The sequence below is a fragment of the Butyrivibrio sp. MC2013 genome (assembly GCF_000424585.1).
Classification (GTDB): Bacteria; Bacillota; Clostridia; order Lachnospirales; family Lachnospiraceae; genus Butyrivibrio.
The window spans coordinates 173015-230685 of record NZ_AUKE01000005.1 but is presented as its reverse complement, the minus strand read 5'-3'; the positions used below and the strand labels follow the sequence as shown (position 1 = coordinate 230685).

The 57671-nt window shown below is 45.4% G+C and carries 43 protein-coding genes and 1 riboswitch (2 of these 44 running past the window's edge); of the genes, 38 read left to right on the top strand and 5 right to left on the bottom strand.

From position 1 onward, the window contains the following. A protein-coding gene (locus tag G636_RS0103655; RefSeq protein WP_026506920.1) for a DUF402 domain-containing protein crosses the window boundary here: on the bottom strand, nt 1-179 show its 5' portion. Its footprint begins 328 nt before the window's first position; only the first 179 of its 507 coding nucleotides appear in the window; the start codon lies at nt 177-179; its stop codon lies off the left edge, out of view. Nucleotides 180-295: 116 nt separating this feature from the next. On the opposite strand from G636_RS0103655, the gene G636_RS0103650 reads away from it, so the two are divergent. Then, nucleotides 296-2836 carry a hypothetical protein gene (locus G636_RS0103650; RefSeq protein WP_026506919.1) on the top strand — a complete coding sequence of 847 codons (2541 nt, stop codon included), beginning with the start codon at nt 296-298 and terminating at the stop codon, nt 2834-2836. Nucleotides 2837-2926: 90 nt separating this feature from the next. Here the strand turns inward: G636_RS0103650 and G636_RS0103645 are convergent, their stop codons facing one another. The 4 genes from G636_RS0103645 to murC form a co-directional block, all read right to left on the bottom strand. After that, nucleotides 2927-4135 carry a ribose-phosphate pyrophosphokinase gene (locus G636_RS0103645; RefSeq protein ID WP_026506918.1) on the bottom strand — a complete coding sequence of 403 codons (1209 nt, stop codon included), beginning with the start codon at nt 4133-4135 and terminating at the stop codon, nt 2927-2929. Between the two features lie 29 nt (nt 4136-4164). Then, nucleotides 4165-5124 (bottom strand): ATP-binding protein, encoded by a 960-nt coding sequence (locus tag G636_RS0103640; RefSeq protein WP_026506917.1) that lies wholly within the window; start codon nt 5122-5124, stop codon nt 4165-4167. Between the two features lie 18 nt (nt 5125-5142). Beyond that, entirely contained in the window at nt 5143-6156 is a 1014-nt protein-coding gene (locus tag G636_RS0103635; RefSeq protein WP_051226469.1) for a DnaD domain protein, read from the bottom strand. Between the two features lie 260 nt (nt 6157-6416). Continuing rightward, nucleotides 6417-7802 carry a UDP-N-acetylmuramate--L-alanine ligase gene (gene murC / locus G636_RS0103630; RefSeq protein WP_026506915.1) on the bottom strand — a complete coding sequence of 462 codons (1386 nt, stop codon included), beginning with the start codon at nt 7800-7802 and terminating at the stop codon, nt 6417-6419. A gap of 186 nt (nt 7803-7988) precedes the next feature. On the opposite strand from murC, the gene G636_RS0103625 reads away from it, so the two are divergent. The 37 genes from G636_RS0103625 to G636_RS0103445 all read left to right on the top strand — a co-directional run. Then, nucleotides 7989-9263 (top strand): glucose-1-phosphate adenylyltransferase, encoded by a 1275-nt coding sequence (locus tag G636_RS0103625; protein WP_026506914.1) that lies wholly within the window; start codon nt 7989-7991, stop codon nt 9261-9263. Further along, nucleotides 9260-10378: a glucose-1-phosphate adenylyltransferase subunit GlgD gene (gene glgD, locus G636_RS0103620; RefSeq protein WP_026506913.1), complete on the top strand. Its 1119-nt coding sequence runs from the start codon at nt 9260-9262 to the stop codon at nt 10376-10378. Before G636_RS0103625 ends, glgD begins: the two co-directional genes overlap by 4 nt. Nucleotides 10379-10410: 32 nt before the next feature. Continuing rightward, nucleotides 10411-10758: a septation regulator SpoVG gene (gene spoVG, locus G636_RS17185; protein ID WP_081668247.1), complete on the top strand. Its 348-nt coding sequence runs from the start codon at nt 10411-10413 to the stop codon at nt 10756-10758. 88 nt (nt 10759-10846) lie between these two features. Beyond that, nucleotides 10847-12943, top strand: coding sequence for a TaqI-like C-terminal specificity domain-containing protein (locus G636_RS0103610; protein WP_026506912.1), 2097 nt, complete (start codon nt 10847-10849; stop codon nt 12941-12943). After that, nucleotides 12940-13407: a GAF domain-containing protein gene (locus tag G636_RS0103605; RefSeq protein ID WP_026506911.1), complete on the top strand. Its 468-nt coding sequence runs from the start codon at nt 12940-12942 to the stop codon at nt 13405-13407. Before G636_RS0103610 ends, G636_RS0103605 begins: the two co-directional genes overlap by 4 nt. Nucleotides 13408-13471: 64 nt before the next feature. Further along, entirely contained in the window at nt 13472-14053 is a 582-nt protein-coding gene (pth, locus tag G636_RS0103600; protein ID WP_026506910.1) for an aminoacyl-tRNA hydrolase, read from the top strand. Nucleotides 14054-14060: 7 nt separating this feature from the next. Beyond that, nucleotides 14061-17654 carry a transcription-repair coupling factor gene (mfd, locus tag G636_RS0103595; RefSeq protein WP_026506909.1) on the top strand — a complete coding sequence of 1198 codons (3594 nt, stop codon included), beginning with the start codon at nt 14061-14063 and terminating at the stop codon, nt 17652-17654. A gap of 562 nt (nt 17655-18216) precedes the next feature. Next, on the top strand, nt 18217-26712 hold the full coding sequence (locus G636_RS0103590) for an InlB B-repeat-containing protein (protein WP_026506908.1): 8496 nt from the start codon (nt 18217-18219) through the stop codon (nt 26710-26712). Between the two features lie 231 nt (nt 26713-26943). Continuing rightward, the gene (locus G636_RS0103585; RefSeq protein ID WP_026506907.1) at nt 26944-28095 is read left to right on the top strand and encodes an ABC transporter substrate-binding protein; all 1152 of its coding nucleotides are present in this window, start codon (nt 26944-26946) and stop codon (nt 28093-28095) included. 287 nt (nt 28096-28382) lie between these two features. Beyond that, nucleotides 28383-29270: a branched-chain amino acid ABC transporter permease gene (locus G636_RS0103580; RefSeq protein WP_026506906.1), complete on the top strand. Its 888-nt coding sequence runs from the start codon at nt 28383-28385 to the stop codon at nt 29268-29270. A gap of 11 nt (nt 29271-29281) precedes the next feature. Further along, nucleotides 29282-30325, top strand: a complete 1044-nt coding sequence (locus G636_RS0103575; protein WP_026506905.1) for a branched-chain amino acid ABC transporter permease — start codon at nt 29282-29284, stop codon at nt 30323-30325. Further along, nucleotides 30325-31089 carry an ABC transporter ATP-binding protein gene (locus tag G636_RS0103570; protein WP_026506904.1) on the top strand — a complete coding sequence of 255 codons (765 nt, stop codon included), beginning with the start codon at nt 30325-30327 and terminating at the stop codon, nt 31087-31089. Before G636_RS0103575 ends, G636_RS0103570 begins: the two co-directional genes overlap by 1 nt. 15 nt (nt 31090-31104) lie before the next feature. Beyond that, on the top strand, nt 31105-31815 hold the full coding sequence (locus tag G636_RS0103565; RefSeq protein WP_026506903.1) for an ABC transporter ATP-binding protein: 711 nt from the start codon (nt 31105-31107) through the stop codon (nt 31813-31815). Between the two features lie 4 nt (nt 31816-31819). Next, the gene (locus G636_RS0103560) at nt 31820-32461 is read left to right on the top strand and encodes a cytidylate kinase-like family protein (protein ID WP_026506902.1); all 642 of its coding nucleotides are present in this window, start codon (nt 31820-31822) and stop codon (nt 32459-32461) included. An 88-nt stretch (nt 32462-32549) separates the two neighbouring features. Next, entirely contained in the window at nt 32550-33170 is a 621-nt protein-coding gene (locus tag G636_RS17180) for an ABC transporter ATP-binding protein (protein ID WP_051226466.1), read from the top strand. A 74-nt stretch (nt 33171-33244) separates the two neighbouring features. Next, a complete protein-coding gene (locus tag G636_RS0103550) occupies nt 33245-34459 on the top strand; it encodes an ABC transporter permease (RefSeq protein ID WP_026506901.1) in 1215 nt (404 codons plus the stop codon). Continuing rightward, complete coding sequence (locus G636_RS0103545; protein WP_026506900.1) at nt 34456-35559, top strand: ABC transporter permease; 1104 nt, start codon at nt 34456-34458, stop codon at nt 35557-35559. Before G636_RS0103550 ends, G636_RS0103545 begins: the two co-directional genes overlap by 4 nt. 30 nt (nt 35560-35589) lie before the next feature. Further along, nucleotides 35590-37992: a Tex family protein gene (locus G636_RS0103540; protein WP_026506899.1), complete on the top strand. Its 2403-nt coding sequence runs from the start codon at nt 35590-35592 to the stop codon at nt 37990-37992. Nucleotides 37993-38109: 117 nt separating this feature from the next. Next, nucleotides 38110-38221: riboswitch (SAM riboswitch) on the top strand. A 79-nt stretch (nt 38222-38300) separates the two neighbouring features. Beyond that, nucleotides 38301-39494 (top strand): methionine adenosyltransferase, encoded by a 1194-nt coding sequence (gene metK, locus G636_RS0103535; protein ID WP_026506898.1) that lies wholly within the window; start codon nt 38301-38303, stop codon nt 39492-39494. A gap of 365 nt (nt 39495-39859) precedes the next feature. Continuing rightward, nucleotides 39860-40852, top strand: coding sequence for a rod shape-determining protein (locus G636_RS0103530; protein WP_026506897.1), 993 nt, complete (start codon nt 39860-39862; stop codon nt 40850-40852). Between the two features lie 140 nt (nt 40853-40992). Further along, the gene (locus tag G636_RS0103525) at nt 40993-41802 is read left to right on the top strand and encodes a flagellar hook-basal body protein (protein WP_026506896.1); all 810 of its coding nucleotides are present in this window, start codon (nt 40993-40995) and stop codon (nt 41800-41802) included. 107 nt (nt 41803-41909) lie between these two features. Further along, entirely contained in the window at nt 41910-42734 is an 825-nt protein-coding gene (locus G636_RS0103520) for a flagellar hook-basal body protein (RefSeq protein ID WP_026506895.1), read from the top strand. A 17-nt stretch (nt 42735-42751) separates the two neighbouring features. Beyond that, entirely contained in the window at nt 42752-43159 is a 408-nt protein-coding gene (locus G636_RS0103515) for a hypothetical protein (RefSeq protein ID WP_035778644.1), read from the top strand. Nucleotides 43160-43261: 102 nt separating this feature from the next. Next, complete coding sequence (gene recD2, locus G636_RS0103510; protein WP_026506893.1) at nt 43262-45517, top strand: SF1B family DNA helicase RecD2; 2256 nt, start codon at nt 43262-43264, stop codon at nt 45515-45517. A 55-nt stretch (nt 45518-45572) separates the two neighbouring features. Next, nucleotides 45573-46295 carry a ComF family protein gene (locus G636_RS0103505; RefSeq protein ID WP_026506892.1) on the top strand — a complete coding sequence of 241 codons (723 nt, stop codon included), beginning with the start codon at nt 45573-45575 and terminating at the stop codon, nt 46293-46295. Between the two features lie 93 nt (nt 46296-46388). After that, entirely contained in the window at nt 46389-46787 is a 399-nt protein-coding gene (locus tag G636_RS0103500) for a flagellar protein (protein ID WP_026506891.1), read from the top strand. A 40-nt stretch (nt 46788-46827) separates the two neighbouring features. Then, nucleotides 46828-47217 carry a hypothetical protein gene (locus G636_RS0103495; protein ID WP_026506890.1) on the top strand — a complete coding sequence of 130 codons (390 nt, stop codon included), beginning with the start codon at nt 46828-46830 and terminating at the stop codon, nt 47215-47217. Between the two features lie 8 nt (nt 47218-47225). Beyond that, nucleotides 47226-48575, top strand: a complete 1350-nt coding sequence (locus tag G636_RS17175) for a hypothetical protein (protein ID WP_196803021.1) — start codon at nt 47226-47228, stop codon at nt 48573-48575. 63 nt (nt 48576-48638) lie between these two features. Continuing rightward, on the top strand, nt 48639-49508 hold the full coding sequence (gene cdaA / locus G636_RS0103485; protein WP_026506889.1) for a diadenylate cyclase CdaA: 870 nt from the start codon (nt 48639-48641) through the stop codon (nt 49506-49508). Continuing rightward, complete coding sequence (locus G636_RS0103480; protein WP_026506888.1) at nt 49505-50827, top strand: CdaR family protein; 1323 nt, start codon at nt 49505-49507, stop codon at nt 50825-50827. Before cdaA ends, G636_RS0103480 begins: the two co-directional genes overlap by 4 nt. A gap of 41 nt (nt 50828-50868) precedes the next feature. Next, entirely contained in the window at nt 50869-51135 is a 267-nt protein-coding gene (locus G636_RS0103475; protein ID WP_026506887.1) for an HPr family phosphocarrier protein, read from the top strand. A 29-nt stretch (nt 51136-51164) separates the two neighbouring features. After that, a complete protein-coding gene (gene rfbD / locus G636_RS0103470) occupies nt 51165-52037 on the top strand; it encodes a dTDP-4-dehydrorhamnose reductase (RefSeq protein WP_026506886.1) in 873 nt (290 codons plus the stop codon). Nucleotides 52038-52061: 24 nt separating this feature from the next. Beyond that, entirely contained in the window at nt 52062-53942 is a 1881-nt protein-coding gene (locus G636_RS0103465) for an LIC_10190 family membrane protein (protein ID WP_026506885.1), read from the top strand. 139 nt (nt 53943-54081) lie between these two features. After that, nucleotides 54082-55173, top strand: coding sequence for a GDP-mannose 4,6-dehydratase (gene gmd, locus G636_RS17170; RefSeq protein WP_051226464.1), 1092 nt, complete (start codon nt 54082-54084; stop codon nt 55171-55173). A 47-nt stretch (nt 55174-55220) separates the two neighbouring features. Next, nucleotides 55221-56162: a GDP-L-fucose synthase family protein gene (locus G636_RS0103455; protein ID WP_334291194.1), complete on the top strand. Its 942-nt coding sequence runs from the start codon at nt 55221-55223 to the stop codon at nt 56160-56162. 22 nt (nt 56163-56184) lie between these two features. After that, complete coding sequence (locus G636_RS0103450; protein ID WP_035778641.1) at nt 56185-56949, top strand: glycosyltransferase family 2 protein; 765 nt, start codon at nt 56185-56187, stop codon at nt 56947-56949. Nucleotides 56950-57000: 51 nt separating this feature from the next. After that, a protein-coding gene (locus G636_RS0103445) for a glycosyltransferase family 2 protein (protein ID WP_026506882.1) crosses the window boundary here: on the top strand, nt 57001-57671 show its 5' portion. It continues 262 nt past the right edge of the window; 671 of the gene's 933 nt are visible here — the first part of the coding sequence; the start codon lies at nt 57001-57003; its stop codon lies beyond the right edge, outside the window.

Here is a 57671-nt window from a genome sequence, read left to right as displayed (position 1 = left end):
AGCTTTATGCCTTCATGGAGATAATAGCAGGAATAGCCCTTGGACAGATAGCTTTTGCTGGAGAATGCTTTCCAGGAAGTGATGATATGATCATCATTGCAGCACAAGATACGATCGTCTTTAAGAGCTATGCATTCGCTTGGAATAAGTCTTTTACGATAAAGAGCCGGAGCGTTCATGGCACCCCCTCTACTCTGAATGAATGATAGATGATTAAATTATAAAAAGTTTAATCCAAATCAGTGAAAAATGCAAGATATGAGCGTCGGCTAACCCCTAAGGATGGGCCAAAGATATGAAAAAAACTATCATAAAGATCATATATGTAATAGTAGTATTTATCAGCAGTCTGATAATAATCAATAAATTATCCAATCAGCCCAAAACAGACAGAACAGGTCAGATGAGTGAAGCCAGTCTGCCCACAGTATCCATGCTGGATGAGAATCAGAGGATAGGAACTCTCTATGGCTATACAAGGGAGATGAATCCACAGACGCTGAGAGGGAATGTATTTCCCGCTGGTGCCGGAAGAGAAATGAAATTCGTAATGGATCTCTACGGACAGACAGCAGACAATCTTAGGTTTGAGGTCAGAAGCCCAAAGGGTAACTCATTGGTTGAGAGTACTCAAATAGAGGATTATCAGAAGATTGGTGATTCAATAAGCTGTTCTATTCAGGTCAAGGATCTGATCGAAGCGGGCAGGGAATATATGCTGGTCATTATTGCCGATGTTGGGGACAGACCTGTTAGATGGTATAGCAGGTTTGTATGGACCCAGGACGATGATAGGTACTATTTCAGAGAGAAGCTTGATTTTGTCAGGAAATTTTCAGAGATGACCTTTGACAAGAACCATTCATCTGACCTTGCAGTATATATGGAGCCCAATTCCGAAGGTGATAATACGACTCTTGCCAAGGTGGATATCCATTCATCCATATCCCAGCTGACCTGGGGGAATCTTAATGTCACAGCACATACTGAGCCTGAGATCTATACACTGGACCTCCACGACCAGACAGCTAATATTCTTTTAAAGTATCAGGTGACAGTGAACCAGGATGAGCATTTCAATATAGAAGAGTATTTCAGGATAAGGTATACCAGTGACAGAATCTATCTCCTTGGTTATGAGAGAAGTATGGATCATGCTCTTTTTGCTGAAGATTCTGATTATTCCCAGGGACAGCTCTTTCTGAGCATAACTGATCCAAATAAGATACGTCTCAAAGAATCAAACGGCGGATCTGCGGTAGCCTTTGTGGTACAGGACAGGCTTTTTGCGCTGAATATGGCTGACAGTAGGCTGGCATATCTCTTTGGCTTCTATGACAAGGATCACACAGACAAGAGATATACTTTGCAAAATAATGAAATAGAGATCCTGAATGTGGATGAAGGCGGTAATGTGCTCTTTAGCGTAGCGGGGTATATGAACAGAGGTATCCATGAGGGAATGGTGGGAGTAGATGTGTACAGGTACGATTCTGCTACCAATACTGTTGAAGAGCTGGTATTTGTTCCTTCGGATATGGGCGAAGAGCTGGTAATGGCTTCTGCCAGATGCCTGACGGCAGCAGGCAGCGGCAACAGCTTCTATACTCTCATTGGTACGGACCTCTATTCCATAGATCTGCTGGACAGGACTTATGAATCAGTGGTAAGCGGGATGCTCTCCAGCAATTATGAAATATCCTCATCAGGCGAAACAATCGCCTGGCAGGATTTTGCTGAAGATAGCGGCAGGAAACGCATACAGATCATGAATCTGGGAAGCCAGAAGATCAGCTATGTGGATGCAGATGAAGGGGAGATGGTGATCCTGCTTGGCTATATGCAGGATGATCTGGTATATGGCGTTGTCAGACAAAGTGATGTGATAAATGATCATATGGGCAATCCTGTATATGCCATGTATTCGATCAGGATAAGAGATGAAGAGGGACACATACTGGAAGATTATAAGCCTGATCCTTTGTATGTGACTTCTGCGGAAATGGGCGATAATCAGGTGATGCTGGAGAGATGCTCCAAAAACGAAGAAAGCGGATACTATGAACCTGCTCTTCCGGATCAGATAATGAGCACCCTGGAAGAGGAAAGCGGAAGTAACTTTGTAAAGACTGTGGCCATGGATGATTATGAGACTGCTGCAGTGATATTCTTTAAAAGCGAGGTTAAGGGGATAAAGTATCAGAATCCTTCACAGATCATCTATGAGGGAAGCCGCGAGGTGGATGTAAAGGATGATATCTCTTCCGCATATAATTATCTGGTTTACGATAAGGGTAAAGTGGAACTTATTACACCGGACTTTGCCAAGGCTCTTGACCTGGCTTATGACAGGAGAGGAGTGATCGTGGATACAGAAGGCTCCTATATCTGGTATCTGGGTGATCAACAGCTTCGTAATCAGAATATGTCTATTACCAGAGATGTGGAAAAAGAAGACTTTTCATCAGAGGATTCAACCCAGGTTTGCCTGCGTGTGATGCTGGAATATGAAGGTATCAATGCTAATGTTAAGCAGCTCATGGAAAACGGAATGACAGCGGAAGAGATACTGGAGAGAAATCTTCCGGGAGCAAGAGTTCTACCTGCAGATGGATGCGAACTGGAAGCTATGATCTATTTTGCAGATAAGGATATTCCGGTACTGGCCCGAAAAAGTGATGGCTCATCAGTCCTGATAATAGGATATAATCAGCAGAATATAGTACTGTTTGATCCTTCCAAGCCTTCGGATAATGTATTCAAAGCAGGGCGAAAGGATACGGCATCTATGTTATCTTCGGCCGGTAATCATTTTACAACTTATATCAGAAATTAATTAGAACGGGCAGCAGCCTTGCGTTATGCATAAGCCGCTGCCCGGTTTTACTTTTGTGCGAAAGATATAAAGTGACCTTTGGATGCTCTATCAGTTCTTAAGTGTAGCATACTCCTCAAGCTCTCCGGCATTGTAGCGGGAGATGATGGAGTGAATCCTCTCTACAGGATTAAGAAGATCACTGATGGATGCATCGTGGTTAAGGGTATCTATGATATAAGCAATATACTTACTCATATCACAGCTGATGTACCATTCTCTGGACAGAAGTTCAGGAGTCTGGTAGATCAGGTTAGTGGTAAATATACGGTCGATTACTCCCTTCTCATAAGCTTCGTCAAACTTGTCAAGGCCGGATGTAAAGAGACCAAATGTTGAGAATACGTAGATTCTCTTAGCCTTACGATCCTTCAGTTCACGAGCAACATCAAGCATGCTCTCGCCTGAAGAGATCATATCGTCAATGATGATAACTGTCTTGCCTTCCACAGAAGATCCAAGGAACTCATGTGAAAGAATAGGATTGCGTCCGTCAACAACCTGTGTATAGTCGCGGCGCTTATAAAACATGCCTACATCCAGGCCAAGTACGCTTGCCAGATATATAGCACGGCCCATGCCTCCCTCATCCGGGCTTATTACCATCATGTGATCCGAATCGATCTGCATGCCGCTTACATTTCTAAGCAGGGCTTTGATGAACTGATATGTGGTACGTACGGTCTCGAATCCGCTAAGGGGTATAGCGTTCTGTACTCTGGGATCGTGAGCATCAAAGGTAATGATATTATCAACACCCATGCCTGTAAGCTCCTGAAGAGCAATAGCACAGTCGAGGGATTCACGTCCGTTTCTCTTGTGCTGACGGGACTCATACAGGAAAGGCATGATGACAGTGATCCTACGTGCCTTACCACCTATAGCTGCGATTATTCTCTTGAGATCCTGATAATGATCGTCAGGAGACATATGGTTCTCTCTGCCAAAAAGTTTGTACGTTAGACTGTAATTTACTACGTCGACCAATATGAAGATGTCATCCCCGCGGACAGTAGTCCTTATGACACCTTTGCCTTCACCGGTTCCGAATCTGGGCAGGTCACAGTCCAGCAAATAGGATGGACGCTCATAGCCTGAAAAAGCGAGACTCCCCTTGTGCTCGTTTTCACGCTCGGCTCTCCATTTAACAAGATAATAGTCCACCTGTTCGGCCAGTTTCCTGACACCCTTAAGAGGTATCACACCCAGTGAACCGACGGGAATGGTCGTCAGATCTCGTTTCTCTTCTCTCTTTGGCATTTGAAAAAACCTCACTTTCAATTTCGTAGTTATGTCCTTGCCTTCTGCAGCCTGATATCCTGACCCGAGAGCCTCAGCAATTGGAAGTGGCTCACCAGTCTGGAAAAAATCCTGTCCTGATACCTGTTTTGTATATCGGATAAAGACAGATTTGTGGAAATAATGCTTGCCCTTCTGCGCAGATCCCTTTCATTGAGGATGGTAAAGAGCTGAGAGTTAACAAAGCGGCTTTCAAGCTCTGTGCCCAGATCATCAATGATCAGAAGTTCACAGTTAAAAAGGCATTCACTCAGACTTTCCATGGCTGCCTTGGAATTGTAGTCAAAGGCCAGGTCGGACAGTTGTCTGAATAAATCAGCAGCGCTGTAATAGACTACTGAAATACCTCTGTCCAGGAGTTCTTTGGCAATGCAAATGGACAAAAATGATTTGCCGACACCTACTGTACCATAGAAGAAAAGATTTTGGTAGTCTTCTCCAAAATTTTTTATAAACGATTGTGAGATTTTTTCAGCTGCCTGAAAATGTTTTAGGTCCTCACCTCCATAATAGCCTTCCGACAAAAGCGAAAAGTTGTTCTGCTGAGTCAACAGTTCCAGATTGGATTTCTCATAGAGAAGTGAGATCATCTTCTGCTGAAAGCAGTGACATTTTTCATTGCCTATGTATCCCGTGTCTTTGCAGTCGGGACATTCATAGACCGGCATCAGATAGTCTGACGGCAAGCCTGCTTCCTCGAGAAGGGACCTTCTGGCTGCAGCATTACTCGCGAGTTTTTTCCTAAGGACTTCCTTGCCCCGGTCTGCACCCCTAAGCCTCTCTATCTCAAATTCAACCGAGATGGTAGAAACTGCATCTTCCAGTTCCTTGTATCCCGGGATATGAGCGTAAACATACTCCCGCCGCTTGTCATTCTCGCGGCGGCTGTTAAACTGCCTTATCTCGTACTCATGCATTATCTGGTCGTATTGTGAATTACTAAGTGCCACTTTCGTGCTCCGATCGCTTTAGTTTTTTACAAGCTCTTTTTCAAGCTGTTCGAAATCATAGCTGTTCTGCATAAAATCGCTGCGACCCATGCTGCGGGTGTTTCTGCTCCTGCCACAATTTCCGGCTTTTTTGTGATCATCGTCAAGCTTTTTAACATCTTCAAGGCTTGTGACCTTGGAATCATACCAGGACCTGAGTATACGGTCAGCATACTGAAGTCTGTTCTTCTGAGTTGAAAGAACGGTTCTCTCACATGCTTCTCCGATTATATCCATTGAGAATCCCATTTCGCCTGTCCACTTGCTGATAAATGCTGCTTCTGCAGGAGCGGGAGTGGAATTCATTCCCAGCTGTCTCATTACAGCATATACGCTGGAATCATAGTGCATTACATATGATACAGCTTCCGCAACTGTGGTTATATTATTTGAGTGCCATTCAAGGGCTACCTTTTCTACAAATTTAAAGCTTTTCTTGCTGCTCTTGTCGTGCTCTGCGCAGTACTGGAGCAGATAATCCTCAAGCTCTGCGGAGAAGCCCAGTTCATCTTTGATGTAATAGAGCTTGTCTGCATCATCCTTGGATAAGAGTCTCTGATAATACTGCTCTGCCAGGAATACCAGCTGGCTGTTTTCTTTTTCTTCTGCTGCTGTGCTGGTCCTGCGTGCTCCCCTTGCTCTGGCTGTCTGGAAATTAACAGGCGCGGAAGCTGTTCTTACTACAGGCTCCTGGGGCATATCTTCAAGCCTGACGCTGATCATCTGACCGTTTTCGTCATATTCAAGTCCGATCAGGCCTTTCTTTTCCCAATATTTGAGAGCTCTCATGATATCCTTTTCGGTATCATTGAAGCGGTCTGCTATATCTGAGATGCTGGTAGGCGCTCCTGCCTGCAGCATACGGAGGAGATATAAATATACCTTTATCTGTGAATCGTTTGCATCGGGCATGTACTGATCAATGAAAATGTTAGTGACGCTTGTCATGCCCCCTGTTGTCATAGTATTACTTAAAGTGACTTTCCCCATCATGTCTTTTTTCCTCCCCTTCCTCACGAACAATTCAGATTATAGCATTGGGTATTTTGGAATAAAATGGACATAACGACGATTTGAAAGTGATAGAGAGGATACAGTTAACTTTTGCTCAATCCATGTGGAAATGGTGGATAGTGTGGAGAAAAAAATGAACCCGTTATATTATTGGCTTTTGAAGGCAAAAATATAACGGGTGAAACTTGGGGAAAAAATATGGTATAACTCCACAGCTTTTTGTGGATAAAGTGGACAAGTTACTTGCCCAGGAGGTGATCCCCGATTTTATATACATCTCCGGCACCCATCGTTATCAACAGGTCACCCTTAGTGCAATTTTTCAAAAGAAATTTTTCAATCTCATCAAAACTTGGAGCATAGTGGCAGGAATGGCCCAAACTCTCGATCCTTGCCTTAAGAGTCCTGGATGAGATGCCCAGATCGTCGGTTTCTCTTGCTGCGTAGATATCTGCCAGGACTATTTCATCTGCCAGGCACAGGGCATTGGCAAATTCATCCATAAGAGCCTGGGTCCTGGTATAGGTATGGGGCTGGAATACTACCCAGAGCTTGTTCTTGTTGCAGGCTGATGCTGCAGCGAGGGTGGCTCTGATCTCTGTGGGGTGATGGGCATAATCGTCCACGATGGTCAGTCCGTCAACCTCTCCCTTGTACTGGAAGCGTCTGTTGGTGCCTTCGAAGGCGCCAAGTCCCTGAGATACATATTCTTCCTGTCCGCACAGGTCAGCTGCTGCGGCAGCAGCAAGGGCGTTTAGTATATTGTGCCTTCCTGGAACCTTCAGAGTGACCCTTCTGTCAGCATGCCCCTTGGCATGTATGGTAAAGCTGGGAATGGCCATATCGTTGTAGCTGATATTATCTGCATAATAATCTGATGCAGTATCCAGGCCAAAGGTCACTATATTGCAGGTAAGACCATCTGTTATCTCATCAAGGTCTTCTATGTCCTTTCCTATTATGAGTGTGCCGTCGTCAGGCAGGAGCCCCGCAAATTTCCTGAAGGAGTTCCTGATGTCCTGCAGATCCTTGAAGAAATCAAGATGATCGGCATCTATATCCAGTATGATGGATATCTTTGGAAAGAAGGAAAGGAAGCTGTTGGTATATTCACATGCCTCTGCAACAAATAGAGGGCTGTGTCCTATCCTGGTATTACCACCTATTGAACTTAATATGCCTCCTATGGACAATGTAGGATCGGCATCCGCCTCCAGGAGTATCTGGGAGAGCATAGAAGAAGTGGTAGTCTTGCCGTGGGTACCTGCAACAGCAACAGGAATAGGAAACTCTTTCATGATCCTTCCAAGGAGCTCAGCCCTTGTCATCATATTAAGTCCCATTTCCAGTGCTTTTTGGTACTCCGGATTATCGGTGTGTACAGCTGCGGTATATACAAAATAGTCTATAGAAGAAACTGCGGTGAGGTTATCCGCGCTCTGACCGATGAATACTCTGATTCCTTCCTCTATAAGCTTGTCGGTGACTTCGGAGCTTCTTGAATCCGAACCGTATACCTTAAAGCCTCTGCTGGATAAGATCATGGCCAGTCCGCTCATGGAAATGCCGCCTATACCACAGAAATAAACGCTTCCGGGATTGGAAAAAGAAATTTCTTTATTCATCATTTTTGCCTTTCTTATAGTTAAAACTTCTTATTTAAATGTAAAACTCTTATATATCTGACAAAGATAATCATAAGTCTGAATAGTGCTGATGTCAAAGAACAATTAATGTGTTATAATTCATATGGAAACGCCATATTTTTCCATCTATCAGAGTATTTCAGACAACAATAGCGAGGTGGCAACATGATTAAAAAAGAAATGATAGCCATGCTGCTGGCGGGCGGTCAGGGATCAAGACTTGGCGTTCTGACGGCCAGAATGGCGAAACCGGCTGTTTCTTTTGGGGGTAAATATCGTATCATTGATTTTCCTCTCAGCAATTGTATCAATTCGGGTATTGATACAGTCGGCGTACTCACGCAGTACAGACCTTTGAAGTTGAATTCCCACATTGGCATAGGTATTTCCTGGGACCTCGACAGAAATGTCGGAGGTGTATCTGTTTTGCCTCCATATGAGAAGAGCGGCAACAGTGAGTGGTACACAGGAACTGCCAATGCTATCTATCAGAACATGGAATATATGGAGAGTTATCATCCTGATTATGTTCTGATCCTTTCAGGTGACCATATATACAAGATGGATTATGAGACCATGTTGGATTTCCACAAGGCCAACAATGCAGATGTCACTATCGCTGTTATGCCTGTGCCCATTGAAGAGGCCAGCAGATTCGGTATCATGATCACGGATGATCAGAATCAGATCATTGATTTTGAAGAGAAGCCTGAGAATCCCCGTTCCAACCTGGCGTCCATGGGTATCTATATATTCAGCTGGGAAGCACTTAAGGAAGCTCTGATCACTAACAGAGACCAGTCGGGGCTTGATTTTGGTAAGCACATCATTCCTTATTGCCATAATAAGGGACAAAAGCTTTGTGCTTATGAGTTTGATTCCTATTGGAAGGATGTAGGTACACTGACTTCCTATTGGGAAGCTAACATGGAACTGATCGATATAGTTCCGGAGTTTAATCTTTATGAAGAATATTGGAAGATCTACACCAAGAATGAGATACAGCCTCCCCAGTACCTAGGACCCGACAGTAGTGTTGAGAGGAGTATCATAGGTGAAGGATCTGAAGTATACGGTGAAGTATACAACTCTGTGATAGGTTCAGGTGTCGTTATAGGCAAGGGAACGGTAGTGAGCCATTCCATCATCATGAACGGCAGTGTGATCGGCCAGGACTGCAACATCGATAAAGCTATTATTGATGAGGAATGCAGGATTGGCAGCGGTGTTACACTTGGCTCCGGTGATGAGGTTCCCAACGATACAAGGTCTGATATCTACAGAGATGGACTAGTAACAATAGGTGAGAGATCGGTGATCCCTGATAATGTCAGCGTGGGCAAGAATGTAATGATCAATGGACCTACCACTGTCAAGGATTATCCGGGCGGAAGGCTGGAGAGTGGCAAAACTCTTGATAAGGTAGGTGATGAGACTTGAGAGCTATCGGAATTATACTTGCAGGCGGTAACAGTAATAAGATGGGCGAGCTCTCAGAGAAGAGGGCGGTATGTGCTATGCCCATAGCCGGTCATTATCGAAGTATCGACTTTGCACTTTCCAATATGTCAAACTCTCATGTGCAGACAGTGGGCGTTATCACACAGTACAATGCAGGAAGTCTCAACCAGCACCTGTCTTCATCCAAATGGTGGGACTTTGGTCGTAAGCAGGGCGGCATGTTTATTTTTACCCCAACCCAGACAGCTAATAATTCTCGCTGGTACAGGGGAACTGCAGATGCCATCGGCCAGAATCTGGACTTCTTAAAGAGATGCCATGAACCTTATGTGATCATCACATCAGGTGACCTGGTATACAAGATGGATTACAACAAGCTCCTGGAATATCACATCTCTAAGCAGGCAGATGTGACTGTTGTTTGTAAGGACATGCCTTCGGATGTAAATACCGACAGGTTTGGTACCATCAGGATGAATGAAGAGAGCAGGATAGAGGAGTTTGAGGAAAAGCCTGTTGTGGCCAAATCACATACAGTATCCTGCGGAATATATGTCATCCGACGCAGGCAGCTGATCGAACTCATCGAGAAGGCAGAAAGCGAAGAAAGGTTTGATTTTGTAAGAGATATCCTTGTGAGATATAAGGATATGAAGAGGATATACGGATATAAGATAAAGGACTACTGGGCTAACATTGCTACTATAGAAGATTATTACAAGACCAACATGGATTTCTTAAAGCCTGAGGTCAGAGATTATTTCTTCTCCGAATATCCGAATATCTGCACCAAGGTCATAGACCTGCCGCCGGCAAAATACAATGTCGGGGTCAAGGTGAAGAACAGCCTGATATCCAGTGGCTGCATCATTAACGGAACAGTAGAGGATTCGCTGATATTCAAAGAATCCTTTGTTGGGAATAACTGCTATATAAAGAACTCCATTATCCTTAACGACGTATACATTGGTGACAATACTCACATTGAGAACTGCATAGTGGAAAGCCACGGTACCATCCAGGCCAACTCCTATTGCAAGGGTGAAGATGGTATCAAGGTCATCGTTGAGAATAATGAAAGGTACGTCATCTAGTATCAGTAATAACGCCTAGAGGGGGCTACAAAATGAAAATTACAGATGTTCGCGTGCGTAAGGTATTAAAGCAGGGCAAGATGAAGGCAGTTGTATCGATCACACTTGATAATGAATTTGTGGTTCATGATATCAAGGTCATTGAGGGAGATAAGGGACTCTTTATAGCGATGCCTTCAAAGAAATCAACAGATGGTGAGTACAGAGATATTGCTCATCCCATCAATTCAGAGACCAGGCAGGCTATTCAGAAGCTGATCCTGGATGCCTATGAGAAGGCTGCTGCTGCAGAAGATGCAGCAGAAGAGACCACTGACCAGACTGCGGCTGCAGAGCCTGCTCCTGTTGGAGAAGGTGAGGTGCCATCTTTCCTGGCGTAAATGTGCGTCTGTAACGTACCCCGAGGCAATGCAGATTCCTGCAAGGCTTCGGGGTATTTTCATAAATTGGGTTAAGGGTCATAGTTAAATGAAGGAAGATCTAAAGGACAAGGTCCTGAGCCTTAAAGAGCTGTGTGAGATGATATCCATCTCAACAGCTACAGGTAATAACTGGTTAAAGCTTGATAAGATGCGTGCGGATCATTATGTTAAGGGAAGGCCGGTTTTTACTTATGAGCATGCATTGTTGATACAAAAAGAGCTCTCATCTGACAAGGGTACCAGGCTAAAGTCCAGAAGAAACAAGAATTATATAAAGGGTAGGCTGACCTACAGATCATATTTGCCTGAGGGTCTGGAAGAGGGCTTTTTGCAAAGCCTTGAAAAAGAGCTGGAAGACTTTCAGGGAAATGTGATATATGCTCTTGCTGATGCATGCGTAAATATCTTTGGCAGCAGGCTGGGCCTGGGGGATGGGCTTAATCTTAGTGACTATCGTACCAGGCCCAAGGTCCTGGGAATATATTCTGCTCTGATAGAAGATCTTTTGCAGCTGCAGGATGGGCATGAAGCTATCAGAGATAACAAGGACAGAGAAATCGGCGAAGCTGTCTTAGGGGGAAACTGCGGCTTTGGCGGTTGGAATATGAGCTTTCCTTATATAGAAGGGGCGGATATCCCGGGCTTCCTCTATATGTCTCTTAGAAATGTGGGCAGCAGGAAGGCTAAGGGAGCTTATTATACTCCTGCAGATGTGGCAGGAAAGCTCATAGAAGGACTGGATATTGATAATCGCGGTATGGGAAAAGTGCTGGACCCATGCTGCGGTAGTGGCAATTTCCTCATAAGGCTGCCAAAGGGCTATTCTCCCGATATGATAAGAGCCTGTGATATAGACCCTGTGAGCATCGCGCTGTGCAGGATCAATCTGGCGCTAAGGTATCTTCCGGATGACCTTGGCCCATTGTATGACAATATCAGGCAGATGGATTATATAAATGATCCGGGATCTGCTGACTATTTTGATGATATTAAATATATTATTGGTAATCCACCTTGGGGATATTCATATAGTAAAAAAGAAAAGGATATATTGCGGGATAATTATAGCTGCGTTAAAGGCAGTACTGCCGAGTCATATGATATATTCCTGGAGGCATCACTTAAGAGGATGAGGGAAGGATGTTTGCTATCCTTTGTCCTTCCGGAGGCTGTGTTATATGTAAATGCCCATGAGGCTATCAGAGAATATATCCTTAGTGAGGGCAGGGTCACAGCTCTTAGCTACCTGGGGGATATATTCAGTAAGGTCCAGTGTCCCTGCGTGATAATGACTATCAGGAAAGGTCATGAAACACAGGCACTTAAGGGAGCTGCAAAGGAGGATGATACGGCGGAGACCTTTGAAGCTGCCTGCGGCACCCATGTGAGCAAAAAAGATGAGAGCTACCTGGTCTGCAGAGAGCTTGATAAGAAATCCTTTAATCTTCATACAAGAGATGATGAAGACAGGATCCTGGGTAAGATGAGGGCTTGCCCCTGCGAGTATCTTGAAGGCAAGGCGGACTTTGCACTTGGTATCGTTACAGGCAATAATGCAGGCTATGTACGTAAAGATCCCGCTCCCGGCTTTGAAAGAGTGCTAAGGGGAAGGGATATATACAGATTTAGCATCAGTGCTGATACAAGCTATATAAAATATGAGCGGGGGCTCTTTCAGCAGACAGCCCCCGAAGAATATTACAGGGCGGGAGAAAAGCTCCTCTACAGATTTATTGCCAAAAATCTGGTCTTTGCATATGATAACAATATGACTTTATCCCTGAACAGCTGTAACATCCTTTTGCCAAGGATAGAAGGGATGAGTATACGTTATATATGTGCAGTGCTCAATAGCGAAATGGCAGAGTTCTATTACGAAAAAAGTTATAGGGCACTTAAGGTGCTCCGGTCGCAGATAGAAGCTATTCCCATTCCTATAGCAGCGCCTGATATCCAGCATAGGCTTGAAATGATGGCAAGTCAGCTAGGGGAGGCTGATCCTTCTTTGGCAGCCTGCATATATGATGAAATGAATCAATTGATCGCGGAGCTCTACGGCCTTGATGAGGCCGAGCTTGGCTTTATCAGGGAGAGGATAGATCAGGATCCTCTCTCGCTGATGGGCAAGAAAGGATTGTTATGACAACAGATTATGAACTTATGACAATGCAGCTTAGAGAATTTGCCAAAGAGGAAAGTGATTTTCTACCTCTTTTATCCAATGCAAGCGCGCTTATAATGGCAAGCATGGACAGGCTTAACTGGGCTGGCTTCTATCTAATAAAGGATGGCGCGCTGATACTGGGACCCTTTCAGGGTAAGCCTGCATGTATCAGGATAGCAGTAGGAAGGGGCGTATGCGGCACTGCCTTTGATAAGGATGAGACCTTAAGGGTGGAAAACGTCCATGAATTCAAGGGACATATTGCCTGTGACAGTGCATCCAATTCAGAGATAGTGATACCTCTTCATCATGACGGCAAACTGGTAGGAGTGATGGATATTGACAGCCCTGAGCTTTCAAGATTTTCTATTGAAGACCAGAAGGGACTTGAAGCTTTTGCGGCAGTTCTTGATGAAATGGCGGACTATTCAAGCTATGTTTAAATCTATTATTTTGCTGCCTTTTTTCCGAAAAAAGGATAGGCAGATCGATATTAAGGAGAATGAAGTGGTAATCATCGCAGGTCTCGGCAATCCCGAGAAAAAGTACAACGGAACAAGACATAATGCAGGCTTTGCAGCTATAGATGCTCTGTGCGACAAGTATGGTATAGAACTGAGTCATACTGGCTTTAAGGCTGCATATGGCACAGGAAGGATAGGGGATCACAAGGTAATACTCATGAAGCCCCTGACATATATGAACCTCAGCGGTGAGGCCATAGGCCCCATCTGCCACTATTACAAGATCAGTCCGGAGAATGATCTAATAGTCATATCCGATGATATAGATCAGGAACCGGGCAATATCAGGATCAGGCCCAAGGGAAGCGCCGGAGGGCATAATGGTCTTAAGTCCATAATCGCCTGCTGTGGTACGGATGCTTTTACCAGAATACGAGTGGGAGTAGGTAGAAAGCCTGAAGGGATGGACCTTGCAGATCATGTTCTTGGGAGATTTGACCCTGATGATGCTGCAGAAGTCAGAGAAGCTATAGAAAATGTGGCAGAAGCTGTGAAGGTGATCCTTGATGAAGGCACAGATGCTGCCATGAGCAGATTTAACAGGAAAAAGAAACAGGAGAGCTGATCACAGGATGCGAGCAATAGAAGCGCCATTGCAGGAACTGCCTGCATTTAACAAGCTGAATAAATACCTGGATAATCCTCTGGCCTGCGCTGAGGTTGTAGGCTGCTCGGATTCTCAAAAGCTCCATTTGATAAGCGGACTGGGAAAAGAGGTCCGTTTCCGCATTATAGTGACGGAGTCCGATCTGAAGGTCAGGGAGATCTATGAGGGCTATAAATTCTATGACAAGAATGTGTCGGTATATCCTGCCAGAGATCTGATATTTTATCAGGCTGATGTCCACTCCAATGACCTGACCAGGGAGAGGATAAAGACCCTGCGCCGCCTCATAGAGAGAAAGCCTGTTACTGTTGTTACCACCTTTGCGGCTCTTATGAGTCCTCAGATCCCCATAGATATCATCAGAAAGAATATCCTGTATATTGATAAGCGTCATCCTCTTGATCTTAAGGAGGCATCTGCTGCGTTGGTAAGGATGGGATATGAGAAATGCTATCAGGTTGAAGGTCCTGGCCAGTTCTCTGTGAGGGGAGATATTCTGGACGTATTTGACCTTACCGAGGAGAATCCATACAGGATAGAGCTCTTTGGAGATGATGTGGAATCTATCAGAGCCTTTGATATCATGACCCAGAGATCTCTGGAGAAGCTGGAGTCTATTGAGGTATATCCTGCTACGGAGCTTATCCTCACAGATGATGAGCTTTATGAAGGCTTTGAGAAGATCGATGCTGAAGCTGATAAGAGGGCCCATGAGCTTCGTGCAGAGTTTAAGACTGAGGAAGCAGCAAGACTTGGCAAATATATAAAAGAAAAAAAGGACGAGGCTCTTGAATTCCATGATATGTCCGGCATGGACTCTTTTTTGCGCTATTTTGTCAAAGAGCCGGTGACCTTCCTGGGCCTCTTTGAAAAAGGACAGACCATGATCTTTATAGATGAGCCCGCCCATGTGCAGGCTTCGGCTGAGGCTGTATTCCAGGAATTTGCCCAAAGCATGGAAAACAGGGCTGCACAGGGCTATATACTTCCCGGGCAGATGGATCTGCTCTTTGGCGAAGAAGAGGTAATAGCCAGGATGGGCAGCATCAGAAGGGTTCTTCTTGAGACCATACCCATGCCTGCGGCGCAGAATCATTATGATCCCGGGGAAAGCTTTGAGATACATGCACAGACCATAGCACCTTATAATAATTCTTTTGACCTTCTTGTAAAGGACCTTAAAAGCTATAAGAAGAGAGGCTACAGAGTGCTGATACTCTCGGGCTCAAGGACAAGGGCCAAGAGAATAGTAGAGGATCTTAGAGACAATGATATAGTAGCCTCTTTTTCGGAGAATCCCGGTAAAGTCCTTGAAGAAGGGGAGATCATGACCTATTACGGCAGGATCCTCAAGGGCTTTGAGTATCCCGAGATAAGGTTTGCTGTGATCGCAGAGAGCGATATCTTTACAGAGCACAAAAAGAAAAAGAAGAGAAAAAAATCAGGTCTGTCAGGAGAAGCAATCTCTTCTATGGCAGATCTCCATCCCGGAGATTATGTGGTACATGAAAGTCATGGCCTTGGCATATACAGGGGCATAGAGAAGATAGAGTCCGATCATGTGATCAAGGACTATGTCAAAGTGGAATACGCAGATGGAGGCAACCTTTACGTCCTGGCAACGGGCTTCGACGTCCTTCAAAAGTATGCTTCGGGAGCTTCCGATGAAGAAAAGGAGCATAAGCCAAAGCTCAACAAGCTGGGAGGAAGCGACTGGGCAAGGACCAGGAATAAGGTCAAGAAAGCTGTTGAAGAGGTGGCTGATGACCTTGTAGAGCTCTATGCGAAGAGACAGGAGACAAAAGGATATGCCTTTGGCAAGGATACTGTCTGGCAGCAGGAGTTTGAGGATGCCTTCCCTTATGATGAGACCGAGGATCAAGAGACAGCTATAGCTGATACCAAGGCTGATATGGAGTCCGATAAGATCATGGACAGACTGGTATGCGGAGATGTGGGCTTTGGCAAAACAGAGATAGCCATAAGAGCTGCCTTTAAGGCTGTCCAGGAGAATAAGCAGGTAGCAGTCCTGGTGCCCACGACCATTCTGGCTCAGCAGCACTACAATACCTTCAGTGAGAGAATGAAAGACTTCCCTGTAAGAGTGGATCTCCTCTCGCGTTTCAGGAGCAGCAGAGAACAAAAAAAGACCCTGGAAGATCTAAGAAAAGGCTTTGTGGATATCATAATAGGTACCCACAGGCTGTTATCAAAGGATGTGAAATACAAGGATCTGGGCCTTCTCGTAGTAGACGAAGAGCAGAGATTCGGTGTGACCCATAAAGAAAAGATTAAGAAGATCAGAGAAAATGTAGATGTACTGACTCTCTCTGCTACTCCTATTCCCAGGACCCTTCACATGAGCCTGGTGGGAATCAGGGATATGAGCGTATTGGAAGAAGCGCCGGGAGAGAGAAGACCTATCCAGACCTTTGTCTGTGAATACAATGAAGAAATGGTCAGAGAGGCCGTTGTCAGGGAACTAAACAGAAAAGGTCAGGTTTATTATGTCTATAACAGAGTAAATGATATAGCTGATGTTGCAGGCAGGCTCCGGAAGCTGGTACCTGAAGCAAATGTGGCTTTTGCCCACGGCCAGATGGCAGAGCAGGAGCTGGAAAAGATCATGTACGACTTTATAGACGGGGAGATCGATGTGCTGGTATCCACTACTATCATAGAGACCGGCCTGGATATACCAAATGTCAATACCATCATCATCTCAGATTCTGATCGTATGGGGCTGTCCCAGCTCTATCAGCTAAGGGGACGAGTGGGAAGATCCAACAGATCGGCCTATGCCTTCCTTATGTATAAGAAAAACCGCATGCTCAAAGAGGATGCGGAGAAGAGACTCTCTGCCATAAGGGAATTTACAGATCTGGGCAGCGGATTTAAGATCGCAATGAGGGACCTGGAGATCAGAGGCGCAGGCTCTCTTCTTGGCAGGAAACAGTCAGGGCATATGATGGCAGTGGGCTATGATATGTACTGCAAGCTCCTCTCAGAAGCTGTTGCCAGGAAGAAGGGTATTGCTGGTGACTACGAGGAAGACTTTGATACATCAGTAGATCTGGATATAGATGCTTATATACCTTCTGAATATATTCTCAATGAAGAGCAAAAGCTGGAGATATACAAGAGAATAGCAGAGGTAGAGAACATCGGCGAAGCAGACGATATGAGAGACGAGCTCAGGGACAGGTTTGGAGACCTTCCGGAATCTGTTGATAACCTGGTGCGTGCAGCTCTTATAAGGCGCTCTGCCCACAGATTGTATATGAGAGAAGTAAAGGGCGGCGATGGAGAGATATGCTTTGAGGTGCTCAGAGGTGCCAAGTACAAGTCCGACAATATCCCCAAGCTTATAAACTACTATAAAGGTGCTCTTGCCTTTAAGGCAACCGGCAGGATACTCTTCATATATAAATATAAAAAGAATGATGCAATTGCTGAAGAAAAGAGGCAGCTCCTTGAGAATACAGAAAATCTCCTTGCAAATATGGAGAAAGCGCTGCTGAAAAGCCGTGATAAATCAGGATCAGCAAATAACAAATAACAGGCCATAGCGTTTTAATAAAGCAAAAAATAAACGTAATTACGATGAGTGCAAAAGTATCGTAATTACGTTTATTTTGTTGCTGAGATACATTAAAAAGAAGATTTGATTAACAATCAATATAGTTTATTAAAGTGGTGTGACGCAGTGTTTGCAAGGCTTGTAATAGAATGGACATTCAAAATAATAATATCGAAAAAGCGTATAAAACTTGTCTGTATTTGACAAAATAATACCCGATAATGACATGTTGCAAATCCATTTTAAAATGTGATGGTTTTGATGATGTTTTGTTTTTTATTATAAAGTAAATATATGAATAGTATAAATTAGGAGGGGTATCCTCTGATCGTAAGATCAGAAAAAGATAACGGAGGAGAAAAAAAGAAAAAGGGGATAACAGCATAGATCGTAAAGACATCGCCGGAAGCAGAACCGGCTGGACTTGTAAGTAAGACATTATTCATATTAACCAGTTTCCTTAAGGCTTACTAAAGCCATTAAATACAAACCTTATTAAGTACAAACTTATTCAACGTACAAGGCTATAGGAGGAATGGATATGAGTAAACAAGTGAAAAGATTTCTAGCTGTACTGTTATCACTTGCGATCACTGCAACCACGGTAGGAGGAAACGGTTTTTCTCTTAACGTGCATGCTCAGGATGGAGAGCAGGAAGTAGTTGCAGAAGTCGCAGAGAGCGAGCCTGCTGTAGCAGAGGCGGAGCCTGTGGCTGTTATGAGCTCTCCTGAAGCTCCCTCCGATGAAGCTCCCGCTCCTGCTCCTGAAGAAGCTCCCGAAGCTCCTGCTGTGGAAGCTCCTGAAGAGGAAGCACCCGCATCCGAAGAAGCGCCGGCACCTGCTGAAGGCGCATCTGTCAATGTGCCATCTGAATCTGATGACACAACTTCCGCAAATCCCGAAGAGAATAATGAAGAAGCTTTAGTTGCAGCACCCGAAGAGGCAACAGCTCCCGAAACACCTGCTGAAGAAGCAGCTCCTTCTGAAGAAGCTTCCGCAGCTGTATATGCTACAGTCAGCTACGCCGCTTCTGAAGGCGGAATTGTTAGTCTGGAATCCGAAACAGTAGATATCTCATCTGAGTATCATATTGAAGGCTCAACGGCTATCCCTTCTGATGGCTACATCTTTAGTAACTGGACAGTTGGAGAGGAACTGGTATCCGAGAGTGCTACCATAGTTCCTTCCATAGTATCCGGTGACATTACTTATACTGCTAATTTTGCTCCCGCTCCCGTAGTAGAAGAGGAGCCTGTAGTAGAAGAGAAGATCGTAAAGGTTACTTATAAAGCAACTAAGGGCGGCAAAGTATCTATCTCCTCAGAAGAAGTAGATATTAATAAAGAAGATGCAGCTTTTGAAGGTGCTACTGCAACTGCCTGGAACGATAAGTATACATTTACAAACTGGACAGATGAGGACGGCAACGAAGTTGGAACTGAAGCCCTTTTTGTTCCTGCTGATATAGAGGAAGATGCCACCTTCACAGCAAACTTTGTAGCTGTAGAACAGATGCCTGCTATCTCTGTAAGGAACGAGAGACACGGAGACCTCATTGTTACAGTCGAAGCAGAGGAAGGCCTCTTCCCTGAAGGCACAGGAATCGCTATCAGTTCTGTATCTGATCAGAGAGCTCTGGCTCTTGCTCAGGAAGTAAAAGAAGACGCTACAGACGCCAAGGCTGTAGATATCAAGTTCGTATATAAGGGCGAAGAGATCCAGCCCGCTGATGCAAAATATGTTCATGTAAGTCTGAAGCTGGTAGAGGCTATGGAAGGTGAAGACTTTGCAGTCCTCCATCAGCACGACGGTGAAGTAAAAGAGATCTCTGATGCTGAGCTTTCAACAAAGGTAACAGATGGAGAAGAACTTGTTACCGCTACATCATTTGATGTCAACAATTTCTCAGTATTCATCGTAGTTGGTAGTGACGTGCCAAGACTCTCTGTTACTTTTATGAATGGCACTAATGAGATCGATACAATGTATGTAAAAGCAGCTGATACAGCTGAGGAAGTTGCTACTATAATATATGATCCCGGCGCAGGCAATCTTGCTGATGGCCAGGTATTTAAGGGCTGGACAACAGAAGAAAATTATACAGCCTCTACACCTACACTTACTATAGAAGATGTACGAACAGCAGCGATGTCCAAGGTGGCAGGACTTACTGATGATGACAGTATTACATACTATGCTGTTATCTTCAAACAGTTTACAGTTACCTACGTTGACCAGAACGGTACAGCTCTGGGAACTGACGTTAAAGAGATCCCTGTTACAGAGACAAGCACCTCCTATACTGTAAATATGGGCTTTATCACAGACGACAGCCACAATTTTGAAGGCTGGATCGTATCTGATGGCAAGAGCAATATCGTTGGCTATCCTAGTGGAGCACAGTCAGAGGTGGTTGACGGTGAGCAGAGATACTATTATGAAAATGATTCTGTGATAACCATTACAGGAGACATCCTTTTCTCAGTTACCGCCCCTGAAGGCCACTGGCTTATCTTTAATGAAAACGGTAAGGGCGGAACCTATAACGCACCCAGATTTATCAAGACCGGAGAAGTGACCAGTGATGAAGGCTTACTGGATATGATAAGGAACGGTTATACCTTTATAGACTGGTATACCGGAGAACCTTCTGAGCTTGGTGCAGATCCTACAGGTGAAGTATTTGAATTTGGTCATACCATAGCAGAGACTACTACAGTCTATGCAAAGTGGCAGGCAAATGCCAGAGCTAATTATGTAGTACTGATATGGAGACAGAATGTGGCAGGAGACGGTTATGACTTTGTAGAGTCCGTAACTGTTGAGAATGCTGCTGTTGGATCTACCCCTTCTGCAGTTAATGCTACCACCGGCGTAGTACAGGGCGGCACCTACAAGGGCGAGACCGGTTTTACATTTAAGAATACAGATCAGGCTACTAAGAGAGTTGCCCCTGAAGGAAATACAGTAGTTAATGTATATTATGATCGTAATAATATAACATTTAATTTCTACCTCTATGGCTATGCATATACTGCTACTACAGCTAACAACGGTACACAGTATGGCCTTGTTGACGGACAGTATGTTCAGCTGACAAGAAGCGGTTCAACTTGGAGATATTACTCAGGCGGATGGCATACTTATACCGGTACAAGGTATACCCGTAGCAATAACCAGAACTGGAATCTCTATACTACAATGAGCGGCCTGTATGCTTCCACTCTTGAAGCCAATAACTATACATGGCCAAATGAGTATGACTGGTATTCAGGTTATAATTACCAGAATCAGGGTTCAGGAACCAGAACAACATTCCTCGATGCATTTATTCCTACCAGTAATAATACAACAGTTAATTTCTATGCAAAGGAAATTGAATCAGGTAAACATATATATTTCCTGAAACAAAATCCTGAAAAGAACGGTTATACAATTTCTGATACCGTTAATACTGCAGCAAATAGTTTCCATCTGTCTGATAAGTATAACGGATTCAAGTGCGTGGCATGGAACAATGAAAACAGCACTAGCAGCTGGCATCAGGTTGGTAGTCTGATGAATAATGATGGAAACTACTACTATGATGCTAATCCCGGAACTCCCGGATATCAGACTTCTACAATAGCAAATAGTGGATTATACGTATACTTTGACCGCTTAGAGTACTCCATACTCTACTACGACGGAGCATACGTTGATGGCAATAATAATCCTTTAGCAGAGGACAACCGCGGAGAATTACACGAAGCTAACGGCATTACATACGGCGCAGATATTACTTCTTATAATAAGGACGGAGATAATTATTTTGTACCTGAAGCTATAACAGGATATGCATTTGAAGGCTGGTATCTGGATGATGCCTGCACTCAGGCATATACTTTCTCTACTATGCCTCAGGGCGGACTTACCGTATATGCAAAATGGCGTCAGGTTCAGTACCGAGTATTCCTGCATCCCAATGCAGGTACTGATACTACTCTTACATGGGGATCTGAAAGTCAGGATATGAACTTCCGTGTATCCTATGGCGGCAAGATATCAGCTCCTACAGGACAGAGAAGAGGCTATGAATTCTTTGGCTGGTACACTGATGAAGGCTGTAATAAGGCATTCTCAGCAGCAACTGTTCTTAATGAGACAACAGTGACAACAGCTTATGACAAGACCAAGCATATGACTGATCCCATGGATAAATGGGGAAATGGTGCTACGTCTAATGGTGATGTAGACAGATTCTGGATCACAAAGGAATTTAATCTCTATGCTAAGTGGAGTGAGATCACTATTGGTTCAAGAGGAATTGGAATCATCTATGATGTAGGAGAAGGAACAAATCCTCCCAGCGACAATGTCCTTTATGTAGACGGATCCTCTGTCAGCGCAGGCGCAGCTCCGACTCCTCCTGAGAAGAAGGTATTTGATCACTGGCAGCTTCAGAAATGGAATGGCAGTGAATATGTAGATACTGAAACTTCAGTTCTTGCAGGTGCTACATTTATAGCCAAAAAGAGTGATTCCAGGATTACACTTCTTGGATCGAATACTGTAGTGGCTCCTGAAGACGTAGTAGAAGGTAATCAGTACAGTTATGACGTTCAGCTGATAGCAGTCTATAAGGATATAGAAGAGAAGACTCCTACTCATATTGACTGGTACAGCAATTACGGATCAGAAAACGAAGGTAAAGGAATTCTTTATCATTCGGATTCACCTGTCAAGATCAACGAGGCAGTAGATATTGTCGGAGCTCAGTCAAGAGAAGGCTATGTATTTAAGGGCTGGACCAAGGCTCAGGGCGGAACAACTGCTGATTTCCTGGTATGGACAGGAAACGGATACACTGACGTAAACGGCAAAGAAGCTACTAAGGTTGCAGCTGATGAGAAGCAGCCTTATGAAGATCTCTTTGCAGTATGGGAAGAGGATGAAGTAACAATTAACTACGCAGTTGCTGCAGACAGCACAGGATATGGCTCAGTAAGTCCTGAATCTGAAACAGTTAAGGTGGAGAGCGGAACAGCAGCAGGATCTACAGCAACAGCAGCATCTGATGCATACCTGTTTGATTACTGGTCTGTTGACGATTCAGAGGACAGGCTTAGCGAAAACGCAGAATTTGTACCTGACAGGAATGCAAGTGGATTCTATGAAGCTCATACCTATTATGCACATTTCATATTAAATAAGGTGGATGTAACAGTACATCATTATCTGAAGGGAACAACTACTAAGGTCAGTGATGATGTTACAGAATCTGCAACTATCGGATCCGAATATACAGCAGCTCCTGTTACCAAATATCAGGAAAAGGATCTGACAGTGGATTCCTATAATCCTTCTCAGTCTGTTACAGTATCAGAGGATAACAATGAGATCACAATCTATTACACACTTCCTCTGACGATCACAGCAGATACTCTTGACAAGGATTATGACGGAACAGCCCTTGATGGTAACTACACTATAGAAGGCGCTCTTGATGCAGATGCTGATTCTATAAGCGCAGCCCTTGGCACAGCTCCTTCCATTACCAAGGTATCAGAAGGACCAAAGAGCTATCTTACAGAAGATGAGCAGGCAGCGATCGCTGACTTGCCCGGCTACTACACTGTAAGCTTCGAAGAAGGTACACTTACCATCAATCCTGTAGAAGTCACTATTACAACAGGAACTAATAGCTTTGTATATGACGGACAGGAGCACACATGGCCTGAAGCAAGCATCGCAGGACTTCAGAATAATGAAACAGCTACAGTAACAGCTACTACAGTAGTAAAGGATGTAACTCCCAGCCCTGTAGATAATGAGTACAGCATTGACTGGGGCGATACAGACAGTAGTAACTATACAATAAAAGAAGAGCTTGGAACCCTTGAAGTGACTGCAAATGATGACGCGATCGTGATCCAGGCAGCCAGTGATGAAAAAGATTATGACGGCAGCAAGCTTGAAAAGCCTGAACTGGTAACAACAACTCCCGAAAACCTGCCTGCAGGTCTCTATGTAGACGCAGTAGTTGCTACAGACAAAGATATCATCAATGTAGCCGACTCTGAAACAGGAAACAACAAGGTTAAGAGTTATGTTATCAGAGATGCGAAGGATAACGACGTAACAGCAAACTTCTCAAATATCACAAGCGAGGATGGTACACTTACCATCAAACCTGTAACAGTTACTGTTAAGACAGGAAGCAATGTATTTGAGTATGATGGACAGGAACATGACTATCAGGAAGGCAAAGGCATTGAAGGCCTGGTAAATGGCGATACGGCAACAGTGACTGCAACCGGTAAGGTTAAGGAGATCACCACAGAGCCTGTAAAAAATGACTACACAATTGAATGGGGCGAAGGAGTAGATCCTAAGAACTATTCTATCAGCGAAGATCTTGGTGAGCTCAGCGTAGTCAAGAATACTAATACTATCACCATTAAGGCAGCAAGTGCCAACAAGACCTATGACGGAACAGCTCTTGTAAAGAACGAGCTTGAAACAACAGATCCTGCGGAACTGGGACTTCCTGAAGGCTTCAGTATTTCGGCAACAGTATCCTCTGATATGCCTGTTATCAAAGTAGCAGACACTCAGGATGGCAATAATAAGATTATTGACTATACCATCACAGAAGATGCAACAGGCGAGGATAAGACTGATAACTTTACAGTAGATCCTCAGAACGGAACACTTACCATCAAGAAGAGAGTCATAGAGCTCAAGACCAACCCCGGTACCAAGAAGTATGACGGCACACCTCTTACCAAGGGTGCAACAGTATCAGTAGCAGGCAACGAGCCTTTTGACATCCCTGATGATCATGAAGGTGCAGCTACCACAGTAGCACTTGTAGGAGATGAAACAGCTCAGGTAACAGTTAAAGGCAGCCAGACCAAAGTTGGTAAGAGCGACAATACCATAGATATTGACTTTGGTAACTATGAGGCTGGTAACTACGATGTACAGACAGTTTCTATCGGAGAACTGGAAGTACTCATAGATGACGAGACACTCATTGTACTGACTGCTCCCAGCGATGGCAAGGTATACGACGGAACTGCCCTTACGGCACCCGGTACAGAGGAGAATCCTGTAAGCGCAACAGGACTTCCTGAAGGCTATACAGTAGAGGCAACAGCAAGCGGCAGCCAGACAGATGCAGGCGTAGGTGACAATATAGTTGATGACGGATTTGTGATAAGGGACGCTAATGGCGAAGACGTAACCGGCTTCTACACCAATATCGAGAAGGCAAAAGGCAAGCTTACAGTTACTGAAAGAGAAGTTACAGTCAGCTCAGTAGAAGGCACAAAGGAATATGATGGAACACCTCTTACAAAGGGTGCAGATATCGTGGTAAGCGGAGTTGATAGTCTTCAGACTATTAAGGATGATCACGAGAACAAGCCTTTTACAGTAACCCTTGCAAATGAAGAGAAGATAGAGATCACTATAAAAGGCACCATCACAGATGTAGGCACTGTTACCAACGACTTTATTGTAGATTGGGGTAGTGTAAATAAAGATAACTACAAGCTGATCGAAGTGAAGAAGGATCTGACAGTAACACCTTATAGCAAGGAAGTAACAGTAACAGCACCAAATGCTGATAAAGAGTACGACGGACTGCCTCTCAGAACCGGAGAAGAAGGTGAAGAGATCGAAATTGAAAACGTAACAGGTCTTCCTGAAGGATTAACAGTTAAGGCAGTTACAGAAGGCTCTATCACCAATGTTAAGGAATCCGGCGAAGGCAATAACCCTATAGCTGCTGGATCGATCAGGATCTACGACGCAGATGGCCTTGATAAGACCGGTAACTTTGCAAAGATTGTAGATAAGCCCGGTAATCTTACAATTACCAAAGCGCCTCTTACAATCGTTACCAAGTCAGCTGAGAAGGAATATGACGGACTTCCTCTAACAGCAGGATATGTAAAGCCTGATTTCAAGAATGGTGAGATAGCAGAGATCACCACAACAGGTTCAATTACAGATGTAGGAACACAGAAGAATGACTATACTATCGAATGGACAACAGCGGATCCTGACAACTACGAGCTTGATGAGAGCATAGGTGATCTCACCATTACCAACCGCACCACACCTTTCGAAGTAATAGCTTCCGTACCTACAGTAGAAGTAACTTATAACGGACTGCTCCAGAAAGACTTTGACTTTAGTCTCGAGTGCAAGGCAGAGCCTTCACCTGTAAGAGAATTTGTACAGCAGACAAAGAGACTTTTGAATAAGCTCATTGCCATCACAGCAAGTGCAATGACCAAGGAAACAGCTACACCTATCACACCTGTTGCAGGCGGACCTACATATACAGTAACAGGAGTAAGAGTAGCTACCGAAGGAACCGACGTTGCGATCTATAAGATGGTAATGGATTTCTCAGAAGCCAAGGTTGTGGACAAGGATAACAATGATGTGACAGGCCAGTTCACATTCAAGGAGAGCAGTGAAGAAGGCAAGATGGGTAACCTCATTATCAATCCTGCACCTCTTACCGTAACAACCGGATCAGCAACAAAGGATTATGATGGCAATCCTCTTACCAATGATAAAGCTAGTCTAAACGGTCTCCAGAACGGCGAGATAGCAAAGGTTAAGGCAACAGGAACCATTACCAATGCAGGCAAAACTCCCAATACCTATACCATTACATGGGATACTGCAAAGGCATCCAACTACAAGATAGTAGAGAAGCTTGGAGTACTCAGGATCAATCCTGTATCAACACCTACTCCTCCTCCTACACCTACACCGGTTCCTACACCTACACCTGCTCCTCCTACCGTTATAGCTCCTACACCTGCACCTCTTGCAGCTGATGTACCTGCAGTACTTGGAGCAAGAAGAGAGCCTGCAGTGACAGATGAACCCGCAGTACTTGGAGCAAGCAGAAACGTACAGACAGATGATTCCATTAACAGCTTCCGCAGATGGATCATCATCCTTATCAGCGCAGGAATATCCATCAGTCTTATACTGATCGGAAAGCGCAGAAGAGAGGACGAGGAGTGATAAATTGCTCCCTAACAAAATAGCAGGTGGATCATTCCACTTTAGCTGTAGTTGAATAAGTTTCAATAAGGTGCGAAGCCCCGGTCCAAGCGACCGGGGTTTTGCACGGAGGGGGAAAGCATACTTGATCAATTTTATCACTTTGACTTGACAACGCGTCACAGTATGTCATAATTATTCTAAATTGTATACATGCATCCAAATACATGCATTATTCAGGAGGGATTCATTATGAAGAAGAAACTTGTAAGTGCGGTAATGACTGTCGTAATGACAGCAGCGGTACTGGCAGGATGCGGATCAAAATCTGCCAGCTCAGATACTTTTAAGATCGGTGTTATCGGACCCTTTACAGGCGGTGCAGCAGCTTATGGTAATGCTGTTCAGTGGGGCGCCAAGATCGCTGTAGATGAGATCAATGCAAACGGCGGTATTGGTGGCGTTCAAATCGCTTTCCAGGCAGAGGACGACGAGCTGGATAACCAGAAGTCAGTCAATGCATACAACAGCCTTAAGGACTGGGGAATGCAGTTCCTGGTAGGTTCTACAACAAGTGCATGCTCCATCGCAGTATCCGAAGAGTCACACAACGACAATATGTTCCAGATAACACCTTCAGGATCTGCAGCAGATTGTGTTAACTATGACAACGTATTCCGTGTATGCTTCTCCGATCCCGCTCAGGGAGCTGCATCTGCAGAGTACATCGGAAGCCATGGCGTTGCTTCCAAGATTGGTATTATCTATGACAGCTCTGACGTATATTCATCAGGTATCACAGATACATTTGTAGCAGAGGCTGCTAACCAGGGACTTGAGATCGTATCTCAGGAAGCTTTCACAGCTGATTCCAAGACAGACTTCTCCGTACAGATCCAGAAGGCTATGGACGGCGGCGCAGAGCTGGTATTCCTTCCTATCTATTATTCAGAGGCAGCTCTGATCCTTCAGCAGGCCAACACAATGGGCTTTAGTCCTATCTTCTTTGGCTGTGACGGCATGGACGGTATCCTTGGAGTTGAGAACTTTGATACTTCACTGGCAGAGGGACTGATGCTCCTTACACCTTTCTCAGCTGACGCTAAAGATGATCTGACTCAGAACTTTGTTAAGAAGTTCCAGGAAGAGCATGATATCGTTCCCAACCAGTTTGCAGCAGATGCTTATGATGCAGTATATGCTATCAAGGCAGCTGCAGAGAAGGCTGATATCAAGCCTGACATGTCAGTTAGTGATATTTCAGAGGCTATGAAGGGTGCTATGGTAGAGATCAGCGTTGATGGTCTTACATCTTCAGGCATGAAGTGGGATGCATCAGGTGAGCCTACCAAGGAGCCCAAGGCTGTTGTTATATCAGGCGGCGTATACACACTGGCAGATTGATCTGACTTTTAGTCGCTGCGTTCCAAAAGATATGTAAATATGCCGTTTGGATTCGGCATAGTCGAAGGGCCTGTTTACCTTATTTGTACCCGGCCCGGTTTGAACTTGATAACATCATCGGCAGCCTGTCATGGATTTGGCGGGCTGCCTTTGGTTTTATTTTTGCTTTAAAGAAACTCTTTGCGAATATATGGTTTATGCAGTGAAATTAATCTGCGATTGTTGGATTATTATTTTCTTTGGGGTAAAATGTTAGATAAAGGTTTTTGGGAAAGGGGAGAGTTTTCATGAATTTCCTGACATATTTGATAAGCGGCATCAGTCTGGGTAGTGTATATGCCATTATAGCCCTGGGTTACACTATGGTATACGGCATTGCCAAGATGCTGAATTTCGCACATGGCGATTTTATAATGGTAGGCTGCTATGCTATTTTTTCCATAGTATCTGCCACGTCCGGATCACCGGCAGGGATGATCCTTGGAGTAGTTGCAGCTACGGTTATCTGTACACTTGTGGGTGTGACCACGGAGAGGGTGGCATACAGGCCTCTTCGCGAAGCAGGTTCCCCTCTTGCCGTTCTGATCACTGCCATTGGTGTGAGCTATCTGCTTGAGAATCTGGCACTTCTTATATTTGGTTCCGATCCCAAGTCATTTACTCCTGTTATTACCTGGTCAGGTATCAGCATAGGGGCACTGAGGATCCAGGGCGTGACAATCGTAACTATTGCTGTCAGCCTTTTGGTGCTGATATGCCTTACATGGTTTATTGGAAATACAAAGAGCGGTCAGGCTATGCTGGCTGTAGCACAGGATAGAGGCGCTGCTACCCTGATGGGTATCAATGTCAATAAGACTATTACCATGACCTTTGCCATAGGCTCAGCTCTTGCGGCTATAGCAGGAGCACTGCAGTGCAGCGCATATCCCACACTTACTCCTTATACAGGAGCTATGCCGGGTATCAAGGCCTTTGTTGCAGCTGTTCTTGGTGGAATAGGCTCTATTCCCGGAGCTATGATAGGCGGCATCCTATTGGGTATCATTGAGATCCTGGGCCGCAGCTATATTTCATCTCAGCTGGCAGATGCTATTGTATTTGGAGTACTTATAGTCGTTCTCCTTGTCAGACCTACAGGAATCCTGGGCAAGAAGATCCAGGAAAAAGTATAAGGGGGATGGCCATGAAGAAGATCAAACTTAGTAAAGAACATAAGACCTATATAATGGTCATAGCTATTTATATAATCGTAGAGATACTTATGGCTGCAGGAGTACTGAGCAGTCATATCAAGGGTCTGTTGGTACCTATGGTATATTATGCCATTGCAGCCGTAGGCCTTAACCTCTGCGTAGGTATTCTTGGAGAGCTTTCTATTGGACATGCAGGTTTCATGTGCATAGGAGCTTTCTCATCTGCTATTTTTTCTAATCTTGTTAAGGATATATTGCCGGGAGGCATCAGATTCCTCCTTGCTTTTGTAGTTGGCATCGCCTTTGCGGCACTTTTTGGTTTCCTGATAGGTATCCCCGTACTCAGGCTCAACGGTGACTATCTTGCTATCGTGACTCTTGCTTTTGGCGAGATCATCAAGAATGTCATCAATGCCGTGTATCTGGGCTTTGATGGAAGAGGACTCCACGCATCATTCACCTCAGCTTCTGCTATGGGACTGGATGCAGGGGGCACCACTATCCTCAACGGACCTATGGGTATAAATGGTACTCCCAGAGATGCCAATTTTACCATTGCCATGCTGGTACTGCTTATCACCCTGTTTATAGTACAGAATCTTATAAAGAGCAGGGACGGACGTGCGATCATGTCCATAAGGGACAACAGGATCGCTGCTGAGTCTATAGGAATAGACATCACCAGGTTCAAGATACTGGCCTTTACCATCTCCGCAGCTATTGCAGGAGCCGCAGGCGTGCTCTTTGGACATAATATATCCTCTCTTCAGGCTACCAGCGGTAACTTTGGCTACAATATCTCTATATTGATCCTGGTATATGTGGTGCTGGGCGGAATAGGCAATATCAGAGGCAGCGTTATTGCGGCCGGTATTCTCTACATGCTGCCTGAGATGCTCAGAGGACTTAATGCATATCGTATGCTCATCTATTCTATAGTCCTTATAGCCATGATGCTCTTTAACTGGGCACCGGGAGCCAGAAAGTGGAGAAGCAGAGTATTTGGAAGATTTGTTAGAAAGGAGGCAGCATAATGGCACTCCTTGAAGTAAATGATCTTAGTATTTCCTTTGGCGGACTTAGAGCCGTTGATGATCTGTCATTTTCAATTGAAAAGGGAGAGCTCTACGGACTGATAGGTCCCAACGGAGCAGGCAAGACAACGGTATTTAACCTTCTTACAGGTGTGTACAAGCCCACAGAGGGTATCATCAGACTTGACGGTGAGGATATCACAGGTAAAAAGACTGTTGATATCAACAAGGCAGGCATTGCCAGAACCTTTCAGAATATCAGATTGTTCAAGGAACTTCCTGTTATCGACAATGTTGCAGTAGGTCTGCAGAATATAGAAGGCTGCATGTATTCCACACTGGACTCCATTCTTCATACACCCAAATATCACAAGGTTGAAAAGGAGATCAGGGACAGATCCATGGAGCTGCTCAAAGTCTTTTCCCTGGATGGGGAGTGGGATATCATGGCTTCCAATCTGCCCTATGGTAAGCAGAGAAAGCTGGAGATCGCAAGGGCTATGGCTACATCACCAAAGCTTCTTTTGCTAGACGAGCCTGCAGCGGGCATGAACCCCAACGAGACTGCGGAGCTGATGGATACAATTTCCCTTATCAGGGATAAGTTTGGTATGACCATCCTTCTGATCGAGCATGACATGAAGCTGGTAAGCGGTATATGCGAGAAGCTTACAGTGCTTAACTTTGGCCGTGTGCTCAAGCAGGGCGTGACCAAGGCTGTACTGGAAGATCCTGAAGTTATCAAGGCTTATATTGGAGAGTAAGAGAAAGAGGTTCACATGGCATTACTGGAAGTCAGTGATTTAAAGGTATATTATGGTGTTATACAGGCTTTGAAGGGGATATCCTTCAAGGTAGAAAAGGGAGAGATCGTAGCTCTTATAGGGGCTAACGGCGCAGGTAAGACTACCACTCTCCATACTATAGCAGGTCTCTTAAAGGCAGGAAGCGGATCTATTATCTACAAGGATAAGGATATCAGCAAGATCCCCGGACATGAGATCGTATCCATGGGAATGGCTCAGGTGCCTGAAGGAAGGCGCGTATTTGCAGATATGACAGTGGCGCAGAATCTTGCACTTGGAGCTTTTACCAGGACTGACAAGAAGGAGATCGCAGATACTCTTGCTCAGATATATGACAGGTTCCCAAGGCTTTCAGAGCGTCAGAACCAGCTGGCAGGTACCTTGTCAGGAGGAGAGCAGCAGATGCTGGCTATGGGCAGAGCCCTCATGTCTCATCCTGATATCATCCTGATGGATGAACCCTCCATGGGTCTGTCTCCGCTCCTGGTCAATGAGATATTCGATATTATTGAGAGCGTTCACAAGGATGGTACCACAGTCCTTTTAGTAGAACAGAATGCCAAGAAGGCTCTATCCATAGCCGACAGGGCGTATGTTCTGGAAACCGGCAGCATATCCATGGAAGGCAAGGCATCGGACCTGCTGCATAATGAAGCTGTAAGAAAGGCATATTTGGGAGAATGATCGTATGAAAAAGATTGTAGTGACCATTGCCAGGCAGTATGGAAGCGGCGGCAGGACTGTTGGAGAAATGCTGGCCGAGGATCTGGGTATCCATTATTATGACAAAGAGCTGATGAAGCTGGCTTCAGACGAGTCAGGTATCAGCGAGCAGCTCTTCGTACAGGCGGATGAAAATGTCAAAGCTACCAATCCCCTGGTCCGCAAGGTAAAGAAGAGCATATATAAGGGTCAGCTCCTAAAGCCTGAAAGTGAAGATTTTACATCTGACAAGAACCTCTTCAATTATCAGGCTGAGATAGTCAAAAAGCTGGCAGAAACTGAGCCTTGCGTAATAGTAGGCAGATGTGCGGATTATGTCCTTAGGGATTATGACAACGTGGCCAGTGTATTTGTTCATGCTCCCCATGATTTCCTCATGGAGCAGGCTGCCAAAAAGCAGCCCATGAGGGGCAGAGAGCTGGAGAAATATATTGAGAAAGTAGATAAATACAGGGCTGATTACTATGAGTACTATACAGGCGAAAAATGGGAAGATGCCCGTAACTATGACCTGTGCCTGAATTCCGGAAGATTGGGCTTTGAGAAGTGCGTGGAAGCCATAAAGGCCTATCTGAAAGTCAGGTTTGGAGAAGACGTATTTGATTGATCAGGCCATTTTACCCGAGGTGCTATGAATGACCTCGGGTTTTTAACTGTTGTTAGATTTGTTTACGGCCTGCGTGGAAGGAGAGTAAATGCTGGAGGTAGGGCATATAACTAGATCATATGGGAGAAAGGCGGTCCTTAGGGGTGTGAGTTTTAATGCCCGCCCCGGGGAGATGGTAGCTATCATAGGCAGGAATGGCTGCGGCAAGTCTACTCTTCTTCGTATCCTTGCGGGGGTAGATCCCATGCAGAAGGGCAGAGTGACCTTCTGGGGAAGGGAGGCGTCGTCTGACAGGAGGCTCTTTAGCAAATATACAGGCTTTTTGCCCCAGGATGATCCCCTGCTTGATGAGCTGACTGTCAAGGATAATCTGAGCCTTTGGATGAAGGACAAGGGAGAGGATTACAGGGAGATAATAAGGGAGTTTGACCTTGAGCCTATCCTGGGCCAAAAGGTATCAACTCTATCCGGAGGCATGAAGCGGCGTACTGCCATAGCCTGCGCCTGCGCCGGAAGACCCCCTGTCCTTATCATGGACGAGCCCACATCTTCTCTTGATATTTATTACAAAAAGGAGATAAGGGACTGGATGCAGTCTTTTATCCGCGGAAACGGTATCATCATCGCATCTACCCATGATGAAGCGGAGATAGCAGAGAGCAGCAGGGTATATCTTATGGAAGATGGGATCTTGCGGCCTGTAAGATAAGGCTATGAAGAAACTACTGAGCCTATATATGTCTGATATATACAGATATACTGGGAATAAACGGAGCCGACGCTATGCTTGCAAGATATATACGAATTGAATACAAAAGAGTACTCATACAGCTCTGTAGGATGAGCCTGGCCCTTATCATGTCCCTGGCGGTGACTTTTGGCATGTCTTATGCCATCACTGGTATTATGGAGCATCTCACAGAGCAGGGAAGGATAGAGGTAGCCATGGTGCTGCCCGGGGGCGATGAGGGCAAGTCTCTAAAGGCCTTCTCCAGGCTTATTGCCTCCCAGAAGAGTGTCAGTGAAATATGCGACATTGTATACATGGAAGAGGACAGAGCTGTGGCAGCTATAGAGAGCGGGGATATCGCAGCGGCTATTATCTTTGGGCAGGGCTTTATCCACGATGTGATGACAGGCATCAATACTCCTGCAAGAGTTATCCTTCCTTCCCATACAGACCTTTTGACAGATACCTTTAGGGAGGAACTTACAAACGGCGTATCTCTTATCAGAACAGGAGAAGCGGCGATCTATTCTGTGACTGAGGCTGGACTATACAGCTATCCTCTCATAGTTGACAGGGCTGATATGGAAGAGACCTTAACAGACCTTCTGATGTCTCTTGCCCTCAAACGTGTGAACTATCTGGGTACAGAAGGAGTATCTGTCTACGGAGGCTTATCTCCTTCGGGATATTTTGTGGCCGGATTTATGGCTTTTTTTCTATTCCTGTCAGGCATATCCTTTGCAGGCTTATACAGTGCGCAGGATCTGGCCCTGAGGCGGAGCTTGTCCCTTAGGGGGCCGGGAGCTGTTGCCGGGAGCATTATCAGAACGATGGTGATGGCGTCTGTCTTGGTCCTTGAAGGGCTGGTGACAGGCCTTCTTATAAGCAGGACTCATATTGTTTATTCTGGCAGCGAATTTACTATGAGCTTTGGGATGCTCCCTGCGCTTATAGCCGCAAGCTTTTCTATGGCGGGAGTCTTTCACTTTATCTACAGCCTCTCCCTTAATGAGCGTAATAATATAATGGTGACTGTGCTGGCAGATATACTGATGATGCTATTGTCGGGACTTATCTTTCCGGTAGCTTTTTTGCCTGCTCATTTTGAACTCTTATCCCGTATTTCCTTTATGACGGCCTGGAGGAGCTGCCTGATCCTGGGTCTTATGGGAGAAGCGGGGGGCACTGCGGTGGTGGTATCTCTTATGATAGGGGCTGCGGGACTCATAGGAGGCGCACTCATGCAGATGAGACGGATGAATTCATGAAGACATATATACTTCTATTCAAAAATCGCATACAACAGCCACTGACCTGGGTGATGACGCTGATGCTCATAATAGCGGCCCTGATGATCTATTATCTCTCTCTGCCGGGACCTATGCAGCGCAGGGTCCTGATATATGATCAGGGAAAATATGAGAATGGATCAGACCTCCCCTCTTCCAAATATGCCTCTTTGGAAATGCAGGACTATTCAGGTCTTCTTATAGATAAGCTCCTATATATGAGCAAGAGATCTGCAACTGTATTTGATTTTGAGGAGTGTAGTGACCCGGAGGAATTAAAAGAAGGGGTGGCATCAGGAAGAGCAGACTGCGGTTTTATCCTTTCTGAAGATTTTGACAGGATTATCAGTGAATGTGAGATAACAGAACTGGCAACTCTTGTGACCTCATCCTATTCAGCCAGGAGTGCTGTGGCTTCTGAGACCTTTTTGGCTACGGTCTTTGAGATCGCAGCGCAGGAGTATACATTATCTATGAATGAGGAGCTCTTTGGAAGAGATGATCCTGAGCTCTCAGAGCTTATCAGTGGCAGATTCGATCAGCTCCTGGGAAGTGATGAGGTCTTTGCCTTGGATTATAAGACTGTGGAAGGTGTCGAAATAGAGAGAGCTGGAGATGATAGGGTATTTCCTTTCGAGGGCCTTGTGATGGTCATGGTCACCATGGCGGCTCTTGCTGCAGGTGTTTCAGGCGAAAAAGGATCTGCTGCATTTGCAGCTCGCTATATGGCACCTTTAAGGCGAAGACTCTTTTTATTGGCGGACAGAGCCGCTTTTGTGACACTTCCTGCTATTTCCGGATTTGTGATACTGATGATCGCCGGTTTTGGAGAAAAAGGCACAGGGATTGCAGAGAATGGCCCTGTCAAGTTATTATTGTATATGCTGATGGTCATATACCTGCTGATTTGGTCAGGTTTTGTGACAGCTTTATTCAGATCAGCAGCGGGGATCACACCCTGGCTTCCCGCTTTCTTTATAGTGCAGCTGATACTATTTTTTGAGCAAGGCCCGGGGGCGGAGTATTTGTCATATCTTTTTCCTGCGGGTTTATATAGCAGGCTGCTGATACTTTTTTGAATCCAAGAAGAGAAATACAAGGAGTGATACATGGACATTTTACAGAAGATCACAGAAGAACTTAAGGTCAGCAAATGGCAGGTAGAAGCTGCAGTCAAGCTGATAGATGAGGGCAGCACTATTCCCTTTATTGCCAGATACCGTAAGGAGGTGACAGGCTCACTTAACGATGAGCAGCTTCGCGACCTGGATGAGAGATTAAAGTACTTAAGAGGACTGGAGGAAAAGAAGGAGAGCGTCCTGGCTTCCATTGAAGAGCAGGGCAAGCTCACTGATGAATTAAAGGCCAGGATCATAGCTGCCGAGACAATGGTGGCAGTAGACGACCTCTACCAGCCCTATCGTCCCAAGAGAAAGACAAGAGCCAGCGTTGCCAGGGCCAAGGGCCTGGAGGGACTGGCAGACATCATAAGAAGCGGCGCTATCAGCCTTGATGAGCTTATGGCAAAGGCTGCTGAATATGTCAATAACGACGAAGCTACTCCCGAAGAAAACAGGGTAGCCAATGTAAAGGATGCCATAAAGGGTGCAGAAGACATACTGGCAGAAGACCTGGCAGATGATGCTGACGTAAGGACTTATGTCAGAGATGAGACCTTTGACAAGGGTATCATAGTATCCGTTGCCAAGGATGAGAAGGCGGAGAGTGTATACGAACAGTACTATGCTTATGAAGAGCCTGTCAAAAAGATCCTGGGTCACAGGGTATTGGCTATCAACCGTGGTGAAAAAGAGAAATTCCTGAATGTAAAGATAAACGGACCTGAGGAGCAGATACTCCTTTTTCTGAACAAGAAGTTAAATCCCACAGGAGAAGAAGCGCTCAGCCCTGTTATCAGCGAGATTTGCAGCGATTCCTATTCCAGACTCATTGCACCTGCTATAGAGAGGGATATCAGAAATGAGCTGACAGAGAAGGCTGAGGATTCTGCCATTGATGTATTTGGCAAGAACCTGCAGCAGCTATTGATGCAACCTCCCATTGCCGGAAGGACTGTGCTTGGCTGGGATCCTGCATTCCGTACCGGCTGCAAGCTGGCTGTAGTGGATCCTACAGGCAAGGTCCTGGATACCAAGGTCATCTTCCCTACAGCACCCCAGAACAAGGTGGAAGAGAGCAAAAAGGAAGTCAAAAAGCTCATTGATAAATACGGTATCAGCCTGATATCTGTAGGCAACGGCACAGCTTCAAGAGAGTCCGAGCAGGTCATCGCTGAGCTGATAAAGGAACTGGATAAGCCTGTTCAGTATGTGATAGTAAATGAAGCAGGAGCTTCCGTATATTCAGCCAGCAAGCTGGCAACTGAGGAGTTCCCTAATTTTGACGTAGGTCAGAGAAGTGCTGCATCTATAGGAAGGCGTCTCCAGGATCCTCTTGCCGAGCTTGTAAAGATAGATCCTCAGTCTATCGGAGTAGGCCAGTACCAGCATGATATGAACCAGAAGAAGCTGGGCGAAGCCTTAGGCGGCGTGGTAGAAGACTGTGTAAACAAGGTGGGCGTAGACCTTAATACCGCATCCGCTCCCCTTCTTACTTATGTATCCGGCATCAGCAAGACCGTTGCCAAAAATATTGTGGATTATCGTGAGAAGAATGGCCGCTTTAATTCCAGAAAGGATCTCCTTGGGGTAAAGGGCCTGGGACCCAAGGCTTATGAGCAGTGCGCGGGCTTCCTGAGGATACACGACGGTGAGAATCCTCTGGATGATACTTCGGTACATCCGGAATCCTATGAAGCTGCTCTTGGCCTTATGAAAACTCTTGGTATCACCATGGAGGATGTAAGGATCGCTCAGAAACAGGCCATGAAGAGCACCAGTGCAAAGCCTGCGGCTTCACCTGCTCCAAAGAAAAAGCCAAAGGATAAGTTTGTAGTCAGAAATACAGGAACTGCCATGGGCGCGGCCCTTGCTGCAGCTCTTGGAGGAGTGGTACTGGAAGCTGATGATAATTCGGCTGCTAAGGGAAATGAACGAAAGTCCGTCCGGGGAGCAGCTTCTGATAATGCAGCTGTGACCAAGCAGACAGGAACTCTTTTGGGAAGAGTAAAGGATAAGGCTGCTCTTGCAAAAGAGCTGGGCATTGGTGAGATCACCCTCACAGATATCATCTCCGAGCTGGAAAAGCCCAGCCGTGATCCCAGAGAAAGTATGCCTGCTCCTATCCTTCGCAGTGACGTTATGGATATGAAGGATTTAAAGCCCGGCATGGTACTTAAGGGCACGGTCCGCAATATCGTAGACTTCGGTGCTTTTGTAGATATAGGTGTCCACCAGGACGGTTTGGTACATGTATCCCAGATCACAAGCCGCTTTATCAAGCATCCACTTGAAGCAGTGAGCGTAGGGGATGTGGTCAAGGTCCAGGTGCTTGATGTGGATGTGAAGAAGCAGAGAATCTCCCTGACCATGAAGATAAAGGAAGAGAACTGAAAAAAATATTTTACCTCTTGATTAATACAAGATCAGATAGTATTATAAGATGAACGTTAAGAGATAATCATATCTCAGACGCGTATGATCATTTCCCAATTGAATACAGATAATATTCTCTTATTCAGAGTGGTGGAGGTACATAGGACCTGTGAAGCCACGGCAACCCCTTTATCAAGGAAGGTGCCAACCTGAGCGAGTATTGAGCATTTGATTCGAGCAATAAGGGGATTTGATTAACTTTAAATCAGGTCCGTTTGCTCTGCAAACGGATTTTTTAATGCGCACAGCGCGGAAAGGTAATTATAATGGACAAGTTTATTTTTACATCCGAATCAGTAACAGAAGGACATCCGGATAAGATCTGCGATAACATCTCTGATGCTATCCTTGATGCCTGCATGGAGCAGGATCCCATGAGCCGAGTTGCTTGTGAGACAGCTGCATGTACAGGATTCATTCTTATAACAGGTGAGATCACAACCAAGGCTCATGTTGACTATGCTGCGATCGCAAGAAAGACTGTATGCGAGATCGGCTATGATGATTCCAGAAAGGGCTTCGATGGCAATACATGTGCAGTTCTGGTAGCTCTTGACCAGCAGTCTGCTGATATCGCCATGGGCGTTGACAAGGCTCTTGAAGCCAGAGAAAGCCACATGACAGATGAGCAGATCGAAGCTATCGGTGCCGGAGATCAGGGTATGATGTTCGGTTATGCTACCAATGAGACTGAGGAGTATATGCCCTATGCGGCATCTCTTGCTCACAAGCTGACCAAGAAGCTGACAGAGGTTCGTAAGAATGGCACTCTGCCTTACCTGCGTGCTGACGGCAAGAGCCAGGTATCTGTAGAATATGATGAGAATGGAAAACCCATCCGTCTGGAAGCTATCGTAGTATCCACTCAGCATGACGAAGCTGTGACTCAGGAGCAGATCCATGAGGATATCAGAAAGCATGTGATCGATGCTATTGTAGATCCTGCTATGGTAGATGCTGATACCAAGATCTATATCAATCCCACAGGCCGTTTCGTTATCGGCGGACCTCAGGGTGATGCTGGTCTGACAGGCCGTAAGATCATCGTTGACACATATGGCGGTGCTGCACGTCACGGCGGCGGCGCATTCTCAGGTAAGGATTGCACCAAGGTTGATCGTTCCGGTGCTTATGCAGCTCGTTATGTTGCCAAGAATATCGTGGCAGCAGGTCTTGCAGATAAGGCTGAGATCCAGCTCTCCTACGCTATTGGCGTAGCACAGCCCACATCTATCCTGGTTGACACTTTTGGTACAGGCAAGGTATCTGATGAAGCACTCACAGAGGCAGTTCGTAAGGTATTTGACCTTCGCCCTGCAGGCATCATCAAGATGCTGGATCTGAGAAGGCCCATTTACAAGCAGACAGCAAGCTATGGACACTTTGGCAGAAACGATTTAAGTCTCCCTTGGGAAAAGACAGACAAGGCTGAGGCTCTTAAGGCTGCAGTAAACGCTTAATTTGATACATCAAGGACTCTGGGCTTTCAGAGTCCTTTTTTTTATGGCAATAAGCCGAGGGCTATCCGTCTGGATGCAATAATTGCATGGGGGATGCTTTTATTTGCTTACCCCTATTCTTAAGTAATTTATCAATAGGACCGATATAGTAACTGAATAGGGATATTATATATGCTATGGATGGCGTACTTGGACATTGATAATTGATTCCTGTGACTCTGCAGTATGGCAAATTAACTATTTTTTCAGGTGGGATTTGGGAAAATTTTATAAAGAGTGTTTCCAAATCAGTTGCTTTAGTTTATAATACTGTGTGAATTATACGCAGAAGAAACTACTATGAAGATAGTTGAAAGGATACATTCATGTCATATTCAGATATAGGAATTGATTTAGGTACAGCCAGCATTCTGGTATATGTAAGAGGAAGAGGAGTAGTTCTTAAAGAACCCTCAGTAGTTGCTTATAATCGTGATACTGACAAGATCCTTGCTTTTGGTGAGGATGCCCGTCAGATGCTTGGTCGTACCCCCGGTAACATTGTTGCAGTCCGCCCTTTGAGAGAAGGTGTTATCAGTGACTACCAGATCACCGAGCAGATGATGAAGCACTTTATCCGCAAGGCTCTGGGAAGATGGGTATTCAGAAGACCCATTATCGCTGTATGCGTACCTTCAGAGGTTACAGAGGTAGAGCGTAAGGCTGTTGAGGATGCAGCTCTGATCGCAGGCGCCAAGAGCGTTGAGATCATTGAGGAGCCTCTTGCAGCTGCTATTGGCGCAGGTATTGATATTGTAAAGCCCTGCGGCAACATGATCGTAGATATAGGTGGTGGTACCACAGATATCGCAGTTATATCCCTTGGATACACAGTTGTATCCGCTTCAGTCAGGATAGCCGGTGATGATTTTGACACAGCTATCGTGAAGTATATGAGAAAGAAGCACAATCTTCTGATCGGTGACAGAACCGCAGAGGATATCAAGATACATATCGGAAGCGCATATCCCCGTGCTGAAACAGATTATATGGATGTGCGAGGAAGGAACCTGGTAACAGGTCTTCCCAAGACTGTAAAGGTCAGCTCCGAAGAAACAGAAGAGGCACTGAGAGAGTGCACAGATCAGATCATCAAGGAGATACATGATGTCCTTGAGAGGACTCCTCCGGAACTGTCTGCTGATATCGCAGAACGCGGTATCGTACTGACAGGTGGCGGATCACTCCTTAGAGGACTTGAGGACCTGATCTCTGCAAAGACCGGCATCAACACTATGACAGCCGAGGATCCCATGACAGCGGTTGCTATTGGTACCGGCAGATATGTGGAATTCCTCTCTGAGTCCAGAAACAGATAATACTGAGTCAGAATACTAAGCCTTCTTCTGAAAAGCGTATCTTGACAGATACAGCGTTTATGCATGATAAGCATTACCGGTGGTAATATTCCTTATCATGCGGGCTGCAGACGCAGCCCATTCAGGAGGAGGCTCTTTTTATGGTAAAAGGACTCTACACTGCCTGGACGGCAATGATAAATGAACAGCACCGAATGGACGTGGCTACCAACAATCTGGCAAATGCCAATACCACGGCCTACAAAAAAGAGGGTTCAAGCCAGCAGACCTTCAGAGAACAGCTGGCCCTCAAGATCAAAGATACTTCTGAGCCCGGAACCTATCCCAGAAGAGAAGGTTACATTGTGCCCGGAGTCAGGATCGGTGAAGAATACACCGACTGGACCGAAGGACCAATGAAGAATACCGATAATACCTGGGATCTGGCTATCTCCGGCAAAGGCTTTTTCGCCATAGATTACACCAGTAAAACAGATAATGTGGCTGACCATATCAGAGGTCAGAGGACCACAATGTATACAAGAGACGGCAATCTTACTCTTACGGCAGCAGGTGAGCTTGTTACCCAGGATGGAGATTTTGTGCTGGATACAGAGGATCAGCATATTGTTGTGGATCCTACAAAGGATGCCCAGGTCAATACCCACGGCGAGATCATCCAGGATGGTGAGGTGGTAGCTACAATCGGACGATTTGACTTTGAAGACTACGATACCCTGGCAAAATACGGAGAAAATCTCTACGAGCCAACGGTTGAAGCTGTGAGGACCACTGCTCCAAATGCGGTGATAGTCCAGGGCTTTTTGGAACAGTCCAATGTGTCCGTAGTAGATGAGATGGTAAATATCATCAATATACAGAGGCATTATGAAGCTGCTGCAACACTTATCCAGACGGCCGATGACACGCTGGGCAAGGCAGTAGAGCAGATAGGAAGGATAGGAGGCTAAGCTCCTCTTTAAACATATGAAACATTAAAACAGGATGATAGCAATCGATCAACTGACAGATCAAAGAGTTTGATACCTCAGTATCATGGTTCCAAGGAGGTTATATTATGGTAAGAAGCTTATGGTCAGCCGCAACAGGCATGAATGCACAGCAGACAAATGTTGATACCATCGCCAACAATCTGGCCAATGTCAACACTACAGGTTTCAAGGCTCAGGGAGCGCAGTTCAAGTCCCTTCTCTATCAGAATCTGAACACGGTGACCACAACTGCCAATGGTGATCCCAAGCCTACTACCAGTCAGGTGGGACTGGGCGTCAGGACTGCAGCTCTGACTCAGTATTTTTCCCAGGGATCGCTACTTGATAATCCCAGTACCAGCGCTGTGGCTATAAGCGGAGATGGCTTCTTCTCTTATAATGATGCTGACGGACGCCAGGTATTTACCAGAAACGGTGACTTTATCTGGGCTATTGGAGATCCCGATGGAGAGAGCCTGGTGCTGACCACATCAGATGGTAATCCTGTACTTAATACCGAGGGCGAAGAGATCAGGCTGGAAAACGGAGAAGTATCCAATAAGATCACCATAGGTATAGACGGTACCATTTATTATCCTGATGAAGACGGCGTACCCCAGGAGGTGGGACACAGGATAGGTCTGTGGCAGTTCCAGAATCCCGGAGGCCTGGAGAGACTTGGCAGTACCAGCTGGGCAGTGAGCGCTGCCAGCGGACCTGCCATGAATGAAGCTGAAAATGAGGATCTGACCAGCAGTATCCTCAGGCAAGGGTATCTGGAAGGTTCCAATGTAAATGTGGCTACTGAGATGGTCAACCTGATCGTGGCCCAGAGAGCCTATGAGATGAACTCCACAGCCATCACCACAACAGATTCTATGATGCAGACTGCAAATCAGCTTAAGAGATAATGATAGGGGGGACTCTAATGGCAGATTTTAGTTCATTAAACGGTATCAATTCGGCTGCTTATACCAATTATATGATCGGTAATGAGTACAGCAAAAAGATGCAGGAGACTGTGGGTAAGACTGCGGATAAAAATGCCACAGACGAGGAACTGATGGATGCCTGCAAGGAATTTGAAGCATATTTTCTGGAGCAGGTCTACAAGGAGATGTCGGGGACCGTGGATGCCTTTAAGAGAGATGACAGTGATATGAGCAATGCTCTGTCCATGACAAGTTCCAACTCTCTTGTGGATTATTTTAAGAGCCAGACCCTGCAGAGTCTGGCAGTTCAGACAAGTGAGACTCAGAGTACGGGGCTGGCAGCAATGCTCTATGAGAATCTAAAGCGTAATATGGGAGAAGATCCGGGGAGTATTTCCCAGTGATATTCATATCAGTGGATTTTGGGGGGCTTTTTATATCTAAACAGTAAATATAGAATACCAGCGGTTTTGACTTTTATGCTCCATGTCATTAGAATGTAACACATGGATAATTTTAAGGGGTATATAGACCATTTTGTCTATAAAAACGAAGAAAACGGTTACGGCGTAGCAAACGTGATCATCGATGGGGAAGAGATGACCTGCGTAGGCACATTCAGAGACGCAGATGTTGGGGATACGCTGGAAATAGAGGGTGAGATCGTATCTCACCCTGCTTATGGTGAGCAGGTTAAGGTACGCAGCTATCGGGTTGTAGAACCTGAGGATGCCCAGGCTATGGAGCGTTATCTGGGCTCTGGAGCTATTAAGGGCATAGGCCCTGCTATGGCTGCGAGGATTGTCAAAAAGTTTGGGGAGGATACCTTCAGGATCATCGAGATAGAGCCTGAGCGCCTGGCTGAGATCAAGGGCATCAGCATGAAAAAGGCCCAGTCTGTTGCACAGCAGATGCAGGAGAAACGGGACATGCGGGATGTGATGATCTTCCTGCAGCGTTATGGCATTTCAGGGACCATGTCGGTCAAGATCTTCAATAAATACGGAGCATCAATATATAACATACTCAAGGAGAACCCCTACAAGCTGGCGGAGGATATAGGCGGTATAGGCTTTCGCACAGCTGACGAGATCGCGTCCAGGGTGGGGATATCTGTGGACAGTGATTTCAGGATCAGGAGCGGCATTATCTATTCCATGCAGCTCTCAGCCATGGACGGTCATACTTTTCTGCCCAAGGACAAGCTGGTAAATTATGCTTCTTCGCTCCTTTCTGTGGAAGCGGAGAGGATAGAGCCCATGATAGACGACCTGGTGATGCTGCGAAAGCTTGTGCATACCGGGGATGACAGAATCTACACATCTTCTTTTTACAGAGAAGAGAAGGACTGCGCTTACAGGCTAAGGGATCTGAATATCCATGATCATGTAAGAGAGGGCTCAGGCAGCTACGAGAAGCGCATGGAGAGAATCAGATCTCTGGAAAAAGAGAAAGGCATTGAGCTTGACGACCTTCAGAGAAAAGCCGTGATGGAATCCGTCAGAAATGGCATCCTCATATTGACTGGTGGCCCCGGTACAGGTAAGACCACCACTATTAATGCCATTATCAGCTATTATGAGGAGGAGGGGCTGGATATAGTGCTGGCTGCGCCTACGGGAAGGGCGGCCAAGAGGATGACGGAGGCTACAGGCAGGGAGTCCAGGACTATCCACAGGCTACTGGAGATAGCAGGCGGCGTCAGGGATGATGACGATGATCCTTCGGTGGCTAGCGCCAGGTTTAACAGGGACCAGGATAATCCCCTTGAAGCAGACGTTGTGATCATAGATGAGATGTCCATGGTGGATATACATTTGTTCCATGCTCTCTTAAAGGCTATGGTCCCGGGGATGCACCTTATACTGGTGGGCGATTCCTATCAGCTGCCCAGCGTGGGACCGGGACAGGTGCTGTCGGATCTTATATCCAGCGGGGTATTCCCTACTATCACCCTTAACAAGATATTCAGGCAGGCTGAAGAGAGCGATATTGTCATGAATGCCCACAGGATCAACGAGGGCCGGGATATCAGCCTGGATAACAAGAGCAAAGACTTCTTTTTTCTGGAAAGAGGGGACTATAATTCCATCTGTGGCAACTCAGTGCTGCTGATCAGAGACAAGCTCCCGTCCTATGTGGACTGCTCGCCTATGGACATACAGATCCTGACGCCTATGAGAAAAGGAGCCCTTGGCTGCAACAATCTCAACAGCATCCTGCAGAAATATCTTAATCCAGCAGATCCTTCCAAGAAGGAGTACACAAGCGGTGATCGTATCTTCAGGGAAGGAGATAAGGTCATGCAGATCAAGAACAATTACCAGGCCGATTGGGAGATTCTGGGAAGATACAATATCCCTATTGAGACAGGGACAGGTGTCTTTAACGGGGATATGGGCACTATAGTAAGTATTACGCCCACTGCCAATCAGCTGATCGTAGAGTTTGATGAGAGAAGACGGGTTACCTACACTTTTTCACAGCTGGATGAACTGGAGCTGGCTTATGCAACGACTATCCACAAATCCCAGGGAAGTGAATACCCTGCTGTTATCATTCCCCTTCTGTCAGGACCTAAGATGCTGATGAACAGGAATCTTCTCTATACTGCAGTGACCAGAGCAAGGTCCTGCGTAGTGATACTGGGCAGCAGGCAGGCCGTGGATGAGATGATCGCCAACAAGAGCCAGCTTGCAAGATATACGGCTCTATCCGACAGGATCAGGGAAGTATATGCCGGTAGCTCTGAAGATGAGTGATATCAGATAAATTACGTAGCTTTAGAACAATGCAGAAAGGATTCTACAGATTCACATGAACAAGCACACAAGGATTGTGTACGAAAAGGCTGTTTCGCTATTATTTCCCAGGAGGTGCCCTTATTGCGACGAGGTGCTCCGCCCCGGGCTCTATTACCATGAGAGCTGCAGAAATAAAGCGGATTATGCAGATAACTACAGCACCTGCATCCAATGTGGCAGGCCTCTTTTTTATTCGGATGATGAGTATTGCAGGGTCTGCAAAGGAAAAGACTTCTATTTTGACAAAGGCTACTCCCTCTATGTATACAAAGCGGTGTCCCCGGGGATATACAGGCTCAAGTATGCAGGCAGAAGGGAATATGCAGATGTATATGCCATGGATATGGTCCGATGCCTGGGAGAACGCATAGATTCACTGGATGCAGACCTTATTGTTCCTGTGCCCCTTCATGCAAGACGCATGCGCACAAGAGGCTATAATCAGGCGGCGCTTCTTGGAAGAGCTCTTTCAAAGAGAACGGGCATAGCCTGCAGCGAAGCTCTTGCACGGAGGGTAAGAAATACAGCTCCTCAAAAGCTGCTCACTGCGGCAGGAAGACGCAGGAACCTCTCGGGGGCTTTTAAACTGTCAGGAAATGATGTAAAATTAAAGAAAATTATTATAATTGACGATATCTATACTACAGGTGCCACTGTAAATGAACTGGCCAAAGAGCTAAAAAAAGCAGGGGCATCCAAAGTTTATGTTATCACTCTGGCTATAGGCAGTATTTAGGGGAGGATAACCAAGGCAGCGGGAGTAAAGTGCTTACTGTTTGCGCAATGAAATAATGGCAGGCAGTAAGGTAAAGTGCAGGAGGAAGCTGACATGAATTTACGCAACTGTCCCAAATGTGGTAAGATGTTCAATTATGTGGCAGGACCGCCGATATGTGACGACTGCAGGAAGAGAATGGAAGATGATTTCCAAAAGGTAAAAACGTATATACAGGAGAATCCTCTTGCTACCCTTAAGGAGATCTCAGAAGCAAATGAAGTTAAAGTGGGTCAGATCAAGGAATGGATCCGTCAGGAGAGACTTATGTTCTCCAAGGATTCACCTATCAAGCTGACCTGTGAAAATTGTGGTGAGCTTATTGAAACAGGCCGTTTTTGTGCCAAGTGCAAGGGCAAGGTTGCTAATAACCTGACTGATGCATTCAAGAAGGAAGCTCCCCAGATCAAAGCCAGGCCGAAAGACGACAAGGGCGGAATGCGTTTCTTTTAATCCCTGACCCTGCTCCTGTCTTCGGCGCGGGGGGAATGAAATGGTAGATGAAGAAAGAGTCATTCTGATGACCAGGATGGCCGCTTTCGCTACGCGTGAAGGCAGAAAAGATTCCAAGATAAATGAATATTTCCGAAGCGACTATGTCGGCTTCGAAGTCGTTAAATCAGCGATCAGCGCCACGATAGCTTTCGGGGTGCTGTTCGTGGTGTATTTGATATCTGATTTTGAAGGGCTGATAGGTGATTTTTATAATGCCAGCTTTTTGGATCTTGGCAAGACAGTCCTTTTCTTTTACTTAGTTACGGTGGTTGGCTATTGCTTTATTTCATACATAGTTTTTTCACACCGTTATGCAAGAATGCGTAAGAGAATGAAGAAATACTATAAAGGCCTGAGAAAACTCAGAAAAATGTATGAGAGGGATTAATTAGCGAGATGACCACTTTACTAGATTTAAAACAAACGATCCAGACCTATTACATTAAATATGAATTCTATATTTCCCTTGGCTGGAAATTTCTGCTGGCTCTTGTCAGCCTCATGACTATCAATTCCAAACTGGGGTATCAGGGCGTACTCATGAGCCCGCTTATTGTGCTTATGTGCTCTCTTTTGTGCGCCATTCTTCCTGCTACCTTTCTGGTGGTTATGGATGCTCTTTTTGTGCTGGCACATCTGTGGGCATTGTCCAGAGAGGCGGCTATAGTAGGCTTTTTGATCTTTATCCTGATGTTCCTTCTTTACTACAGATTTGCACCTGCTGATGCACCTGCTGTCATAGTGACTCCTCTGTGCTTTGCCATGGGCTTTCCCTATGTGATGCCTCTTGGGCTGGGACTTCTTGGCACTCCTGCGTCTGTAGTGACAGTAGTATTTGGTACTGTGATCCACTACTATCTGAAGTTCATAAGTGATAATGTGGCAACATTCAGAGAAGCTGCAGCAGACGAAGCTGCAGCTGATACCATTGCCCGTCTTCAGTCCGTTATTGACGGAGCTTTTGGCAATAATACCATGATAGCTATCGCGGCTGTATTTGCCGTGACACTGGTGATCGTTTATGTGATCAGAAGGCTTCCTGTTGATCACTGCCATGACATAGCCATAGGTGTGGGCTCCATTACACTTATGATCGGAATGCTGATAGCATCTGCAAGCTACAATGCTGATGTGTCCGCGCCCGGAGTGATCATAGGTACCATACTTGCAGCCCTTCTTCTCAAGGGACTTGAATTCTTCACATTTAACCTTGATTACAGCAGGGTAGAGAATGTACAGTTTGAAGATGATGATTATTACTATTATGTAAAGGCAGTACCCAAGGTGTCTGTACCCACTCCGGAGAGAAGAGTAAAGCAGATCAACAGAGCTAACCTGACATCGTCAGAAGACAGTTCGTCTCCTGTAGACGGTAATACCAGAAGGGTAGTATATGAGAGAAGAGTAAGGCCTTCATCTGACAATTTTGCTGCAGGCAAGAAGCGTAGGAGAACAGATTTGGAAAAGAGTCTTGGATCTGATGGGACAAGCCGCGAGGCAGATAAGTCCGTTGCTGCTCCACAGAGGCGCCGCCAGGCTCCTACCGGAAGAGCAAGGAACCCCTATGCCGCACCCTCAAAGGCAAGGAATGCAGCGACAAGGCCCGGTACTCAGAGAACTCCTCAGGGAAGAACAACAGCCAGAGCATCTTCAGGAGTAAGAACAGCAGAGGCTCCAAGGAGAGCTCAGACTGCGAACAGACCCGGAACAAATTTAGGCACCGGCTCTACCGATGAGAAAATTTAAAATTACGAAATAGATACCGTATAACAGTTAACAGGGCAAAGAGGATAGGAAGAGAGTAAGCCGATGAATTTTAACCTGTTTGGGTTGGCGGACTTTACTATGCCAACGCTTCGTATGCCACATGCCAGCGGTACGGATATAGCGGAGATACTGATCATATCGGTGCTTCTTTATCATATCCTGGTATGGGCCAAGAAAACCAAAATATGGTCGCTCCTAAAAGGCATAGCTGTAATAGCGGTCTTTATACTGGCTGCGTGGCTGCTGAACATGAACACGATCATCTGGATCGTCAAGAATGTGTTCATCATCGCAGTCATAGCTATTATTGTCATTTTGCAGCCTGAGCTTAGAAGGGCTTTGGAGCAGCTTGGAAGAAGGAATTATATCAATGCTCTTTTCTCTTTTGATACAAGAGGATATGAAGGAAGATTCTCTGACAAGACTATAGATGAGATCACAAGGGCCTGTGTAGAAATGGGTAAGGTCAGGACCGGAGCTTTGATAGTAATAGAGCAGAACAATTCACTACTGGAGTTTGAAAGAACCGGCATAGAGATAGATGCTATCGTGTCCAGTCAGCTCCTTATCAATATTTTCGAACACAATACTCCTCTCCATGATGGAGCAGTTGTGATCAGGGGAGACAGGATCACAGCAGCTACCTGCTATCTGCCCCTGTCTGACAATATGGACATAGGCAAGGAACTGGGGACCAGGCACAGAGCAGGGGTGGGTGTGTCTGAGGTGACTGATTCCATGACTATCATCGTTTCAGAGGAAACAGGCAAGATCTCTGTTGCATATGCCGGAAATCTGGAGAAGGCTGTAGACTCTGAGAGACTGGGCGAGAGACTTAGACAGATCCAGAACAAGCAGGCTGAGCAGGGCAAGAGAAGACTAGCCCTGAGAGGGAGGGCAGGAGCACAATGAAAATCCTGAAATTCCTTACCAACAACTGGAAATTCAAACTGGCCTCTTTTGTACTGGCAGTATTAATATGGTTCTTTGGTACCAACATCAATGATCCTGTAGATGTGAAACGAATATCCAATGTGGAGGTGATTTTTAAGAATACCTCTGTGATAACTGATGCAGGAGAGATGTACCAGGTACTTGATGACAGCAATATCATAGGAACCGTTACCATCAAGGCTCCCAGGTCTGTGACAGAAACTATTACAAGAGAGAACATTACTGCGGTAGCTGATTTTCAAAGAATGAATGAGAACGGTAGTGTGCCCATAGAGCTTAGTGTTAATAAGTCAAGCGGCGTAGTAGATTCGGTAACTGCCACCAGTGATTATGTATATCTGTCCATAGAGAACAGATCGTCCAAGATATTGCCTCTTGGCTCTACCACTTCAGGTACGGTGGCAGAAGGATATATAGTCAGCAGTATCACTACAGATCAGAACCAGGTCAGGATCAGCGGACCTCAGTCTGTGATCGATCGTATCACTTCTGCATCTGTGGATGTTGATGTGACCAATTTTACTTCTAATATTGGAACAGACGTGAGCATACAGCTCTACGATGCTGAAGGAGAGCTGGTGAGGTCTGATGGTATCACCATGAATATGACTACTGTCAGAGCTACGGTTACCATCCTTCAGACCAAGGCTGTGCCTATCGCCTATCATGTAACAGGTACTCCTGCAGATGGCTTTATTCATACCGGAATAGTTGAGAGTGATCCCGAATCTGTGATCATCGCCGGTAAGAGCTCTGCATTGTCCAAGATCGATAAAGTTGATGTACAGGATGCCCTTGATGTTACAGGCCTTACTTCGGACCTTAAGACCACTATATCTCTGGATCAATATCTGCCTGCCGGCATATCCTTTGGTGACAGTGACTTTAACGGGATCGCTTCAGTAGTTGTAGATATAGCTGCCAAGTCCAGCAAGAACCTGGATATCACAAGCAGTGATGTGACCTATGACAATGTACCTGAGAATTATTCTGTCACTCTTGGCAATGGAAATATGCCTACCACCTATAGCGTGACTATAGAAGGACTAGGGGATACTATAGAGAATGTGTCCACGTCTCAGCTTAATGCTGTGATAGACCTTGCTGATCTTACATCTTCACTGTCTGCGGGAGAGGAGCTGCAGTCAGGAACTTACATGGTAAGTCTTCATTTCTCGCCTCCCCAAGGGGTTGAGATAAAAAGAGATGTACAGGTCAGGGTAACTGTCAAGGCTCCCGCCTCTTTGGAGGATAATGAAGAAGAAGAGGAGCCTTAATCAAACGGGCCATGACCCGCAAACGAGGAGATTTACAGGAAATGTTAAAAGAAAAGATAGTCATTAAGAACCCTACGGGGCTTCACTTAAAACCTGCAGGGGTACTTTGCAAAGTGGCTATGGACCATAAGTGCCAGATATCATTTGCAGTCAGAAATACAACAGGAAATGCCAAGAGTGTACTGAGCGTCCTTGGTGCATGCATAAGATGCGGGGATGAAGTGACTTTTACATGCGATGGTGAGGATGAACAGGATGCTATGAATGAACTGCTTGAGGCAGCCAGAAGCGGATTTGGCGAGCTATAAGGCAGGATAATTATAACAGGGGAGAAGAAATGGATAAGAAGATAATCGTAACAGGTGCCAATGGCCAGCTTGGAAGACAGATAGCAGGCATGCTGGCAGGGGAGTATGAACTTGTTAAAACAGATATTGCGGACGCAGGTGATATAAAGAGCCTTGATATTACCGATGTGGACAAGGTCCTTAAGCTGGCAAGGGAGGTGAAGCCCTATGCTATCATTAACTGTGCTGCATATACGGCTGTAGATGCACAGGAAAAGGACGTGGATATGTCCTACAAGATCAATGCCATAGGTCCAAGAAACCTGGCTATAGCATCTACAGATACAGGTGCCAAGCTGGTACATATCTCTACAGACTATGTATTTACAGGGGATGCCAATAAGCCCTATACAGAATTTGATCCCACAGGTCCTGTGAGCACCTACGGAAAGACCAAGCTTGCAGGAGAGAAGTTTGTAGAAACTTTTGCAGACAGATTTTTTACCATCAGGACAGCATGGCTTTACGGAGATGGCAAGAATTTTGTAAAGACCATGCTCAGGCTGTCAGAGACACATGATAAGGTCTCTGTTGTAGATGATCAGGTGGGAAGCCCTACCAGTACCTATGAGCTTGCAGGAGCTATCAGATATCTTCTTCCCACAGATAATTACGGACTATTCCATGGAACCTGTGAGGGCTCCTGCAGCTGGGCTGATTTTACTGATGAGATTTTCAGACTGGCAGGATGCCATGCAACAGTTGAGCATGTTTCCACTCAGCGCTATATGGAGATGAACCCTCAATCCGCGAAGAGACCTGCATATTCCATCCTTGACAATTATATGCTCAGGCTGACAAGTGACTACAGCTTTGCTGACTGGCACGATGCTATAGCCAAGTATATCAAAGAGATGAAATAACAGTAGATTCTCAGGGGAAGAACGATGCTCATAGTAGCCTTAAGCTGGATATATGTAATATTTACAACTTATGCTTTGGGATATCTATTCCACCGCATTTTTACAGGCATCACTTTTTTGCAAAGGACCCGTCAAAGGGTCAGGGTGCAGAAGGGGGATGCCCTTTTGCGCAACATACCTTACCATATCAGATTTAAACAGAGCTATCTTCTAACGGGACTGGTCATTGCCGGTGTATATGCAGAGTTTTGGTCTCTTTTTGGAGGAGTATCTTTTCAGGCTAATCTCATACTTGTGATCCTTTCCTTGTCTGCATACCTTGTCTACGGTCACAGATTGTATCTCATGAGGCAGTATATCTGGACTAATTTCAGAGAGCAGCCCTTATGGCAGTATCTTGCATACATCGTAGTCTTTGTGTTTTTGGCCTATTGTGTGTCTCATGGATATGAGCATTACGATACGGGACTCTATCATGCTCAGGCTATTCATTGGAATGAGACCTACGGCGCAGTAAAGGGACTTGGCAATTTTAATCAGAGACTTGCTTACAACAGTGCCTTTTTTCCTCTTCAGGCACTCTACAGCTTTTCATGGTTGGGCGGAGGCTCTCTCCATACTATGGCAGGTTATTTTGCACTGCTTCTTGGCTGGAAATGCGTAGACCTTAGAAGGATGATCATCAGGGGATACCCTTCTCTTGCAGATGCAGTGAGATTTGCAGCTCTTTACTATCTCTTTAATATTGCAGATGAAGTGATTTCTCCTGCATCAGATTTTCCTGTAATGTGTCTGGTGCTCTATATATTTATTGCATGGCTGGAGCTGAACAGAGAAAGGGAGAGGAGTATATATCCGTATGCCATGTTGTCGGTCCTTTCGGTATATGCCATTACGATCAAGCTCTCAGCTGCTCCCATGATACTATTTGCTATCCGTCCTATATACAAGATAGTAAAGGACAGCAGGATCAGTAAGGGGCTTGTCATATCTTTTTTTACAATTCTTGGACTTGTCGCTTCTGCTGCGTTTTTTATCAGAAACGTGATCCTTTCGGGCTGGCTCATATATCCTGTGACAGCTATAGATCTCTTTGATCTGCCCTGGAAGATTCCAAAGGAAGTGGCCATTTTGGACTCAAGGGAGATCAGGGTATACGGAAGGGGTTTTACTGATCCGTCTCTATATAATATGCATCCTGGTCAGTGGTTTCCTGTTTGGTTTAAGGGTCTTGGGCTTGTTGATAAGATGGCATTTATAGGAGATATTATCGCACTGATCTTTATGATCTCTATGGGTGCATATTTTTACTATATGAACAGGAAGATAGGTATAGCTCAAAAGCAGCAGACTTCCAAGCTTACCAGACTGGATTCCTATAAGATCCTAAGCAGTATCAAGGATGAAACAGACCATTCTTTTTCCAAGGTAGTATTTCTGTCCAAGAGAAGAAGAGCCAGCTTTGTTGATTATCTGTATGCTCAGACCATTGCATATATAGCACTTTTCTTCTGGCTTTTTTCAGCGCCTCTTGCCAGATACGGCCCGGTATATCTCTGGCTCCCCCTGGTGCTCATACTGGGAAGGTCGATCAATGCCATACATTATGTGGCAGGACCTGTGAAAAACTCCAGGAGGATACTGCTCATGCTCCTTGGATGCTTCCTTATCTGGAAGATGACTGCTTTTACAATAAATGACATTCAGGGGACTGACCTGTCTTATCTTGTCTGTCAGCAGGATTATGCATCCTTTGATACAGAGTATGTGGAAGAGGGAGGCGTAAGGCTCTATTATGCTGCGGAGGGTGACAGGACAGGCTATGAACCTTTCCCGTCTACTCCTTACAGACCCAATGTGTCATTAATGGGAGATGACCTTTCGTCCGGTTTTATAAGAAGGTGATTTCATTATTTTGGCTGATTGTGGTATGATACAGACGTTGTATATTTTGAGGAGGGTATTTGTTTTTGAGGAATGAATGTCTTCAAATCCCGGGAACTCACCTTGTTAAAATATTTTAAATGATTGAAAGGGTAAAGAAATGGCTAAGAAGGCACTTATAACAGGTATTACCGGTCAGGATGGATCCTATCTTGCAGAGTTTCTCATGGAGAAGGGCTATGATGTCCATGGCATCATCAGAAGGTCTTCCGTTGATTATAGAGAGCGTATCGCTCATTTGGAGGGTAAGCCTAATTTCCATCTTCACTATGGTGATCTGGGCGATTCCATGAGCATACTGGGAGTTGTATCCAAGGTAAGGCCTGACGAGATATATAACCTGGCTGCTCAGTCACACGTTCAGGTATCCTTTGATTCACCTGAGTTTACAGCGGATGTGGATGCAACAGGTGTGCTGAGAGTACTGGAAGCTGTAAGGCAGTGCGGTCTGGCTGACAGCTGCCGTATATACCAGGCTTCAACCTCAGAGCTCTACGGTAAGGTAGAAGAGGTACCTCAGAATGAGAATACACCTTTCCACCCCTATAGTCCTTATGCTGTAGCCAAGCTGTATGGCTACTGGATCGTCAAGGAATACAGAGAAGCATATAACATGTTCTGCTGCTCAGGCATACTCTTTAATCATGAGTCAGAGCGCAGAGGAGAGACCTTTGTTACACGTAAGATCACACTGGCTGCTTCCAGGATTGCTCAGGGCAAGCAGGACAAGCTATACCTGGGTAATCTCTCATCTCTTAGGGACTGGGGCTATGCCAAGGATTATGTAGAGTGTATGTGGCTCATACTCCAGAATGACAAGCCCGAGGATTTTGTAATAGCAACAGGCGTGCAGCATTCTGTAAGAGAGTTTGCCCAGCTGGCATTTCACTATGCAGGCATTGAACTGGAATTCAAGGGTGAAGGCGCTGATGAGAAGGGCTATGACAAGGCAACAGGCAAGGTACTGATCGAGGTATCACCTGATTTTTACAGACCTACGGATGTAGTCAATCTCTGGGGCGATCCTACTAAGGCCAAGGAAAAGCTTCACTGGAATCCTCAGACCACTTCCTTTGAAGAACTGGTACGTATCATGGTAGAGCATGATATGGCCAAGGTGGCAGTAGAGCGGGCCAATGAAAGAGTTGAATTTAATCTTGAAGAGTTCCTTGAAAAGGGTATCGACAAGTAATATAAAGACGAATTGATATTATTGATAAAGAGGAAGCGATCAAAATGATGGACAAAAATGCAAAGATTTATGTAGCAGGCCACCGCGGAATGGTGGGCTCTGCAATTGTAAGAGAGCTTAACAGACAGGGATATAACAATATTATCACCAGGACTCATAAGGAGCTGGACCTGATCAGACAGGATCAGGTGGAAGAGTTTTTTGCCGCAGAAAAGCCGGAATATGTATTTTTGGCAGCAGCCAAGGTAGGCGGTATCATGGGTAATTCCGAGGCTCTGGCAGACTTTATGTATGACAATATGGTCCTGGAGATGAATGTGATCAATGCAGCATGGAAGAATGGCTGCAAGAAGCTGGAGTTTCTTGGATCCTCATGCATTTATCCCAGGATGGCACCTCAGCCTATGAAGGAGAACTGCCTTCTGACATCAGAGCTTGAGAAGACCAATGAGGCCTATGCACTTGCCAAGATATCAGGCCTTAAGTACTGCGAATATCTTAACAAGCAGTACGGCACAGATTATATATCTGTAATGCCTACCAATCTCTATGGACCCAATGACAATTATCATCCCACACACAGTCATGTACTGCCTGCACTTATACGTCGTTTCCATGAGGCCAAGGAGGCTGGCCTGTCAGAAGTGACATGCTGGGGCGATGGTTCACCTCTTAGAGAATTCCTCTATGTGGATGATCTGGCTGAGCTCTGCGTATTCCTTATGAACAACTATTCAGGCAACGAGACAGTAAATGCCGGCACAGGCAAAGAACTGACTATCAAAGAGCTGACAGAGCTGGTTGCCAAGGTTGTAGGATATGAAGGAAAGATCCTTTGGGACAGCACTAAGCCCAACGGCACACCCAGAAAGCTTCTGGATGTATCCAAGGCTACTGCACTTGGTTGGAAATATCACACAGAACTGGAAGAAGGTATCAGGCTTACTTATCAGGACTTCCTCAATAATCCTATGAGAGCAGAACGCTGATAGCTGAGGGCGGAGGATCAAGATGGAACCTCTTGTTAGTATTGTTGTGCCTGTATATAATGCCCGGGATTACATAGAAGATACCATACACATGGTGGAGCGTCAGACCTTTAGGAATTTTGAATTGATCCTGGTGGATGACTGCTCTGCTGATGACAGTGTCTCTATCATAAACAGATGCATTAGGGAGACTAGTCTCCCGGAGGGATCCATACGGCTCATAGCCAAGGAGCGCAATGAGAAGACTGCGGCTGCCAGGAACAGCGGCATAGACGCAGCAAGGGGCAGATATATAGCCTTCCTGGATGCCGATGATGTATGGCTGGCAGATAAGCTGGAGAAGCAGCTGGACTTTATGAGAAAGGGTGACTATGCTTTTAGCTTTACTGCCTATGAATTTGGAGATGAAAATGCAAGGCCTACAGGCAAGATCGTAAATGTGCCCCTTGATTTTGTGTACAAAGAGGCTTTGTATCGCACTATAATCTTCACTTCAACTGTGATCTTTGATACAGACAAGCTGTCAAAAGAGGATATCCATATGCCTCTTATAGAGAGCGAAGATACAGCAACCTGGTGGAAGGTAATGCAAAAGGGCGTGACAGCACATGGCCTTAATGAGGTACTGACTATATACAGGAGACCGGCTGCTTCTCTTTCTTCCAACAAATTAAAGGCTGTAAAAAGGATCTGGGGGCTCTACAGGCAGATAGCGGGACTGGGACTCTTATCCTCATGTGTCCATCTTCTGGGATGGGCTTATTATGCCAGCAAGCGAAGATTGTGATAACTATGTTATTATAGGATAAAGAGTATCTATTCATATTCAGGGGGTGTTATGGAATTATTAACAGTAGTGGTTCCCTGTTTTAATGAAGAACAGAATATTTCGGATTTTTATGATGAACTGATGAAGACAGAGGCTTATTTCCATGGCAATGATGTGGACTTTGAGCTTCTGTTTATTGATGATGGTTCAAAAGACGCTACCGTAAGCGAAGTCAAAAAACTAAAGGACAGGGATGACAGGGTGCGCCTTGTAAGCTTCTCCAGGAACTTTGGCAAGGAAGCGGGCATATTGGCAGGCCTTAATTATGCCAATGGTGATTATATAGTGATCATGGATGTGGATCTTCAGGACCCTCCCTCTCTTCTCCCGGAGATGTTCTCCTATATAATGAGCGGAGAATATGACAGCGTAGCTACCAGGAGAGTGAACAGAAAGGGCGAGCCGCCTATCAGGAGTTTTTTTGCCAGACGTTTTTATCACCTGATAAACAAGCTGTCCAATGCTGATATTGTGGACGGAGCCAGAGACTATCGCCTGATGACCAGGCGCTTTAGGGATGCTGTGCTGTCCATGGGCGAGTATAACCGCTTCTCCAAGGGTATATTTGGCTGGGTAGGCTTTGAGACCAAATGGCTTGAATTTGAAAATGTTGAGCGTAGGAAGGGAGAGACCAAGTGGTCCTTCTGGAAGCTCTTTGTATATGCACTTGATGGCATAAT

Bases quoted from the DNA above. Each gene is read 5' to 3' on its own strand.
- G636_RS0103650 (WP_026506919.1), top strand. From the start codon at position 296: ATGAAAAAAACTATCATAAAGATCATATATGTAATAGTAGTATTTATC.
- G636_RS0103645 (WP_026506918.1), bottom strand. From the start codon at position 4,135: ATGCCAAAGAGAGAAGAGAAACGAGATCTGACGACCATTCCCGTCGGT.
- G636_RS0103635 (WP_051226469.1), bottom strand. From the start codon at position 6,156: ATGATGGGGAAAGTCACTTTAAGTAATACTATGACAACAGGGGGCATG.
- murC (WP_026506915.1), bottom strand. From the start codon at position 7,802: ATGAATAAAGAAATTTCTTTTTCCAATCCCGGAAGCGTTTATTTCTGT.
- G636_RS0103625 (WP_026506914.1), top strand. From the start codon at position 7,989: ATGATTAAAAAAGAAATGATAGCCATGCTGCTGGCGGGCGGTCAGGGA.
- spoVG (WP_081668247.1), top strand. From the start codon at position 10,411: ATGAAAATTACAGATGTTCGCGTGCGTAAGGTATTAAAGCAGGGCAAG.
- G636_RS0103610 (WP_026506912.1), top strand. From the start codon at position 10,847: ATGAAGGAAGATCTAAAGGACAAGGTCCTGAGCCTTAAAGAGCTGTGT.
- G636_RS0103605 (WP_026506911.1), top strand. From the start codon at position 12,940: ATGACAACAGATTATGAACTTATGACAATGCAGCTTAGAGAATTTGCC.
- mfd (WP_026506909.1), top strand. From the start codon at position 14,061: ATGCGAGCAATAGAAGCGCCATTGCAGGAACTGCCTGCATTTAACAAG.
- G636_RS0103590 (WP_026506908.1), top strand. From the start codon at position 18,217: ATGAGTAAACAAGTGAAAAGATTTCTAGCTGTACTGTTATCACTTGCG.
- G636_RS0103585 (WP_026506907.1), top strand. From the start codon at position 26,944: ATGAAGAAGAAACTTGTAAGTGCGGTAATGACTGTCGTAATGACAGCA.
- G636_RS0103580 (WP_026506906.1), top strand. From the start codon at position 28,383: ATGAATTTCCTGACATATTTGATAAGCGGCATCAGTCTGGGTAGTGTA.
- G636_RS0103575 (WP_026506905.1), top strand. From the start codon at position 29,282: ATGAAGAAGATCAAACTTAGTAAAGAACATAAGACCTATATAATGGTC.
- G636_RS0103570 (WP_026506904.1), top strand. From the start codon at position 30,325: ATGGCACTCCTTGAAGTAAATGATCTTAGTATTTCCTTTGGCGGACTT.
- G636_RS0103565 (WP_026506903.1), top strand. From the start codon at position 31,105: ATGGCATTACTGGAAGTCAGTGATTTAAAGGTATATTATGGTGTTATA.
- G636_RS0103560 (WP_026506902.1), top strand. From the start codon at position 31,820: ATGAAAAAGATTGTAGTGACCATTGCCAGGCAGTATGGAAGCGGCGGC.
- G636_RS17180 (WP_051226466.1), top strand. From the start codon at position 32,550: ATGCTGGAGGTAGGGCATATAACTAGATCATATGGGAGAAAGGCGGTC.
- G636_RS0103550 (WP_026506901.1), top strand. From the start codon at position 33,245: ATGCTTGCAAGATATATACGAATTGAATACAAAAGAGTACTCATACAG.
- G636_RS0103545 (WP_026506900.1), top strand. From the start codon at position 34,456: ATGAAGACATATATACTTCTATTCAAAAATCGCATACAACAGCCACTG.
- G636_RS0103540 (WP_026506899.1), top strand. From the start codon at position 35,590: ATGGACATTTTACAGAAGATCACAGAAGAACTTAAGGTCAGCAAATGG.
- metK (WP_026506898.1), top strand. From the start codon at position 38,301: ATGGACAAGTTTATTTTTACATCCGAATCAGTAACAGAAGGACATCCG.
- G636_RS0103530 (WP_026506897.1), top strand. From the start codon at position 39,860: ATGTCATATTCAGATATAGGAATTGATTTAGGTACAGCCAGCATTCTG.
- G636_RS0103525 (WP_026506896.1), top strand. From the start codon at position 40,993: ATGGTAAAAGGACTCTACACTGCCTGGACGGCAATGATAAATGAACAG.
- G636_RS0103520 (WP_026506895.1), top strand. From the start codon at position 41,910: ATGGTAAGAAGCTTATGGTCAGCCGCAACAGGCATGAATGCACAGCAG.
- G636_RS0103515 (WP_035778644.1), top strand. From the start codon at position 42,752: ATGGCAGATTTTAGTTCATTAAACGGTATCAATTCGGCTGCTTATACC.
- recD2 (WP_026506893.1), top strand. From the start codon at position 43,262: ATGGATAATTTTAAGGGGTATATAGACCATTTTGTCTATAAAAACGAA.
- G636_RS0103505 (WP_026506892.1), top strand. From the start codon at position 45,573: ATGAACAAGCACACAAGGATTGTGTACGAAAAGGCTGTTTCGCTATTA.
- G636_RS0103500 (WP_026506891.1), top strand. From the start codon at position 46,389: ATGAATTTACGCAACTGTCCCAAATGTGGTAAGATGTTCAATTATGTG.
- G636_RS0103495 (WP_026506890.1), top strand. From the start codon at position 46,828: ATGGTAGATGAAGAAAGAGTCATTCTGATGACCAGGATGGCCGCTTTC.
- G636_RS17175 (WP_196803021.1), top strand. From the start codon at position 47,226: ATGACCACTTTACTAGATTTAAAACAAACGATCCAGACCTATTACATT.
- cdaA (WP_026506889.1), top strand. From the start codon at position 48,639: ATGAATTTTAACCTGTTTGGGTTGGCGGACTTTACTATGCCAACGCTT.
- G636_RS0103480 (WP_026506888.1), top strand. From the start codon at position 49,505: ATGAAAATCCTGAAATTCCTTACCAACAACTGGAAATTCAAACTGGCC.
- G636_RS0103475 (WP_026506887.1), top strand. From the start codon at position 50,869: ATGTTAAAAGAAAAGATAGTCATTAAGAACCCTACGGGGCTTCACTTA.
- rfbD (WP_026506886.1), top strand. From the start codon at position 51,165: ATGGATAAGAAGATAATCGTAACAGGTGCCAATGGCCAGCTTGGAAGA.
- G636_RS0103465 (WP_026506885.1), top strand. From the start codon at position 52,062: ATGCTCATAGTAGCCTTAAGCTGGATATATGTAATATTTACAACTTAT.
- gmd (WP_051226464.1), top strand. From the start codon at position 54,082: ATGGCTAAGAAGGCACTTATAACAGGTATTACCGGTCAGGATGGATCC.
- G636_RS0103455 (WP_334291194.1), top strand. From the start codon at position 55,221: ATGGACAAAAATGCAAAGATTTATGTAGCAGGCCACCGCGGAATGGTG.
- G636_RS0103450 (WP_035778641.1), top strand. From the start codon at position 56,185: ATGGAACCTCTTGTTAGTATTGTTGTGCCTGTATATAATGCCCGGGAT.